53 protein-coding genes, 3 tRNA genes and 3 rRNA genes (2 of these 59 only partly in view) are annotated in these 55,820 nt (G+C 61.6%); 44 read left to right on the top strand and 15 right to left on the bottom strand.

The genetic code is table 11. From position 1 onward, the window contains the following. From pnp to LDZ23_RS08560, 23 genes are all read left to right on the top strand, one after another. A protein-coding gene (gene pnp / locus LDZ23_RS08670) for a polyribonucleotide nucleotidyltransferase (protein ID WP_008341788.1) crosses the window boundary here: on the top strand, positions 1-947 show its final stretch. The gene continues 1,192 nt to the left of window position 1, outside the view; 947 of the gene's 2,139 nt are visible here — the last part of the coding sequence; the start codon falls outside the window, past its left edge; it ends in the stop codon at positions 945-947. Positions 948-1,137: 190 nt separating this feature from the next. Then, a complete protein-coding gene (locus tag LDZ23_RS08665) occupies positions 1,138-2,154 on the top strand; it encodes an NAD(P)H-quinone oxidoreductase (protein ID WP_244807409.1) in 1,017 nt (338 codons plus the stop codon). A 177-nt stretch (positions 2,155-2,331) separates the two neighbouring features. Then, positions 2,332-3,105, top strand: a complete 774-nt coding sequence (gene tpiA, locus LDZ23_RS08660; protein WP_008341786.1) for a triose-phosphate isomerase — start codon at positions 2,332-2,334, stop codon at positions 3,103-3,105. Positions 3,106-3,193: 88 nt separating this feature from the next. Then, positions 3,194-3,571 (top strand): preprotein translocase subunit SecG, encoded by a 378-nt coding sequence (gene secG, locus LDZ23_RS08655; protein WP_175983176.1) that lies wholly within the window; start codon positions 3,194-3,196, stop codon positions 3,569-3,571. Between the two features lie 127 nt (positions 3,572-3,698). Next, positions 3,699-3,783 (top strand) — tRNA-Leu (locus LDZ23_RS08650). A gap of 215 nt (positions 3,784-3,998) precedes the next feature. After that, on the top strand, positions 3,999-4,358 hold the full coding sequence (locus tag LDZ23_RS08645; protein WP_008341784.1) for an NADH-quinone oxidoreductase subunit A: 360 nt from the start codon (positions 3,999-4,001) through the stop codon (positions 4,356-4,358). 61 nt (positions 4,359-4,419) lie between these two features. Further along, positions 4,420-4,899 carry a NuoB/complex I 20 kDa subunit family protein gene (locus tag LDZ23_RS08640; RefSeq protein ID WP_006052903.1) on the top strand — a complete coding sequence of 160 codons (480 nt, stop codon included), beginning with the start codon at positions 4,420-4,422 and terminating at the stop codon, positions 4,897-4,899. A gap of 21 nt (positions 4,900-4,920) precedes the next feature. Then, positions 4,921-5,523, top strand: coding sequence for an NADH-quinone oxidoreductase subunit C (locus tag LDZ23_RS08635; RefSeq protein ID WP_008341743.1), 603 nt, complete (start codon positions 4,921-4,923; stop codon positions 5,521-5,523). Between the two features lie 9 nt (positions 5,524-5,532). Further along, complete coding sequence (locus LDZ23_RS08630; protein WP_008341742.1) at positions 5,533-6,786, top strand: NADH-quinone oxidoreductase subunit D; 1,254 nt, start codon at positions 5,533-5,535, stop codon at positions 6,784-6,786. A gap of 150 nt (positions 6,787-6,936) precedes the next feature. Further along, a complete protein-coding gene (gene nuoE, locus LDZ23_RS08625; RefSeq protein WP_008341741.1) occupies positions 6,937-7,422 on the top strand; it encodes an NADH-quinone oxidoreductase subunit NuoE in 486 nt (161 codons plus the stop codon). Continuing rightward, complete coding sequence (gene nuoF, locus LDZ23_RS08620; protein WP_008341740.1) at positions 7,419-8,741, top strand: NADH-quinone oxidoreductase subunit NuoF; 1,323 nt, start codon at positions 7,419-7,421, stop codon at positions 8,739-8,741. The genes nuoE and nuoF overlap by 4 nt, the downstream gene beginning before the upstream one ends. 59 nt (positions 8,742-8,800) lie before the next feature. Beyond that, entirely contained in the window at positions 8,801-11,140 is a 2,340-nt protein-coding gene (nuoG, locus tag LDZ23_RS08615; RefSeq protein ID WP_175983175.1) for an NADH-quinone oxidoreductase subunit NuoG, read from the top strand. Between the two features lie 2 nt (positions 11,141-11,142). Beyond that, a complete protein-coding gene (gene nuoH / locus LDZ23_RS08610) occupies positions 11,143-12,207 on the top strand; it encodes an NADH-quinone oxidoreductase subunit NuoH (RefSeq protein ID WP_008341736.1) in 1,065 nt (354 codons plus the stop codon). Positions 12,208-12,228: 21 nt separating this feature from the next. Continuing rightward, positions 12,229-12,717 (top strand): NADH-quinone oxidoreductase subunit NuoI, encoded by a 489-nt coding sequence (gene nuoI / locus LDZ23_RS08605; protein WP_008341734.1) that lies wholly within the window; start codon positions 12,229-12,231, stop codon positions 12,715-12,717. 154 nt (positions 12,718-12,871) lie between these two features. Further along, positions 12,872-13,549, top strand: a complete 678-nt coding sequence (locus LDZ23_RS08600) for an NADH-quinone oxidoreductase subunit J (RefSeq protein WP_008341733.1) — start codon at positions 12,872-12,874, stop codon at positions 13,547-13,549. A gap of 20 nt (positions 13,550-13,569) precedes the next feature. Further along, complete coding sequence (gene nuoK, locus LDZ23_RS08595; RefSeq protein ID WP_007588140.1) at positions 13,570-13,875, top strand: NADH-quinone oxidoreductase subunit NuoK; 306 nt, start codon at positions 13,570-13,572, stop codon at positions 13,873-13,875. Between the two features lie 17 nt (positions 13,876-13,892). Then, on the top strand, positions 13,893-15,962 hold the full coding sequence (gene nuoL, locus LDZ23_RS08590) for an NADH-quinone oxidoreductase subunit L (RefSeq protein WP_008341714.1): 2,070 nt from the start codon (positions 13,893-13,895) through the stop codon (positions 15,960-15,962). Positions 15,963-15,975: 13 nt separating this feature from the next. After that, positions 15,976-17,475 (top strand): NADH-quinone oxidoreductase subunit M, encoded by a 1,500-nt coding sequence (locus LDZ23_RS08585; RefSeq protein WP_008341712.1) that lies wholly within the window; start codon positions 15,976-15,978, stop codon positions 17,473-17,475. A 25-nt stretch (positions 17,476-17,500) separates the two neighbouring features. Further along, positions 17,501-18,973: an NADH-quinone oxidoreductase subunit NuoN gene (gene nuoN, locus LDZ23_RS08580; RefSeq protein WP_244807408.1), complete on the top strand. Its 1,473-nt coding sequence runs from the start codon at positions 17,501-17,503 to the stop codon at positions 18,971-18,973. After that, positions 18,973-19,293, top strand: coding sequence for a DUF2818 family protein (locus LDZ23_RS08575; protein WP_175983173.1), 321 nt, complete (start codon positions 18,973-18,975; stop codon positions 19,291-19,293). Before nuoN ends, LDZ23_RS08575 begins: the two co-directional genes overlap by 1 nt. Positions 19,294-19,343: 50 nt before the next feature. Continuing rightward, entirely contained in the window at positions 19,344-19,943 is a 600-nt protein-coding gene (locus LDZ23_RS08570) for an NUDIX domain-containing protein (protein WP_244807407.1), read from the top strand. A gap of 198 nt (positions 19,944-20,141) precedes the next feature. Beyond that, positions 20,142-20,591, top strand: a complete 450-nt coding sequence (locus LDZ23_RS08565; RefSeq protein WP_244807406.1) for a DUF1178 family protein — start codon at positions 20,142-20,144, stop codon at positions 20,589-20,591. 154 nt (positions 20,592-20,745) lie between these two features. Beyond that, a complete protein-coding gene (locus LDZ23_RS08560; RefSeq protein WP_244807405.1) occupies positions 20,746-21,216 on the top strand; it encodes a MaoC family dehydratase in 471 nt (156 codons plus the stop codon). Here the strand turns inward: LDZ23_RS08560 and LDZ23_RS08555 are convergent. Genes LDZ23_RS08555 through LDZ23_RS08525 form a run of 7 tightly spaced genes read right to left on the bottom strand, consistent with a single transcriptional unit; the run spans position 21,205 to position 28,363 of the window. After that, complete coding sequence (locus LDZ23_RS08555; protein WP_033535770.1) at positions 21,205-22,428, bottom strand: acyl-CoA dehydrogenase family protein; 1,224 nt, start codon at positions 22,426-22,428, stop codon at positions 21,205-21,207. The two genes, LDZ23_RS08560 and LDZ23_RS08555, sit on opposite strands and share 12 nt — an antisense overlap. Then, positions 22,425-23,528 (bottom strand): phosphotransferase, encoded by a 1,104-nt coding sequence (locus tag LDZ23_RS08550; protein WP_244807404.1) that lies wholly within the window; start codon positions 23,526-23,528, stop codon positions 22,425-22,427. Before LDZ23_RS08550 ends, LDZ23_RS08555 begins: the two co-directional genes overlap by 4 nt. A gap of 22 nt (positions 23,529-23,550) precedes the next feature. Next, positions 23,551-24,276, bottom strand: coding sequence for a histidine phosphatase family protein (locus tag LDZ23_RS08545; protein ID WP_008341696.1), 726 nt, complete (start codon positions 24,274-24,276; stop codon positions 23,551-23,553). Between the two features lie 4 nt (positions 24,277-24,280). Then, positions 24,281-25,069: an oxepin-CoA hydrolase, alternative type gene (locus LDZ23_RS08540; RefSeq protein ID WP_244807403.1), complete on the bottom strand. Its 789-nt coding sequence runs from the start codon at positions 25,067-25,069 to the stop codon at positions 24,281-24,283. Then, entirely contained in the window at positions 25,066-26,607 is a 1,542-nt protein-coding gene (locus tag LDZ23_RS08535) for a 3-hydroxyacyl-CoA dehydrogenase (RefSeq protein ID WP_244807402.1), read from the bottom strand. Before LDZ23_RS08535 ends, LDZ23_RS08540 begins: the two co-directional genes overlap by 4 nt. Before the next feature lie 48 nt (positions 26,608-26,655). After that, the gene (locus LDZ23_RS08530) at positions 26,656-27,837 is read right to left on the bottom strand and encodes a pyridoxal phosphate-dependent aminotransferase (RefSeq protein WP_244807401.1); all 1,182 of its coding nucleotides are present in this window, start codon (positions 27,835-27,837) and stop codon (positions 26,656-26,658) included. 46 nt (positions 27,838-27,883) lie between these two features. Further along, the gene (locus tag LDZ23_RS08525; protein ID WP_244807400.1) at positions 27,884-28,363 is read right to left on the bottom strand and encodes a putative toxin-antitoxin system toxin component, PIN family; all 480 of its coding nucleotides are present in this window, start codon (positions 28,361-28,363) and stop codon (positions 27,884-27,886) included. Between the two features lie 56 nt (positions 28,364-28,419). Between LDZ23_RS08525 and yaaA the strand changes: the two genes are divergently transcribed. Further along, positions 28,420-29,199 carry a peroxide stress protein YaaA gene (yaaA, locus tag LDZ23_RS08520; protein ID WP_008341685.1) on the top strand — a complete coding sequence of 260 codons (780 nt, stop codon included), beginning with the start codon at positions 28,420-28,422 and terminating at the stop codon, positions 29,197-29,199. Positions 29,200-29,231: 32 nt separating this feature from the next. Next, positions 29,232-30,392 (top strand): M14 family metallopeptidase, encoded by a 1,161-nt coding sequence (locus LDZ23_RS08515; RefSeq protein ID WP_008341683.1) that lies wholly within the window; start codon positions 29,232-29,234, stop codon positions 30,390-30,392. Positions 30,393-30,485: 93 nt separating this feature from the next. Here LDZ23_RS08515 and LDZ23_RS08510 read toward each other — a convergent pair whose 3' ends face one another. The 4 genes from LDZ23_RS08510 to LDZ23_RS08495 form a co-directional block, all read right to left on the bottom strand. Further along, complete coding sequence (locus LDZ23_RS08510) at positions 30,486-31,070, bottom strand: BspC domain-containing protein (protein WP_244807399.1); 585 nt, start codon at positions 31,068-31,070, stop codon at positions 30,486-30,488. 147 nt (positions 31,071-31,217) lie between these two features. Next, a complete protein-coding gene (locus LDZ23_RS08505; RefSeq protein ID WP_033535783.1) occupies positions 31,218-31,892 on the bottom strand; it encodes a membrane protein in 675 nt (224 codons plus the stop codon). Between the two features lie 68 nt (positions 31,893-31,960). Then, positions 31,961-32,767, bottom strand: coding sequence for a helix-turn-helix transcriptional regulator (locus tag LDZ23_RS08500; RefSeq protein ID WP_033535768.1), 807 nt, complete (start codon positions 32,765-32,767; stop codon positions 31,961-31,963). A gap of 190 nt (positions 32,768-32,957) precedes the next feature. Further along, on the bottom strand, positions 32,958-34,172 hold the full coding sequence (locus tag LDZ23_RS08495) for a DUF2863 family protein (protein WP_244807398.1): 1,215 nt from the start codon (positions 34,170-34,172) through the stop codon (positions 32,958-32,960). Between the two features lie 594 nt (positions 34,173-34,766). Here LDZ23_RS08495 and LDZ23_RS08490 point away from each other — a divergent pair. The 8 genes from LDZ23_RS08490 to LDZ23_RS08455 all read left to right on the top strand — a co-directional run bounded on the left by LDZ23_RS08490 (position 34,767) and on the right by LDZ23_RS08455 (position 46,067). Next, a 16S ribosomal RNA gene (locus LDZ23_RS08490) occupies positions 34,767-36,298 on the top strand. 63 nt (positions 36,299-36,361) lie between these two features. After that, positions 36,362-36,438: transfer RNA gene (locus tag LDZ23_RS08485), tRNA-Ile, on the top strand. A gap of 47 nt (positions 36,439-36,485) precedes the next feature. Then, positions 36,486-36,561 (top strand) — tRNA-Ala (locus LDZ23_RS08480). Between the two features lie 284 nt (positions 36,562-36,845). Further along, a 23S ribosomal RNA gene (locus LDZ23_RS08475) occupies positions 36,846-39,728 on the top strand. A gap of 156 nt (positions 39,729-39,884) precedes the next feature. Continuing rightward, positions 39,885-39,997 (top strand): 5S ribosomal RNA (gene rrf, locus LDZ23_RS08470). Together the 16S, 23S and 5S rRNA genes with 2 tRNA genes alongside form the textbook arrangement of a ribosomal RNA operon. Positions 39,998-40,240: 243 nt before the next feature. Further along, complete coding sequence (gene imuA / locus LDZ23_RS08465) at positions 40,241-41,104, top strand: translesion DNA synthesis-associated protein ImuA (protein WP_008349189.1); 864 nt, start codon at positions 40,241-40,243, stop codon at positions 41,102-41,104. Beyond that, complete coding sequence (locus LDZ23_RS08460) at positions 41,049-42,608, top strand: Y-family DNA polymerase (protein ID WP_425306882.1); 1,560 nt, start codon at positions 41,049-41,051, stop codon at positions 42,606-42,608. The genes imuA and LDZ23_RS08460 overlap by 56 nt, the downstream gene beginning before the upstream one ends. Before the next feature lie 6 nt (positions 42,609-42,614). After that, entirely contained in the window at positions 42,615-46,067 is a 3,453-nt protein-coding gene (locus tag LDZ23_RS08455; RefSeq protein WP_425306881.1) for an error-prone DNA polymerase, read from the top strand. Here the strand turns inward: LDZ23_RS08455 and LDZ23_RS08450 are convergent. Together LDZ23_RS08450 and LDZ23_RS08445 are read right to left on the bottom strand one after the other, a co-directional pair. Further along, the gene (locus LDZ23_RS08450; protein ID WP_034473216.1) at positions 46,061-46,999 is read right to left on the bottom strand and encodes a dTDP-4-dehydrorhamnose reductase family protein; all 939 of its coding nucleotides are present in this window, start codon (positions 46,997-46,999) and stop codon (positions 46,061-46,063) included. The genes LDZ23_RS08455 and LDZ23_RS08450 overlap by 7 nt on opposite strands. Beyond that, a complete protein-coding gene (locus tag LDZ23_RS08445) occupies positions 46,996-47,202 on the bottom strand; it encodes a heavy-metal-associated domain-containing protein (protein WP_008349193.1) in 207 nt (68 codons plus the stop codon). Before LDZ23_RS08445 ends, LDZ23_RS08450 begins: the two co-directional genes overlap by 4 nt. A gap of 97 nt (positions 47,203-47,299) precedes the next feature. Here LDZ23_RS08445 and cueR point away from each other — a divergent pair, with 97 nt between their 5' ends. Next, positions 47,300-47,686: a Cu(I)-responsive transcriptional regulator gene (gene cueR, locus LDZ23_RS08440; protein WP_008349194.1), complete on the top strand. Its 387-nt coding sequence runs from the start codon at positions 47,300-47,302 to the stop codon at positions 47,684-47,686. Positions 47,687-47,920: 234 nt separating this feature from the next. Then, positions 47,921-48,067: a DUF3563 family protein gene (locus tag LDZ23_RS08435; RefSeq protein WP_008349196.1), complete on the top strand. Its 147-nt coding sequence runs from the start codon at positions 47,921-47,923 to the stop codon at positions 48,065-48,067. Positions 48,068-48,163: 96 nt separating this feature from the next. Here the strand turns inward: LDZ23_RS08435 and copM are convergent, their stop codons facing one another. Beyond that, positions 48,164-48,562, bottom strand: coding sequence for a CopM family metallochaperone (copM, locus tag LDZ23_RS08430; protein ID WP_008349197.1), 399 nt, complete (start codon positions 48,560-48,562; stop codon positions 48,164-48,166). A gap of 113 nt (positions 48,563-48,675) precedes the next feature. Between copM and LDZ23_RS08425 the strand changes: the two genes are divergently transcribed. Further along, positions 48,676-49,047, top strand: a complete 372-nt coding sequence (locus LDZ23_RS08425) for a hypothetical protein (RefSeq protein ID WP_008349199.1) — start codon at positions 48,676-48,678, stop codon at positions 49,045-49,047. 14 nt (positions 49,048-49,061) lie between these two features. On the opposite strand, the gene LDZ23_RS08420 is transcribed toward LDZ23_RS08425, so the two are convergent. Beyond that, positions 49,062-49,907 (bottom strand): 23S rRNA (adenine(2030)-N(6))-methyltransferase RlmJ, encoded by an 846-nt coding sequence (locus LDZ23_RS08420; RefSeq protein WP_008349200.1) that lies wholly within the window; start codon positions 49,905-49,907, stop codon positions 49,062-49,064. A gap of 289 nt (positions 49,908-50,196) precedes the next feature. Between LDZ23_RS08420 and LDZ23_RS08415 the strand changes: the two genes are divergently transcribed. From LDZ23_RS08415 to hscB, 8 genes are all read left to right on the top strand, one after another. After that, entirely contained in the window at positions 50,197-50,991 is a 795-nt protein-coding gene (locus tag LDZ23_RS08415) for a 3-hydroxybutyrate dehydrogenase (RefSeq protein WP_008349201.1), read from the top strand. A 14-nt stretch (positions 50,992-51,005) separates the two neighbouring features. Continuing rightward, the gene (locus LDZ23_RS08410; RefSeq protein ID WP_051996637.1) at positions 51,006-52,226 is read left to right on the top strand and encodes a DUF3734 domain-containing protein; all 1,221 of its coding nucleotides are present in this window, start codon (positions 51,006-51,008) and stop codon (positions 52,224-52,226) included. Between the two features lie 121 nt (positions 52,227-52,347). Continuing rightward, complete coding sequence (locus tag LDZ23_RS08405) at positions 52,348-52,830, top strand: low molecular weight protein-tyrosine-phosphatase (RefSeq protein WP_244807396.1); 483 nt, start codon at positions 52,348-52,350, stop codon at positions 52,828-52,830. A 131-nt stretch (positions 52,831-52,961) separates the two neighbouring features. Beyond that, positions 52,962-53,489, top strand: coding sequence for a Fe-S cluster assembly transcriptional regulator IscR (iscR, locus tag LDZ23_RS08400; RefSeq protein WP_008349204.1), 528 nt, complete (start codon positions 52,962-52,964; stop codon positions 53,487-53,489). A gap of 84 nt (positions 53,490-53,573) precedes the next feature. Then, a complete protein-coding gene (locus LDZ23_RS08395) occupies positions 53,574-54,797 on the top strand; it encodes an IscS subfamily cysteine desulfurase (RefSeq protein WP_008349205.1) in 1,224 nt (407 codons plus the stop codon). A gap of 48 nt (positions 54,798-54,845) precedes the next feature. Then, positions 54,846-55,274 (top strand): Fe-S cluster assembly scaffold IscU, encoded by a 429-nt coding sequence (gene iscU / locus LDZ23_RS08390; protein ID WP_008349206.1) that lies wholly within the window; start codon positions 54,846-54,848, stop codon positions 55,272-55,274. 50 nt (positions 55,275-55,324) lie between these two features. Next, complete coding sequence (iscA, locus tag LDZ23_RS08385) at positions 55,325-55,648, top strand: iron-sulfur cluster assembly protein IscA (RefSeq protein ID WP_008349207.1); 324 nt, start codon at positions 55,325-55,327, stop codon at positions 55,646-55,648. Positions 55,649-55,731: 83 nt separating this feature from the next. Beyond that, a protein-coding gene (gene hscB / locus LDZ23_RS08380; RefSeq protein ID WP_008349209.1) for a Fe-S protein assembly co-chaperone HscB crosses the window boundary here: on the top strand, positions 55,732-55,820 show its 5' end (the start). The gene runs 439 nt beyond the window's last position; only the first 89 of its 528 coding nucleotides appear in the window; it begins with the start codon at positions 55,732-55,734; its stop codon lies off the right edge, out of view.

Here is a 55,820-nt window from a genome sequence, read left to right as displayed (position 1 = left end):
TCGGTTCGCCGAAGCGCCGCGAAATCGGCCACGGCCGTCTGGCGAAGCGCGCGCTGGTCGCGTGCCTGCCTAGCGCCGACGAGTTCGGCTATTCGATTCGCGTCGTGTCGGAAATCACTGAATCGAACGGTTCGTCGTCGATGGCTTCCGTCTGCGGCGGCTGCCTCGCGCTGATGGACGCCGGCGTGCCGATGAAGGCGCACGTCGCGGGCATCGCGATGGGCCTGATCCTCGAAGGCAACAAGTTCGCGGTTCTGACCGACATCCTCGGCGACGAAGATCACCTCGGCGACATGGACTTCAAGGTGGCCGGCACGTCGCAGGGCGTCACGGCGCTGCAGATGGACATCAAGATCCAGGGCATCACGAAGGAAATCATGCAGGTCGCGCTCGCGCAGGCCAAGGAAGGCCGCATGCACATCCTCGGCAAGATGACCGCCGCCGTTCCGACGACGAACACGGAACTGTCGGACTACGCGCCGCGCATGATCACCATCAAGATCAATCCGGAGAAGATCCGCGACGTGATCGGCAAGGGCGGTTCGGTGATCCGCGCGCTGACGGAAGAAACCGGCACGACCATCGACATTTCGGACGACGGCGTCGTGACGATCGCGAGCACGAGCGCGGAAGGCATGGCCGACGCGAAGAAGCGCATCGAGAACATCACGGCGGAAGTGGAAGTCGGCCAGGTCTACGAAGGCCCGGTGCTCAAGCTGCTCGATTTCGGCGCGATCGTGAACATTCTGCCGGGCAAGGACGGTCTGCTGCACATCTCTGAGATCGTCAACGAGCGCGTGAAGGACATCAACGACTATCTGAAGGAAGGCCAGATCGTGAAGGTCAAGGTCATCCAGACGGACGAAAAGGGTCGTGTGCGTCTGTCGGCGAAGGCGCTTCTGAACGAAGGCGCGCAGCAGGCAGAACCGACGCACCCGCAGCAGTAATGCGGTAATGTGTAGACGGCCGGCCGCTTCAGCGAGCCGGCCGTTTTCATGTATGACGCTTGGGACGCTATGCATTGTCCGACGCGTCATCGGACTCGATGGCAGTGTGTGGAGCGCGGATTGCTTAGAGGCGCGCGCAGTGCCATCCGGTTCGGATGCACACTAACTCTGGGCGGCACAGGGAGAGCATATGAAGGCCATCGAAATCACTGAGTTCGGCGCACCCGAAGTTCTCAAACTCGGCGAGCGTCCGACGCCTGCGCCGGGCAAGTGCGAGGTGTTGATCAAGGTGGCCGCTTCCGGCGTCAACCGGCCGGACGTGTTCCAGCGCAAGGGCGCTTATGCGCCGCCGCCGGGCGCGTCGGATCTCCCGGGGCTGGAGGTTGCCGGTGAAATCGTCGATGGCGATTTCGATCCGAAGCACAACCCGTTCGGTCTGAAAAAAGGCGATCGCGTGTGCGCGCTGCTCGCGGGCGGCGGATACGCCGAATACGCGGTGGCCCCGCTCGAACAGTGTCTGCCGGTGCCGAAGGGTCTGTCGGACATCGAGGCGGCATCCTTGCCGGAGACGTTCTTCACGGTGTGGAGCAACGTGTTCGAACGCGGTCAGTTGGGCGCGGGCGAGAACGGCGAGGAAGAAACGCTGCTCGTGCAGGGCGGGTCGAGCGGCATCGGCGTGACGGCGATTCAGATCGCCAGAGCGCTCGGCTTTCGCGTGTTCGCCACGGCCGGCACCGATGAAAAGTGCCGCGCGTGCGAAGCGCTCGGCGCGGAGCGGGCGATCAACTACAAGACGGAAGATTTCGTCGAAGTGGTGAAGTCGCTGACGAACGATCGCGGCGTCGACGTCATTCTGGATATGGTCGCTGGCGACTATCTTCAGCGCGAGCTCAAGGCGCTTGCCGACGGCGGGCGCATCTGCGTGATTGCGCTGCTCGGCGGCGCGAAGGCGGAGATCAATCTGAACGACGTGCTGCGCCGGCGTCTCGTCATCACGGGTTCGACGCTGCGTCCGCGTCCCGTCGCATTCAAGGCGAAGCTCGCGGCGAAGCTGAAGGAGCGCGTCTGGCCGGAAATCGAGGCGGGGCGCATCAAGCCGGTGATCCATCAGGTGTTCCCGGCGCGCGATGCAGCCGCCGCGCACGCACTGATGGAAAGCAGTACGCACGTCGGCAAGATCGTGCTCGACTGGCGCGACGACGCGTGACATTCGCCGGGAGCGAGCGTTTCATGTTGCGGCTCGCTTTTGATGGTTTGACCGGTTTCGTCGTAACACAGTAAAATCGCCTGTTTTGCAGGCAGTTTGCGGTTCGTAGCGGTTCATTCTTATAACAGGGCGGCTGACCACGTGCATGCAACAAGCCGCCACCGACTGACGAGACATATGTCCAGAGAACGAGCGAAACTGGTGGTGGGCAACTGGAAGATGCACGGCCGCATCGGAGAAAATGCGACCTTGCTGATCGAGGTCGCCGCGGGCGCATCGGCTTTGCAGAAGGGCGTGAGCGTCGGCGTGTGCGTGCCGTGTCCGTATCTCGCGCAATCGCAAGCGCTGCTCAGCGGCTCGGTGGTGCGCTGGGGCATTCAGGACGTGTCGGCGCATACGGGCGGTGCGTTCACCGGCGAAGTCGCGGCCGAGATGGCGGCGGACTTCGGTGTCACGTACGCGATCGTCGGGCATTCGGAGCGACGCGCGTATCATCGCGAAAGTCCGGAACTCGTCGCGTCGAAAGCGCAGCGCGCGATCGAAGCGGGCCTTACGCCGATCGTCTGTGTCGGCGAGACGCTGGAAGAACGTGAGGCGGGCACGACGGAGCGGATCATCGGCACGCAGCTCGAAGCCGTGTTGCAGGCGCTCACGGAAGAGCAGGCGGCGGGCATCGTGGTCGCGTACGAACCGGTCTGGGCGATCGGTACGGGCAAGACCGCGCGGCCGGGGCAGGCGCAGGATGTTCATGCGTTTCTGCGTCACAAGCTGCTGGAGAAGGGCGCAACGGTTGCGAACGTGCCGCTCTTATATGGCGGCAGCGTGAAGCCGGAAAACGCGGAAGAGCTGTTCGGGCAGAAAGACATCGACGGCGGGCTGATTGGCGGCGCGTCGCTGAAGTCGAAAGATTTTCTGGCGATCTGCCGGGCGGCGCAAACCGTGACGCATTGAGCGTCGAACGGCGAGCGGGCAGGGCAGGCGAAAGAGCATAGTGCGACACGAAGGTGTCACGGAAACATCAGGAATCGGGTGAGTTGAAATGCTGTATTTGAAGACATTGATTATCGTCGTTCAGTTGCTGTCGGCGTTGGGTGTAATCGGCCTCGTGCTGCTCCAGCACGGCAAGGGCGCGGACATGGGCGCGGCGTTCGGCAGCGGCGCATCGGGCAGTCTGTTTGGTGCGACGGGTTCGGCCAACTTCCTGTCGCGTACCACGGCCATTCTCGCCGCGATCTTCTTCGTGACGACGCTGGCGCTGACCTATCTCGGAAGCTATAAGCCGCAGACGTCCGCGGGTGTGTTGGGCGGTGCGGCTCCTGTGCCGGCATCGGCTCCGGCCGTGGCCGCATCAGGAGCGTCCGCGCCTGTGTCGGCACCGGTTGCATCGTCGGCGCCGGGCGCTGACGTGCCCAAATAACGACGGAACAGATTTTTCGCGGATTTTGCATTTTGTGCGTTGAACAATTCCAAGGGCCCAGTTATAATTCAAGTCTTGAAGCGATTCGCGGCAATTAAGAAGTAGTTTTCCCGGATTGCAGTACAGTGCCGACGTGGTGAAATTGGTAGACACGCTATCTTGAGGGGGTAGTGGCGAAAGCTGTGCGAGTTCGAGTCTCGCCGTCGGCACCAAAGTTATCCAATGCCAGCCGCTTGCATCGCTTCGGCTGGCATTGTCACTTCTGGAGTACGCTTACGTTTTTGCGGCGGCATCGACAACATCAAAGCGGTTGTCACGTTGTGCTGATATCGTGAGCGGTCCCAAGTGATATCTCCTGCCGGGTGGTCCGTCCCGGCTGAAGCGCCCCAATCAATTACAGGCCACATCTACCGATCTGAGGATAGCCTTGAACCTCGCACCCTATTACCCCGTCTTCTTGTTTCTTCTGGTGGGCCTTGGTTTAGGTATAGCGTTGGTCAGCATTGGCAAGATCCTCGGTCCCAACAAGCCCGACACCGAGAAAAACGCGCCGTACGAGTGCGGCTTCGAAGCGTTCGAAGACGCGCGTATGAAGTTCGATGTGCGTTACTATCTCGTCGCGATTCTTTTCATCATTTTCGACCTTGAGACGGCGTTCCTGTTCCCGTGGGGTGTTTCCCTGCGCGATATCGGCTGGCCTGGTTTCATCGCGATGATGATTTTTCTGCTCGAATTTTTGCTCGGTTTCGCCTACATCTGGAGAAAGGGCGGACTCGACTGGGAATGACAGTTAGATCACCGGATTCATGGGCGGCTTTGGCTGGCTGCTCATCTGGAGTGGAAAACAAATGAGTATCGAAGGGGTCTTGAAGGAAGGCTTTGTCACCACCACGGCTGACAAGCTCATCAACTGGACGCGCACCGGCTCCCTGTGGCCGATGACGTTCGGTCTCGCATGCTGCGCGGTCGAAATGATGCACGCGGGCGCCGCCCGTTACGACCTGGACCGTTTCGGCGTGGTGTTCCGCCCGAGCCCGCGCCAGTCGGACGTGATGATCGTCGCCGGCACGCTCTGCAACAAAATGGCGCCCGCGCTTCGTAAGGTGTACGACCAGATGGCCGAGCCGCGCTGGGTCATCTCCATGGGCTCGTGCGCGAACGGCGGCGGCTACTATCACTATTCGTATTCCGTCGTGCGCGGCTGCGACCGGATCGTCCCGGTCGACGTCTACGTTCCCGGTTGTCCTCCGACCGCCGAGGCGCTGGTCTACGGCGTGATCCAGTTGCAGGCGAAGATTCGCCGCACCAACACCATCGCCCGTCAGTAAGGGCCTGAGTCTCCCCAAACTATGGCAAGCAAACTCGAGACCCTCAAAGCGAACCTCGAGACGGCGTTTGGCGGCCGTCTCCAGAGCATTACCGAGTCGCTGGGTCAGGTGACGGTCGTCGTCAAGGCGGCCGACTATCTGGACGTCTGCAAGCAGTTGCGCGATGACCCGTCGCTGCGCTTCGAGCAGCTTATGGACCTCTCCGGCGTCGATTATTCGACGTATGGCGACGGCGTCTACGACGGTCCGCGTTTCGCGGCAGTCAGTCATCTTCTCTCGATCACGCACAACTGGCGCGTGCGCGTGCGCGTATTCGCTCCGGACGACGAAGTGCCCATCGTGGCTTCGGTGGTCGATATCTGGACGTCGGCGAACTGGTACGAGCGCGAAGCGTTCGACCTCTATGGCATCGTATTCGAAGGCCATCCCGATCTGCGCCGCATTCTCACGGACTATGGTTTCATCGGTCATCCGTTCCGCAAGGACTTCCCGATTTCCGGCTACGTCGAAATGCGCTACGACCCGGAAGAGAAGCGCGTGGTGTACCAGCCCGTGACGATCGAACCGCGCGAAATCACGCCGCGCGTGATTCGCGAAGATCGCTATGGCGGTCTGAAACATTAAGAGAACGCCATGGCAGAGATCAAGAATTACACGCTGAACTTTGGCCCGCAGCACCCGGCAGCGCACGGCGTGCTGCGCCTCGTGCTGGAACTCGACGGCGAAGTGATCCAGCGCGCCGACCCGCACATCGGTCTGCTGCATCGCGCGACCGAGAAGCTCGCCGAGACCAAGACCTTCCTGCAGTCCGTGCCGTACATGGACCGTCTCGACTATGTGTCGATGATGGTCAACGAGCACGGCTACGTGCTCGCTATCGAGAAGCTGCTCGGCATCGACGTGCCGATCCGCGCGAAATACATCCGTGTGCTGTTCGACGAAATCACGCGCGTGCTGAACCATCTGATGTGGATCGGCTCGCACGCGCTCGACGTCGGCGCGATGGCGGTCTTCCTTTACGCGTTCCGCGAGCGCGAAGATCTGATGGACGTCTACGAGGCGGTGTCGGGTGCGCGCATGCACGCGGCGTACTATCGTCCGGGCGGCGTCTATCGCGATCTGCCGGACGCGATGCCGCAATACAAGGCGTCGAAGATCCGCAACGCGAAGGCGCTCGACAAGATGAACGAGAACCGTCAGGGCTCGTTGCTCGACTTCATCGAGGACTTCTTCAATCGTTTCCCGGGCTGTGTCGACGAGTACGAAACGCTGCTCACCGACAACCGCATCTGGAAGCAGCGTCTCGTGGGCATCGGCGTGGTGAGCCCGGAGCGCGCGTTGCAGATGGGCTTGAGCGGCGCGATGCTGCGCGGCTCGGGCATCGAGTGGGACTTGCGCAAGAAGCAGCCGTACGAAGTGTACGATCAGCTCGACTTCGACATCCCCGTCGGCGTGAACGGCGACTGCTACGACCGCTATCTGGTGCGCGTGGAAGAAATGCGCCAGTCGACGCGCATCGCCAAACAGTGCATTGCGTGGCTGCGCAAGAATCCTGGCCCTGTGATGGTCGATAATCACAAGGTTGCACCGCCGTCGCGCGTCGGCATGAAGAGCAACATGGAAGAGCTGATTCATCATTTCAAGCTCTTTACCGAAGGCTTCCATGTGCCGGAAGGCGAAACGTACGCTGCGGTCGAGCATCCGAAGGGCGAGTTCGGCATCTACCTGATCTCGGATGGCGCGAACAAGCCGTATCGCCTGAAGATTCGCGCGCCGGGCTATGCACACCTCGCAGCGCTCGATGAAATGGCGCGAGGCCACATGATCGCCGACGCAGTGACGATCATCGGTACGCAAGACATCGTGTTCGGCGAGATCGATCGCTGATTCATCGGCGCCTGCGCGGTCGGCTCGCCGAGCCGCTGCGCAAGAAACGCGAAAGCAATAACAGGAACCCGCAGGAACGCCAGGTCTGCCGCAATACGAAGGGCGCGGCAGGTTTTCGTTCGGTAGGAATTGAAAGAGTCGTGTCTGAAAATGATCTCAGCTGAAGGCCTGAAAGAAATCGATCGCGCGGTCGCGAAGTATCCCGCCGAGCAAAAGCAATCGGCGGTGATGGCGGCGCTCGCTGTCGCTCAGGAAGAGCATGGTTGGCTCTCGCCCGAAATCATGCAGTTCGTGGCCGATTACCTGAGCATGCCGCCGGTCGCGGTGCAGGAAGTCGCCACGTTCTACACGATGTACGAGCTGAAGCCGGTCGGCAAGCACAAGATCACGCTCTGCACGAATCTGCCCTGCCAGCTCGGCCCGGATGGCGGTTCGGACAGCGCTGCCGAATATCTCAAGCAGAAGCTTGGAATCGATTTCGGCGAGACCACGCCCGACGGCAAGTTCACGCTAAAAGAAGGCGAGTGCTTCGGCGCGTGCGGCGACGCACCTGTGCTGCTCGTGAACAACCATCGCATGTGCAGCTTCATGAGCCGCGAGAAGATCGACCAGTTGATCGAGGAACTTTCGAAATGACGTCACTCCACGATCGTCACATCAAGCCGCTGATCCTCGCTGGCCTCAATGGCGAGAACTGGCATCTCGAAGATTACGTCGCGCGCGGCGGCTACAAGCAGTTGCGCCGCATTCTCGAAGAAAAGATTCCACCCGAGCAGGTGATCGCCGACGTCAAGGCGTCGGGTCTACGCGGCCGCGGCGGCGCGGGCTTTCCGACCGGCCTGAAGTGGAGCTTCATGCCGCGTCAGTTTCCGGGGCAGAAGTATCTCGTCTGCAATTCGGACGAAGGCGAGCCGGGCACGTTCAAGGATCGCGACATCCTGCGCTGGAATCCGCACGCGCTGATCGAAGGCATGGCCATCGGCGCGTATGCAATGGGCATCACCGTCGGCTACAACTATATCCACGGCGAGATTTTCGAAGTCTATCGCGTGTTCGAAGCGGCGCTCGAAGAAGCGCGTCAGGCCGGCTATCTGGGCGCGAACATCCTGGGCTCGGGTTTCTCGTTCGAGCTGTACGCGCACCATGGTTACGGCGCGTACATCTGCGGTGAAGAAACCGCGCTGCTCGAATCGCTCGAAGGCAAGAAGGGCCAGCCGCGCTTCAAGCCGCCGTTCCCGGCGAGCTTCGGCGTGTACGGCAAGCCGACCACGATCAACAACACCGAGACGTTCGCGGCGGTGCCGTTCCTGCTGGAAATCGGCCCGCAGAATTACCTCGAGATCGGCAAGCCGAACAACGGCGGCACGAAGATTTTCTCCGTCTCGGGCGATGTGAACCGTCCGGGCAACTACGAGATTCCGCTCGGCACGCCGTTCTCGACGCTGATGGAACTGGCGGGCGGCGTGCGCGGCAAGTCGATCAAGGCCGTGATTCCGGGCGGCTCGTCCGCGCCGGTCGTGCCGGGCGACATGATGCTCGCGACCGACATGGACTACGACTCGATCGCGAAGGCCGGCTCGATGCTGGGCTCGGGCGCGGTCATCGTGATGAACGAAACGCGATGCATGGTGCGCTCGCTGTTGCGCCTGTCGTACTTCTACTATGAAGAGTCGTGCGGCCAATGCACGCCGTGCCGTGAGGGCACGGGCTGGCTGTATCGCGTCGTGCATCGCATCGAGCACGGTCTCGGCCGCAAGGAAGATCTGGATCTGCTGAACTCGGTCGCCGAGAACATCATGGGCCGTACGATCTGCGCGCTCGGCGATGCAGCGGCGATGCCCGTGCGCGGCATGCTCAAGCACTTCTGGGACGAATTCGAATATCACGTCGAGCACAAGCATTGTCTCGTCGGCGGGCACGCGCATCACGCGCCGTCCGAAGCGCTTACCGCGTAATCAGGCGCGCAGTCAGATGCGCGACAACGCTCGAGAAGGGTTGAGGATCTTTATCCATCATGGTTGAACTAGAAATTGACGGCAAGGCGGTCGAGGTGCCTGAAGGCAGCATGGTGATCCAGGCTGCGCACAAGGTCGATACGTACATCCCTCACTTCTGCTATCACAAGAAACTGTCGATCGCGGCGAACTGCCGGATGTGCCTCGTCGAAGTCGAAAAGATGCCGAAGGCCGTTCCCGCCTGCGCCACGCCGGTATCGAACGGCATGATCGTCCGCACGACGTCGGACAAGGCCGTGAAGGCCCAACAGTCGGTGATGGAATTCCTGCTGATCAACCACCCGCTCGATTGCCCGATCTGCGATCAGGGCGGCGAGTGCCAATTGCAGGATCTGGCCGTCGGTTACGGCAAGTCGCAGTCGCGCTATAGCGAAGAAAAGCGCGTGGTGTTCCACAAGAACGTCGGTCCGCTCATCTCGATGGAAGAGATGTCGCGCTGCATCCACTGCACGCGCTGCGTGCGCTTCGGCCAGGAAGTCGCCGGCGTGATGGAGCTCGGCATGCTGGGCCGTGGCGAGCATTCGGAAATCACGTCGTTCGTCGGCAAGACCGTGGATTCGGAGCTGTCGGGCAACATGATCGACCTGTGCCCGGTCGGCGCGTTGACGAGCAAGCCGTTCCGCTACAGCGCCCGTACATGGGAACTGTCGCGCCGCAAGTCGGTGAGCCCCCACGATTCCGTCGGCGCGAACCTCGTGGTGCAGGTGAAGAACAACCGCGTGATGCGCGTTCTGCCGATGGAGAACGAAGCCATCAACGAATGCTGGATCTCCGACAAGGACCGCTTCTCGTACGAAGGCCTGAACAGCGACGAGCGTCTCACCGCGCCGATGCTGAAGCAGGGCGGCAACTGGATCGAAACCGACTGGCAGACCGCGCTCGAGTACGTCGCGAAGGGCCTGAAGGGCATCAAGGCGGATCACGGCGCGAATGCCATCGCCGCTTTGGCCACGCCGCACAGCACGGTCGAAGAACTGCATCTGCTGAAGACGCTGGCTGAAGGCGTCGGCACGCCGAACGTCGATTTCCGTCTGCGTCAGAACGATTTCTCGGCGCCGGTCGGCGTCGGCGCGCCGTGGCTCGGCACGAAGATCGCGAATCTGTCGACTATCGACACTGCGTTCGTCATCGGCTCGTTCCTGCGTCGCGATCATCCGCTGTTTGCCGCGCGTCTGCGTCAGGCCGCGAAAAACGGCGCGAAGCTCACGTTCCTCAACGCAAGCAACGACGACTCGCTGATCCCGACCGCGCATCGCCTGGTCGCGGCGCCGTCGGCGTGGCTCGATCAGCTTGCGGGCATCGCTGCGGCGGTTTCGGAAGCGCGCGGCGTCGCGCTGCCGGACGCATTCGCGGGTCGCGAAGTGTCGGCCGCGGCGAAGGACGTCGCGGCGTCGCTGTCGGCGGGCGAACAGCGCGTCGTGCTGCTCGGCAACCTCGCGGTTCAGCATCCGGATTTCGCGCAGATTCAGGCGGCCGCCCAGTGGATCGCCGACAATACCGGCGCGACGCTCGGCTTCCTCACGGAAGGGGCGAACTCGGTCGGCGCGCATCTCGTCGATGCATTGCCGGGCGAGGGCGGTCTCAACGCGCGCGAAGTGTTCGAGCAGCCGCGCAAGGGCTACGTGCTCTTCAACGCGGAACCGGAATTCGATACGGCCAATCCGGCGCAAGCCATCGCCGCGCTCAAGGCAGCGGAAATGGTCGTCGTGATGTCGCCGTTCAAGCACGGCATGGACTACGCGGACGTGCTGCTGCCGATCGCGCCGTTCACGGAAACGTCGGGCACGTTCGTCAACGCGGAAGGCACCGCTCAGTCGTTCAACGGCGTCGTGCGCGCGCTCGGCGAGACGCGTCCGGGCTGGAAGGTGTTGCGCGTGCTGGGCACGATCCTCGGCCTGCCGGGCTTCGAGTTCGACACCGCTGACGAAGTGCGTGTCGCGGCGTTGGGCACGGGCGATCTGACCGCGCGTCTGTCGAACAAGACGACGGTGCAGGCCAAGCGCGCTGCATCGAACGTCGTGTTGAACGGCAGCGGCCTGCAGCGTCTCGCCGATGTGCCGATCTATCACGCCGATGCGCTCGTGCGCCGCGCGCCCTCGTTGCATTTGACGGCAGCCGCACGCGATGCGAACGTGGCGGGCCTCCCGACCGCGCTCTTTGACAAGCTCGGTCTGAAGGATGGCGAAGCAGTGCGTATTCGCCAAGGCAATCTGTCGGTGACGTTGCCCGCGGTCCGCGATGCGAATCTCGCGGAATCGGTGGTCCGCGTGTCGGCGGGCACGACGGCTGGCGCCGCGCTCGGCGGCCTGTTCGGTGAACTGGTAGTGGAGAAGGCGTAAAAATGGGCTTGTTCGATACGATCAACGCAGGCGGCACGCAGCTTCTGGGCGTCGCATGGCCGACGGTGTGGGCGGTGGTCCGCATCCTGGTGGTTTCGGTGGTCATCCTGCTGTGCGTGGCCTACCTGATTCTCTGGGAACGCAAGCTCATCGGCTGGATGCACGTGCGTCTCGGCCCGAACCGCGTCGGCCCCGCAGGCTTGCTGCAGCCGATCGCCGACGTGCTGAAGCTTCTGCTCAAGGAAGTCATCCAGCCGACGGCTGCGAGCAAGTGGATCTATGTGATCGCACCGATCATGACCGTGGTGCCGGCGTTCGCCGTGTGGGCGGTGATCCCGTTCCAGGCGAAAGCGGTGCTCGGCGACATCAACGCGGGTCTGCTGTACATCATGGCGATTTCGTCGATCGGCGTATACGGCGTGATTCTGGCGGGTTGGGCGTCGAACTCGAAGTACGCGTTTCTCGGCGCGATGCGCGCCGCGGCGCAGATGGTGTCCTACGAAATCTCGATGGGCTTCGCGCTCGTCGTGGTGCTGATGGTCGCGGGCACGCTGAACATGTCCGACATCGTGCACTCGCAGCAGCGCGGCATGTTCGCGGGCTGGGGCATCAACTTCCTGTCGTGGAACTGGCTGCCACTTTTGCCGATGTTCGTCGTGTACTTCATCTCGGGCATCGCGGAAACGAACCGTCACCCGTTCGACGTGGTGGAAGGCGAATCGGAAATCGTCGCCGGTCACATGATCGATTACTCGGGCATGGCGTTCGCGCTGTTCTTCCTCGCCGAGTACATCAACATGATCGTGATCTCGGCGATCGCAGCGACGCTGTTCCTCGGCGGCTGGGATGCACCGTTCGGCTTCCTGTCGTTCATTCCGGGCGTATTCTGGTTCGTTTTCAAGGTTTTCCTGCTGCTGTCGGTCTTCATCTGGGCGCGCGCGACATTCCCGCGTTACCGCTACGACCAGATCATGCGTCTCGGCTGGAAGGTGTTCCTGCCGGTGTCGGTGATCTGGGTGGTCGTGGTCGGTTTCTGGATCATGTCGCCGCTCAACATCTGGAAGTAAGCGAGCGCGGACGAAAACATCATGAATGCTATTCAGAACTTCTTTAAGACCTTCTTCCTGACCGAGTTGCTCAAGGGTCTTGCGCTGACGGGACGTTACACGTTCCAGCGCAAGATCACGGTGCAGTTCCCGGAAGAAAAGACGCCGATCTCGCCGCGTTTTCGCGGTCTGCACGCGCTGCGCCGCTATGAGAACGGCGAAGAGCGCTGCATCGCCTGCAAGCTGTGCGAAGCGGTGTGCCCGGCGATGGCGATCACGATCGAATCGGAAACGCGCGCGGACAACACCCGTCGCACCACGCGTTACGACATCGACCTGACCAAGTGCATCTTCTGCGGTTTCTGCGAGGAGAGCTGCCCGGTCGATTCGATCGTCGAAACGCACATCCTCGAATATCACGGCGAAAAGCGCGGCGACCTGTATTTCACGAAGGACATGCTGCTTGCGGTGGGCGATCGCTACGAAACGGAAATCGCCGCATCGAAGGCGGCCGACGCGCCTTATCGTTGATATGCGTCCGATGCCCGAGCCTCATGTTCCGGCATCGCACCGTAGCGATTTTGTTGTTGCTGTTTGGCACACTGCGGCGCGCGCCGAGGGCGGCTCCTGTCCGAAAGCGCCGACACACCATGCCTGATGATGGCCTAACGATGAACCGGTAATCATGGAATTCACAACCGTACTGTTCTATATCTTCGCGCTGCTGCTGGTCGTTTCCGCGCTGAAGGTGATCACTTCGCGCAACCCGGTGTCGTCCGCGCTCTTCCTCGTGCTCGCGTTCTTCAACGCGGCCGCGATCTGGATGCTGCTGCAAGCCGAATTCCTCGCGATTCTGCTGGTTCTCGTATATGTCGGCGCCGTGATGGTGCTGTTCCTGTTCGTGGTCATGATGCTCGACATCAACATCGATGTCCTGCGCAAGGATTTCAGGCGCTTCGTGCCGCTCGCGAGCATCGTCGGCGCGATCATCGTGATCGAGACCGCGCTGATCCTTTGGCACGGCTACGGCGGCACGATCACACCCGAAACGTCGACGGCGGTGACGGGCGCAGCGGCGATGTCGAACACGCAACTGATCGGCAAGGTCATCTACACCGACTACATCTTCGCGTTCGAAATCGCCGGCCTCGTGCTGCTGGTTGCGATCATCGCGGCGATCTCGCTCACGATCCGCGACAAGAAGGACAAGAAGACCCAAACCGTCAGCCAGCAGGTCAAGGTGCGCCGCGAAGACCGCGTGCGCCTCGTGAAGATGCAGGCCGAAACGCAGGCGCCCGACGCCTCCACGGAACCTGCCGTGACCGGCAACATCGGCGCGGGCACGGTCGACAACAAGGGCTGAGCGCGAAGGAGAAATCGAATATGTTGAGTCTTGCCCATTACCTCGTGCTCGGTGCGATCCTCTTTGCGATCAGCATCGTCGGCATCTTCCTGAACCGCCGCAACGTCATCATCATCCTGATGGCCATCGAATTGATGCTGCTCGCGGTGAACACCAATTTCGTCGCGTTCTCGCACTATCTGGGCGACGTGCACGGCCAGATCTTCGTGTTCTTCGTGCTGACTGTCGCCGCCGCTGAAGCCGCGATCGGTCTCGCGATTCTCGTGACCCTGTTCCGTAGCCTCGACACGATCAACGTCGAGGACCTCGATCAGCTCAAAGGTTAATTTCAGGCTAGGCTGTTATGTCCACGACACTCAATGAAAACCTCCTGCTCGCGGTTCCGCTGGCGCCGCTTGCCGGCTGTCTGATCGCGGGGCTGTTCGCGAAATGGGTAGGGCGCAAGGGCGCGCATCGCGTCACGATCCTCGGCGTCTTCATCTCGTTCATTCTTTCGGCGATCGTCTTCAACGACGTGATGCACGGCGCGAGCTTCAACGCGACCATCTACGAATGGATGAGCGTCGGCACGCTGAAGATGGAAGTCGGCTTCTTGGTCGACTCGCTCACGGCGATGATGATGGTCATCGTGACCTTCGTCTCGCTGATGGTGCACATCTACACCATCGGCTACATGGCGGACGAGGAAGTCGGCTACGAGCGCTTCTTCTCGTACATCTCGCTCTTCACGTTCTCGATGCTGATGCTCGTCATGAGCAACAACTTCCTGCAGCTGTTCTTCGGCTGGGAAGCGGTGGGCCTCGTGTCGTACCTGCTGATCGGCTTCTACTTCACGCGTGAGAGCGCGATCTACGCCAACATGAAGGCGTTCATCGTGAACCGCGTGGGCGACTTCGGCTTCCTGCTGGGCATTGGCCTGCTGCTCGCGTTCGCCGGTTCGCTGAACTATGGCGACGTGTTCGCGCAGGGCGACAAGCTCGCGACGATGACGTTCCCCGGCACGCAATGGGGTCTGCTGACGGTCGCGTGCATTTGCCTCTTCATCGGCGCGATGGGCAAGTCGGCGCAGTTCCCGCTGCACGTCTGGCTGCCCGACTCGATGGAAGGCCCGACGCCGATCTCCGCGCTGATCCACGCGGCAACGATGGTGACGGCCGGCATCTTCATGGTGACGCGCATGTCGCCGCTCTTCGAGCATTCGGATGCGGCGCTTTCGTTCGTGACGGTCATCGGCGCGATCACGGCCTTGTTCATGGGCTTCCTCGGCGTCGTGCAAAACGACATCAAGCGCGTGGTCGCGTACTCGACGCTCTCGCAGCTCGGCTACATGACGGTCGCGCTCGGCGTCTCGGCGTATCCGGTCGCCGTGTTCCACCTCGGCACGCACGCGTTCTTCAAGGCGCTGCTGTTCCTCGGCGCGGGCTCGGTCATCATCGGCATGCACCACGATCAGGACATGCGCAACATGGGCGGCCTGCGCAAGTACATGCCGATCACCTGGATCACATCGCTGATCGGTTCGCTCGCGCTGATCGGCACGCCGTTCTTCTCGGGCTTCTACTCGAAGGATTCGATCATCGAAGCCGTGAAGTACTCGCATCTGGCGGGCTCGGGCTTCGCGTATTTCGCGGTGGTCGCGAGCGTGTTCGTCACGTCGCTGTACTCGTTCCGTATGTACTTCATGGTGTTCCACGGCGAAGAGCGCTTCCGCGGTCCGAAGCATCCCGACTCGCCGATGGGCCAGGCGGAAGCGCACGGCCACGGTCATGATTCGCACGGTCATCACGACGATCACGGTCACGGACACGCTCACGTCCCGCACGAAACGCCTTGGGTCGTGACGCTGCCGCTCGTGCTGCTCGCGATTCCGTCGATCATCATCGGCGCGATCATGATCGGCCCGATGATCTACGGCGACTTCTTCTCGCACGGCGTCGTGTTCGACAAGGTGATCTACATCGCCGAGAACCACGAAGGCCTGAAGGAAATGGCCGAAGAGTTCCACGGCTGGATTGCGATGGCGCTGCACGGCATCATCACCCCGGGTCCGGTGTGGCTCGCGGCGCTCGGCGTGATCGTCGCGTGGTTCTTCTACATGAAGCGTCCGGACCTGCCGGCGGTTGTCGCGCGCACGTTCCGCCCGATCTACGTGCTGCTCGACAACAAGTACTACTGCGACAAGATCAACGAGGTCGTGTTCGCGAAGGGCGCTGTCGCCATCGGCCGCGGCTTGTGGAAAGAGGGCGATGTGGTCGTCATCGACGGCATCGTCAACGGCAGTGCGCGGTTCATGGGCTGGTTCGCCGGTGTGATCCGCTTCCTTCAATCCGGTTACATCTATCACTACGCGTTCGCCATGATTATCGGCATGTTGGGGCTCTTGACCCTGTTTGTGACGCTCGGCGGCAAATAAGGCGAGGGATCCTATGCACTCTTTTCCGATTCTCAGTGTCGCGATCTGGCTGCCGATCGTTTTCGGCCTGCTCGTGCTCGCAGTTGGTAACGACCGCAACCCGGCGCCCGCGCGCTGGGTCGCGCTGGTCGGCTCGGTGCTCGGGCTGATCGTCACGATTCCGCTCATCACCGGCTTCGATACGTCGACGGCCGCGCTGCAGTTCGTCGAACAGTCGAACTGGATCGAGCGCTTCAACATCACGTATCACCTCGGCGTCGACGGCATCTCGATGTGGTTCGTCGTGCTGACCGCGCTCATCACGGTGATCGTCGTGATCGCCGGCTGGGAAGTGATCACCGAGCGCGTGTCGCAGTACATGGCCGCGTTCCTGATCCTCTCGGGCATCATGATCGGCGTGTTCTCGACGGCGGACGGCCTGCTGTTCTACGTGTTCTTCGAAGCCACGCTCATTCCGATGTACATCATCATCGGCGTGTGGGGCGGCCCGAACCGCGTGTATGCGGCGTTCAAGTTCTTCCTGTACACGCTGGCCGGCTCGCTGCTGATGCTGGTCGCGCTGCTGTACCTCTACACGCAGACGCACACGTTCGATCTGGCGACGTGGCAAGCCGCGAAGCTCGACATGACGCCGCAGGTGCTGCTGTTCATCGCGTTCTTCCTGGCGTTCGCCGTGAAGGTGCCGATGTGGCCGGTGCACACGTGGCTGCCGGACGCGCACGTCGAAGCGCCGACGGGCGGTTCGGTCGTGCTGGCGGCGATCATGCTGAAGCTCGGCGCGTACGGTTTCCTGCGCTTCTCGCTGCCGATCGCGCCGGACGCGAGCCATTTCCTCGCGCCGGTGGTCATCACGCTGTCGCTGATCGCGGTGATCTACATCGGTCTCGTCGCGATGGTGCAGTCCGACATGAAGAAGCTCGTCGCGTATTCGTCGATCGCGCACATGGGCTTCGTCACGCTCGGCTTCTTCATGTTCGGTGCGTCGAGCCAGCTCGCGGTCGAAGGCGCGATCATCCAGATGATCTCGCACGGTTTCGTATCGGGCGCGATGTTCCTTTCGATCGGCGTGCTGTACGACCGCGTGCACTCGCGCCAGATCGCAGATTACGGCGGCGTCGTGAACACGATGCCCAAGTTCGCGGCATTCGTGATGCTCTTCGCGATGGCCAACTGCGGCCTTCCGGGTACCTCGGGTTTCGTCGGCGAATTCATGGTGATTCTGGCAGCGGTGAAGTACAACTTCTGGATCGCTTTCCTCGCGACGTTCACGCTGATCCTCGGCGCGGCCTACACGCTGTGGATGTACAAGCGCGTGTACTTCGGCGCGGTCGCGAACGACCACGTCGCGAAGCTCAAGGACATCAACGGGCGTGAATTCCTGATGCTCGCCATCCTTGCGCTGTTCACGCTGTACATGGGCCTGCATCCGAAGCCCTTTACCGACGTGATGCACGAATCCGTGGCAAACCTGCTCTCCCACGTCGCGCAGTCCAAGCTGCCGCTGGCTCAGTAACGTCGTGCGGAGGAACTAAAAGATCATGCAAAACGCCTCTATGAGTATTCTTTGGCCTGACGCGGTCCTGATGGCGTCGGTCGTTCTGGCCTGGCTCAACGACACGATGTTCGGCCCGAAGAGCCGCGGCACGACGTATCTGATCGCGCTCGTGTCGACGATCGTCTGCGGCGTGTGGTTCGCCGTCACCGCGCTCGACCCGACGCCGCATTTCTTCTTCACGCGCATGTATATCGTCGATCCGTTCGCGAGCGCGATGAAGGCGGTGGTGTGTCTCGGCTACGCGGTGTCGATCATCTACTCGAAGAAGTATCTGGAAGACCGCGACCTGTTCCGCGGCGACTTCTTCCTGCTCGGCCTGTTTTCGCTGCTCGGCCAGTGCGTGATGATTTCGGGCAACAACTTCCTGACGCTGTATCTCGGCCTCGAACTGATGTCGCTGTCGCTGTACGCGGTGATCGCGCTGCGCAAGGACGTGCCGCAGTCGAACGAGTCGGCGATGAAGTACTACGTGCTCGGCGCGCTCGCATCCGGCTTCCTGCTGTACGGCATCTCGATGATCTACGGCGCGACCGGCTCGCTCGATCTGAACGAAGTGCTGAAGACCGTCGCATCGGGCCGCATCAACGACGCCGTGCTGCTGTTCGGCGCGATTTTCATCGTTGCGGGCGTGGCGTTCAAGATGGGCGCGGTGCCGTTCCACATGTGGGTGCCTGACGTCTACCAGGGCGCGCCGACTGCGATGACGCTGCTCACCGGCGGCGGACCGAAGGTCGCGGCGTTCGCGTGGGGTCTGCGCTTCCTGGTGATGGGCCTCTTGCCGCTCGCGGTGGACTGGCAGGAAATGCTCGTGATCCTCGCGGCGCTGTCGCTGATCGTCGGCAATATCACGGGTATCGTGCAGAAGAACATCAAGCGGATGCTGGCTTACTCGGCCATCTCGAACATGGGCTTCGTGCTGCTGGGTCTGCTCGCCGGCGTGGTCGACGGCAAGCTGACGGGTGCGGCGGGCGCATACAGCTCGGCGATGTTCTACAGCATCATCTATCTCGTCACGACGCTCGGCACCTTCGGCGTGGTCATGCTGCTCGCGCGCCGCGACTTCGAAGCCGAAATGCTCGAAGACTTCAAGGGCCTGAATCAGCGCAGCCCGGTATTCGCCTTCGTCATGATGATCATGATGTTCTCGCTCGCCGGCATCCCGCCGACGGTCGGCTTCTACGCGAAGCTCGCCGTGCTCGAAGCGACGATGAACGCCGGTCTCACATGGCTCGCCGTCCTCGCCGTGATGACCTCGCTCGTGGGCGCGTTCTACTACCTGCGCGTCGTCAAGCTGATGTACTTCGATGCGCCGACGGACGCATCGCCGATCGTCGCCGGCGGCCTGAACCGCTCGCTGCTCGCGTTCAACGGCCTGGCCGTTCTGGTGCTCGGTCTGGTGCCGGGTCCGTTGATGAGCGCGTGCCTCACGGCGATCTCGCATACGCTGCCGCTGTAATGTCGGCGGCAGGCTGGTTCATCGTGCTGTTGGCGCTCGTTCTCGCCAACGTGCCGTTCCTGAATCAGCGCCTCTTCGCCATCGTCCCGTTGCCGCTTCCGGCGTCGACGGGACGCAAGGCGGCGAAGAAGAGCGCGTGGATTCGCATCGGCGAGCTCGTCGTTCTTTACTTTGTGGTCGGTGCGCTCGGCTTCATGCTCGAAGCGCGCGCCGGCAACCGATTCGATCAGGAATGGCAGTTCTATGCCATTACCTTCAGTCTCTTCGTCGTGTTCGCCTTTCCGGGCTTCACGTATCAATATCTCGTCAAACGCCGCTGACCGCTTCGTGCTGTCAGCGGCTTGTTTGCTTCAACAGCACAGGGCTCAAGATGGCAGATCATTCCTCGATTCCCGGTAACGACGACGGCCTCATCGAAAAGAAGGTCGAAAGCGTCACGCTGCACGAGGGCAAGTTCCTCACGCTGAAACGCGATACCGTTGAATTGCCCGATGGCAAGCACGCGACGCGCGAGTTCGTCGAGCATCCCGGCGCGGTGATGATTCTCCCGGTCTTCGACGACGGACGCGTGCTGCTCGAACGCCAGTTTCGTTATCCGGTGGGCCGCGTGCTGCTCGAATTTCCGGCGGGTAAGCTCGATCCGGACGAAGACGAGCTGACGTGCGCGAAACGCGAGTTGCAGGAAGAGACGGGTTACACCGCGCGTGAATGGACGTTCCTCACGCGAATCCATCCGGTGATTTCGTATTCGACCGAGTTCATCGACATCTATCTTGCGCGCGGCCTCGATGCCGGCGATGCGAAACTCGACGAAGGCGAATTCCTCGAGACTTTCGTCGCCGACGAAGCGCAGTTGATGGCCTGGGTGAAGGACGGCAGCATCAGCGACGTGAAGACGATCATCGGCGTGTTCTGGCTGGAGAAGATCCGCTCGGGTGAGTGGAAGCCTGGTGAGTCGATCGAGGATTGAGCGCTCGTCACACGGATGCGTGCAAAAGCGGCCTCGATGGCCGCTTTTGTCGTTTTTGCGTCGTCGAAGGCGCCCTTCGGGCCGAGCGGCTAGAATGAGTAGTTCAGCGTTTGACGGCCACTGCACATTCCTGCAGATTTGCGAACGACCGTTCATAAAGCGCGTTTTTGAGATAAACTTCAACGAAGCCCCATCAGCATGAAGGTCCTCGATTTAAAGTGCTCGCACGATCACCGGTTCGAAGGCTGGTTCGCCTCGACCGAAGAGTTCGAGTCGCAATTGTCGCGCAAGCTGGTTGCTTGTCCGGTTTGCTCGGCGACCGATGTGAGTCGTATGCCGTCCGCGCCACGCTTGAATTTGTCGTCCGCGCGAGGTGAGGCGGCTTCCCAGCCTGCGCGGGCGCAAGCCGCGCCTGAAGCGGCGGCATTGCAGGCGCGCGCGCTGCAATTCATGCGCGAGCTGATCGAGAAGACCGAAAACGTGGGCGACCGGTTTGCCGACGAGGCGCGGCGCATTCATTACAACGAGGCGCCGGCGCGCAACATACGCGGCGTCACGACGCCCGAAGAGACGCACGCGCTGCTCGAAGAAGGGATCGACGTGATGCCGTTGCCTGTTCCGGACGCGCTGAAAGAGCCGCTGCAGTAACGTTCTTGCGCGGTGTATTTTCGGGCTCCGGAAGGGGCCGTGAAGGAGACACTGCGCATGGACCTCAGTTTTTCTCACCGACGCCAGTCCTCCGTGCGTTCTGCGCGACCGTGTTCTCCGTTGTCAGAATTTGCCGCCACGTAAAGGAGAACGCATGACCTACGCTTTTGAGGATTTCGAAATCGGCAGCGCCGTGACGCTGGGCGCGCACACGTTCACGAGAGAGGAGATCGTCGGATTTGCGGAGCGTTACGATCCGCAACCGTTTCATCTCTCGGAGGCGGCGGGCGAGGCGTCGCATTTCGGCGGGCTCGTCGCGAGCGGCTGGAACACCTGTTCCGCGATGATGGGCATCCTCGTGCGCGACATGTTGCGCGGTTCGACCTCGATGGGCTCGCCCGGTCTCGACAACATCCGCTGGATCAAGCCGGTGCGCGTCGGCGATAGCGTGCGCCTCACCGTGCGCGTGCTCGACAAGCGCGTGTCAAAGAGCAAGCCGGATCGCGGCATCGTGCAGACGCGCTGGGAAGCGCACAACCAGAACGGCGAGCTCGTGCTGACCGTCGATTCCGCCGCGCTTTTCGGCCTGCGCAATCCTGTCGATCCGGGCGCGTCAGCCGCCTGACGCGTATTTCCCGAGTTCGAGCTTCGCGATCGCATTTCGATGCACTTCGTCGGGGCCGTCGGCTAAACGCAGCGTGCGCGCCGATGCATACGCATAAGCAAGCGGAAAGTCGTCGCAGACGCCTCCCGCGCCGTGTGCCTGGATCGCCCAGTCGATGACCTGGCACGCGACGTTCGGCGCGACGACCTTGATCATCGCGATTTCGCCGCGCGCGCCCTTGTTGCCGACGGTGTCCATCATGTACGCGGCCTTGAGCGTCAGAAGCCGCGCCTGCTCGATCATGATGCGCGCCTCGGCGATACGCTCCTGCGTCACGCCATGCTGCGCGATCGGCTTGCCGAACGCGACGCGCGCGAGTGTGCGTCTCGTCATCAACTCGAGCGCGCGTTCGGCGAGTCCGATCAGACGCATGCAATGATGGATGCGCCCGGGCCCGAGCCGCCCCTGCGCGATTTCGAAGCCGCGTCCTTCGCCTAACAGCATGTTCGTCGCGGGCACGCGCACGTTGTCGAGCGTGATGTCCATATGGCCGTGCGGCGCGTCGTCGTAGCCGAAGACGTTCAACGGCCGATGCACCGTGATGCCGCTCGCATCGGCGGGCACGAGAATCATCGATTGCTGCGCGTGTTTCGGCGCGTCGGCGTCGGTCTTGCCCATCACGATATACACCTTGCAGCGCGGATCGCCCGCGCCCGACGACCACCATTTGTGGCCGTCGATCACGTAGCTGTCGCCGTCGCGCGCGATGCTGCAGCGGATGTTCGTCGCATCCGATGACGCAACTTCCGGCTCCGTCATCAAAAACGCCGAGCGGACTTCGCCGCGCAACAGCGGCTCGAGCCATTGGGCTTTTTGCGCATCGGTGCCGTAGCGTTCGATGGTTTCCATGTTGCCCGTATCGGGCGCGCTGCAATTGAAGACTTCGGGCGCCCACGGCACGCGACCCATGATTTCGCACAAGGGCGCGTATTCGAGATTCGTCAGCCCCGCGCCACGCGCCGATGCGGGCAGGAAGAGGTTCCACAGTCCCTCGGCGCGCGCTTGCTCCTTTAAGCCTTCGATGAGGCGCGTCGGAATCCACGCGTTGCCAGCCGCGCGATTCGCCGCGATCTCATCGGCGTAAGCGCCTTCGTTGGGATAGATGTGCGCGTCGAAGAAAGCGAGCAGCTTCTCGCGCAACGCCTGCACCTTGGGCGTGTAGTCGAAGTTCATGCGCTTGTCCCCACTTTTTGTGCGTATGTCCACGCGAGTTCGGCCATCGGCCGCGCGCGCTTGCCCGCATCGACGGCTTGCGCGCTTGCGGCGGTGCCATCGACGACGCGCTTCATGATGCCCTGCAGGATCGCGGCGATGCGGAACATGTTGTAGGCGAGATAGAAGTTCCAGTCGCCTTCGATTGCGAAGCCGGTGCGCTCGCAATAGCGCTTCACGTACGCGGCTTCGCCGGGAATGCCGAGCGCCGCCCAGTCGAGTCCGGCGATGCCGCGAAACTGCGATGGGTCGACATGCCACGCCATGCAGTGATACGCGAAGTCGGCGAGCGGATCGCCGAGCGTCGACAGTTCCCAGTCGAGCACGGCGAGCACGCGCGGCTCGGCCGGATGAAAGATGAGATTGTCGAGCCGGAAGTCGCCGTGCACGACGCTGACTTTCGGTTCGCGGGACGCGGGAATATGCCGCGGCAACCAGTCGATCAGGCGATTCATCGCGTCGATCTTCTCGGTTTCGGACGCGACGTATTGCTTGCTCCAGCGTCCGATCTGCCGCTCGAAATAATTGCCCGGCTTGCCGTAGCCCGATAACCCGGCGGCCTCGACATCGACGGTATGGAGCGCTGCGATCACGCGATTCGTTTCGTCATAGATCGCGGCGCGCTCGACGGGCGTCATGCCGGGCAACGACTGATCCCACAGCACGCGGCCCTGGACGAACTCCATCACATAGAACGCGCGGCCGATCACGCTTTCGTCCTCGCATAACGCGAGCATGCGCGCGACGGGAACGTCGGTGGCGGCGAGCGCGTGCATCACGCGATACTCGCGCTCGATCGCATGCGCAGACGGCAAGAGTTTCGCCGCGGGTCCGGGCTTCGCGCGCATCACGTAACTGCGCGCGGGCGTGACGAGCTTGAATGTCGGATTCGACTGGCCGCCGGCAAATTGTTCGATGGTCAACGGGCCGTCGAAGCCATCGACGTTCGCCGCGAGCCACGCTACGAGCGCATCGGTATCGAAACGCTGTTTGTCCTGCACGGGCCGCGTTCCTTCGAACGCGGAGAAATCGGACTGCTTTTGCGTCTCGTTGTTCTGCATCGTCTCCTCCGGACTGCGGTTTTCAGTTCATGTCGCCGGCCTTGTAGCGAACGAATTGGGCGTAGAGCAGTTCCATCGTCGTATTGCGCACGTCGGCGTGCAGCGGCGAGGGCGGCGAATGATTGATCGCGTGCACGACCCAGTCGGCCGGCTTGTCGCCGACATCGAGCGCGTTGATGCAGCCCGTCGCCTGCGACAGATGCCCGAAGAACGCGCGCCCGCCCGCGGTGATCGCGTGCGAGAGCAGCGCGCGATTGACGCCACCGTGCAGCACGAGCAGCGCCGTGTCCCACGATCGATCTTCACGCAGACGCGCGACCGCAGGCAGCACGCGGTCGAGCAATTCGCCGATGGTTTCGCCGCCGAGGAATTGCGTCTCTTCCGGCACGACGCCGTCGAACACCGAGAGAAACGCGCGCTCGATGTCCGACACCGTCAGATCCTTCAGCTTGCCGCCGCGAATTTCCTGCCACTCGGGCCACACTTCGATGTCGATGCTTTGCCCCGTCGCGTCGAGCACGCGTTGCGCGGTTTCGATCGTGCGCGGCAATCCGCTCGCAATCACGCGATCGAAGCGCACGTTCTGCGCGGCGAACTCGCGGCCCGCGGCGCTCGCTTCCTCGCGTCCGCGCTCGTTGAGCGGCACGCTTTCGGGATCGATCGCGCGGCCGCTGTCGTCGAAATAGGTGACGTCTCCATGACGCATCAGAAAGATGCGCCGGCGCTTCGGCAATTCGTAGTGAGCCATGAGCTTAGCGATAGTTCGGCTGGCGCTTTTCGAGGAACGCGGTGATGCCTTCGAGCGCGTCGCCGTGATGCAGCGCATCGACGAAACTGTCGCGCTCCATGTCGAGATGCGCGGCGAGCGGCTGCAGCTCGGCGGCGTTGATGAGCGACTTGATGCGCGCCATCGCTTTCGGCGACACGCTGCCGAGATCGTCGGCCCACGCGATAGCCGCATCGAGCGCGATGCCTTTCTTCGTCAGCCGGTTCACGACGCCGACTTCATGCAGCCGCGCCGCGCCGATCGGCTTCGCTTCGAGCAGCACTTCGCTCGCGAGCGTGCGCGGCAGCGTGCGTGACAGAAACCACGATGCGCCGCCATCGGGCGTCAGGCCGACGCGTGCATACGACATGACGAATCGGGCGTCATCGGCGGCGACGATCAGATCGCACGCGAGCGCGAGCGAGAAACCCGCGCCGGCCGCCGCGCCTTCGACGGCGGCAATGACCGGTTTCGTCGATGAGCGCAACGCGCTGATCCATTCCGCCAGCAGATCGATGCTTTCGCCTTGCACCGACGGATCCTTCGCGCGGTTTTCCAGCAGGCGATTCAGATTGCCGCCCGCGCAGAAGAAGTTGTCCGCGCCGGTCAGCACGATCGCGCGCACGCTGTTGTCGCGCTCCGCCGTGTTCAACGCCTCGATGCCGGCCGCGTACATGTCCGGATGCAGCGCGTTGCGCGCGCCGGGATTGGACAACTTGAGCACGAGCGTGGTGTCGCTGCCCGCAGGACAGTCTGTCAGAAGTTCGGCGCTCATCTGAGCTCCTCGGTATGGGTAAGCGAAAGTCCGAGCTGCGCGCGCCGCGTGAGCCACGGCGAGGGCCGGTAGCGCGGATCGCCGAGCGCGGTGCAAATGTTGCGCAGGATCGTGAGGATCGTCGTCGCGCCGAGCGTATCGCCGAGCGCGAGCGGACCTTGCGGATAGCCCAGGCCGAGCATCACGGCGAGATCGATGTCCTCGGGCGTCGCGATGCCTTGCTGCGCGATATCGCAGCCGATATTGACGATCGTCGCGACGACGCGTTGCGCGACGAAGCCGGTCGAATCGCGGATAACGGAGACCGGCACGCCGTCGAAAGCGAGGAGGGCGTGCGCGGCGTCGCGCATCTCGGGCGAGGTCGCGGGCGTCGTCATGATCGTGCGGCGCGCGACCGTATCGAGCGGGAAGAGCGTATCGACGGCGACGACGCGCGTCGCATCGAGATGCTCGTTGACCGCGGCGGTGGTCGCATCGAAACCGAGCGGCGTCACGATGATGAGCGAATCCGGCTCCGGCGTGTGGCCCGCGTCGATGTGCACCGAGCAATCGCATTTGGCGATCAGCTTCAGCACTTGCTCGCGTCCTTCGTGCGATGCGCGGCTGATCCACACGCGCGTCGGCAGTTCGGTCGGCGCGGCGGGTTCGGGCGGCACGTCCTGCTTGCCATCGACATAGCGATAAAAACCTTCGCCTGCCTTGCGCCCGATGAGCCCGCCCGCGAGCCGCGTGCCCGTGATCGGCGACGGCTTGAAGCGCGGCTCCTCATAGAACTGGTGATAGATCGACTCCATCACCGGATGCGATACATCGAGCGCGGTGAGATCGAGCAGCTCGAACGGTCCGAGCCGAAAGCCTGCCTGCTCGCGCATGATGCGGTCGATTTCCGCGAAGCTCGCGACGCCTTCGCTCGCCACGCGCAGGCCTTCGGTGTTCATGCCGCGCCCGGCGTGATTGACGATGAAGCCCGGCATGTCCTTCGCGCGCACGGGCGTATGACCCACGCGGCGGGCGAGGTCCATCAATGCGTCGCCTGCGCGCGGGTCGCCGCGCAGTCCGTCGATGACTTCGACGACGCGCATCAACGGCACCGGGTTGAAGAAGTGAAAGCCCGCGACGCGCTCCGGATGCGCGCATCCGGCGGCGATCGCGGTGATCGAAAGCGACGACGTGTTCGACGCCAGAATGCAGCGCTCGCCGACCACGGCTTCGAGCTCGCGAAACAGTTCGCGCTTGAGGTCGAGGTTCTCGACGATCGCCTCGACGATGGCGTCGCAATCGGAAAGCTCGCCCGTGTCGCCCGCATCGCGGATGCGCGCGAGCGCCGCGTGCGCGTCGGCTTCCTTGAGCTTGCCTTTCGCGATGAGCTTCGCGAACGTGTCCGACAGATACTCGCGCGCCGCAGCGAGCGCTTTCGGATTCGTATCGTAGATGCGCACGCTGAGCCCGCCGAGCGCCGCGATCTGCGCGATGCCGCGCCCCATCGCGCCGCTGCCGACGATGCCGAGCGTTTCGATCTTGAAGTCTTGCGTACTCATGTTCCGTTCGACTCCTCGTTGTGGCGGTTATGGCGCGTGCGCCGCGGTTCAAAGCTTCGCGAGACGTTCCAGCGCGAGTGCGAGCGTTTCTTCCTTTTTCGCGAAGCAGAAGCGCACGACGCCCGATTCATGGCTCTCGTGATAGAACGCCGAAACGGGAATCGCCGCGACGCCGATCTCGCTCGTGAGCCATTGCGAGAACTCGGCTTCGGGCATGTCGCTGATCTTCGAATAATCGACGCACTGGAAGTAAGTGCCTTCGGACGGCAACAGCGAGAAGCGCGTCTTCGCGAGACCTTCGCGGAAGAAATCGCGCTTCTTCTGATAGAACGCGGGCAGTTCGAGATACGGTTTCGGGTCTTCGAGATAATGCGCGAGACCGATCTGCATCGGCGTGTTCACGGTGAACACGTTGAACTGATGCACCTTGCGGAATTCGGCCGTCAACGCGGCGGGCGCGGCCACATAGCCGACTTTCCAGCCGGTCACATGAAACGTCTTGCCGAAGCTCGACACGACGAAGCTGCGTTTCGCCAGCTCCGGATAGCGCGACACGCTTTCGTGCGGCGCGCCGTCGTAGACCATGTGCTCGTAGACTTCGTCGGAGACGATCAGCACATTGGTGTCGCGCACGATCTCTTCGAGCTTCTTCATGTCCTCCGCGCGCCACACGCGGCCGGTCGGATTGTGCGGCGTGTTGATCATGATGAGGCGCGTCCTCGGCGTGATCGCGGCGGCGATCTTGTCGAAGGGCAGCGCGTAGTCGGGCGCTTCGAGCGACACGAACACCGGCTTGCCACCCGCGAGTTCGATCGACGGCACATAGCTGTCGTACATCGGCTCGATGACGATGACTTCATCGCCCGGATGCACGCAGCACAGGATCGCCGTGAGCAGCGCCTGCGTCGCGCCGGCGGTCACGGTGATTTCGGTGTCGGGGTTATACGCGCGGCCGTAGAGCGCGTCGATCTTGCGCGCGATCGCCTGGCGCAACGGCGCGGCGCCCGCCATCGGCGGATATTGATTGTGGCCGTCGCGCATGGCGGCCGCGACGGCATCGACGATGCGGGCGTCGCAATCGAAATCGGGGAAGCCCTGGCCGAGATTCACCGCGCCTTTTTGCGTGGCGAGCGCGCTCATCACGGTGAAGATGGTCGTGCCCACGTTGGGCAGACGCGACGGGAAGGAAAGTTCGGGCGGTGTCGGCGGCAATTCGTGCGTCGTGTTCATGGTCGGATGGGCGTTGAATTTGGCTCGCGACTATTTTAAGACACCGTCAGCCGATGGCCGCCTGTGCCTCGAATTCGATGACGAACGGCTTCGGCTCGGCGATGCGAAACGCGAAATCGCGCGCGACGCGCCGCGCGAGCTTCAGCACAGCGCGGTCTTTCGATACGAGCCACTGTGCGCCCGATGCGTGCGCGAGTTCGAGAAACTTCTGGTCGTCGCGGTCCTTGCATTGGGGCAGCGGACGCCCGTTTTCGTCGATGGTCGCGGCCACGAGCGTCGAGAGGCGCGCGACGCTCGCGAGCGCGGCGGTCTTGTCGACGTCCATTCGCACGAATTGCGGATAGTCGAGCACGCGCGTGAGTTCCCTGAGACAGCGCTCGTCGATGAGCGCTTCGAGCGTGCGGGCAACGAGTGCGGCGTGAATCGGACGCGTGGCGGGGTCGTCGAATACGAGGATGTCGATCCACACATTCGAATCGAGCACCACGCGCGGGGAGCCAGGCTGCGGCGCGGCGGAATTGTCCATTCGATACAATCAGGGGTTTATGCCAATGATCGCCGGCGGCGTGCCGGCGAGCCTCCATGATAATCGTTCTCTCGCCCGCCAAATCGCTCGACTACGAGACGCCTGCCCATATCAAGAAGCACACGCTGCCGCAATTCGTCGATGACGCCGCGGAACTGATCGACGGACTGCGCGAACTTTCGCCGCAGCAGATCGGCGGCATGATGAGCATTTCGGACCCGCTCGCGGCGCTGAACTTCCAGCGTTACGCGGACTGGTCGAAGACCTTCGACACGAACAATTCCAAGCAGGCGGTGCTCGCGTTCAACGGCGACGTGTACGAAGGCTTTGCCGCGAAGTCGCTGTCTGCCGGCGATCTCGATTTCGCGCAAAATCATGTGCGCGTGCTGTCGGGGCTGTATGGTTTGTTGCGGCCGCTCGATTTGCTGCAGCCGTATCGGCTCGAAATGGGCACGAAGTTTCCGAATGCGCGCGGCAAAGACCTCTACGCTTTCTGGGGCGAGCGCATTACGGCGGCGCTCAACGAGCAGTTGCAGAGGCAGCGCGGCGCGCGGGTGCTCGTGAATTGCGCGTCGGAGGAATATTTCAAGTCGGTCAAGCCGAAGCTGCTGGCGGCTCCGGTCATCTCGCCCGTGTTCGAGGACTGGAAGGGCGGGCGCTACAAGATCATCAGCTTTCATGCGAAGCGCGCGCGCGGGATGATGGCGCGTTATGCGGTCGAGAACCGCATCGACGAACCGGAAGCGCTCAAGGGCTTCGACAGCGAAGGCTACAAATTCGATGCAAAAGCATCGAACGACACGACCTATGTATTTCGTCGCCGCGTCGCGGACTGAGATCCACGCGGCAAGCACGCAAGGAAACGCAGATGACTCTCTCTATCTCAAGCAACTTCGACGCGGGCGCGATCGAAGTCCTCAACGCCGACGATCCCGCCGACATTCGCCTGCGCATTCGTCCCGATTCGCACGCGGATTTCGCGCAATGGTTCTATTTCCGCGTGTCGGGCGCGCGCGGCGAGCGTCTCGTGATGACCTTCGAGAACGCGGCGCAGTGCGCGTTTCCCGAGGGCTGGCGCGACTATGAAGCGGTCGCCAGCTACGACCGCGTGAACTGGTTCCGCGTGTCGACGGAGTACGACGGGCAGGTGATGAAGATCGATCACACGCCTGACTTCGATCGCATCTATTACGCGTACTTCGAGCCGTACAGCGAAGAGCGCCACTCGGAGTTTCTCGGCGCGGTCCAGCAGATGCCGCTCGCGACGCTGACCGAGCTCGGCAGCACGGTTCAGGGCCGCCCGATATCGGTGCTGTCGCTCGGCATCCCGGATTTCGGCGACGCCGAGCCGAAGAAGAAAGTCTGGATCATCGCGCGTCAGCATCCGGGCGAGACGATGGCGGAATGGTTCGTCGAAGGACTCGTGAAGCGTCTCGCCGGTTTCGGCGACTGGGCGGGCGATCCGGTGGCGCGCGCGCTCTTCGAGCGGGCCATTTTCCATATCGTGCCGAACATGAATCCGGACGGCAGCGTGCTCGGCAACCTGCGCACCAACGCGGCGGGCGCGAACCTCAACCGCGAATGGATGGAGCCGAGCGCGCAACGCAGTCCGGAAGTGCTGGTCGTGCGCGAGGCGATCGAGGAAACGGGCTGCGACCTGTTCTTCGATATCCACGGCGACGAAGCCATTCCGTACGTGTTCGTCGCGGGCTCGGAGATGCTGCCGGGCTTCACCGAGCAGCAGGCGAAGGAGCAGAAGGCGTTCGTCGATTTCTTCAAGCAGGCGAGCCCGGATTTCCAGGACGTCCACGGCTACGAGTCGAGCAAGTATCAGACAGATGCGCTCAAGCTCGCGTCGAAGTACATCGGCAACGAGTATAAATGCCTGTCGCTTACGCTCGAGATGCCGTTCAAGGACAACGCGAATCTGCCCGACGAGAGCGTCGGCTGGAACGGCGCGCGCAGCGCGGCGCTCGGCGCATCGATGCTGCAAGCCATTCTGTGGCATCTGCAGGCGTTCGGCGCCTGAGCGCCGCCGACTTGCCGCCGATGTGAAAAGGGCGTGGCCGCTTCATGCAGCCACGCCCTTTTTTGTCGTGTCTTCGTCGCAGGACGAAGGGAGCTAGTGCTTCTTGGTGGTCTTTTTCGTCGACTTGGTCGAGGACTTCGACGTGCTCTTCGACTTACCCGACGACGCCTTCGTCTTCGCGCCGTGCTTGCCCTTCGTGGCGTGCGTCGAGCGAGGTTCAGCGCGCGCGCGCAATGGCGGGACGGGATCGTTCCAGCCGAAAGCGAGCATCTGACTGCCGACATAACCGCAGCGGAACTTGAGCGGAGTGTAATCGTTCCCGCCGTCCTTCGGCATGCCTTGACCTTCGACGGTCACGACGTTGTCCACTTTGATTCGCTGCTTCTTCTCGTCGAACGAATCGTTCCACGGCTCGATCGCGGAATGCGAGGCATCGAACGAGGCAGGCGGAAATTCGACGTGATCGAACGCCGACGACGTGCTGGCGATGAAGTTGCCATGTGCAGCGCAATCCGCGACGAGCGGGTTGGCTTTGAAATCGGTGACGAAGTGGTGAATCAGTTCGTTGCGCTCGTCGAGCGAATCGGCAAAAGCGGACACGGCGCATGCCAACGATGCACATACCGCCAACCGGCCGACGAGCCGCAGGAGCCGGCGCGGTGCGAAGTTACTTTCCATCAAGTCTGGCGCTAAGAAGACACGGGCAAGTAAGATGCGCCGTGTGGGGAGGGAGTTCAATCTTATCGTACTTTGTGCGCGTACCCATCGCCCGGAGTCCGATATCCGACTCCGCCAGTAGCAGTGAATTGATACGTTTCGCGCAACCTAGACGCGCGGGCCGCGGTCCAGGCGATAGCGGCGCACGTCATAGGTGGTGATCCAGGCGGGCTTGTACACCGTGATCAATATGGTGAGCAGGCCCGTGAAGAGCGCCTCGCCGGCGCCCAGCAGCAGCGAGCCGCGCGTGAATGCCGGAGGCACGATGACCGGGCCGCCGGCAAGCGCCATCTCGAGCCCGACCGTCGCGCCACAAGCGGCGGCCACCGCAACCGCCGACGTGATGAACCCGTGTCCGGCGATGAAGGTAAAGAGATTGCGCGGCAAGCATAGGTTGCTCAAGCGCTGCAGCAATGTCGACACAGCGACGGGCACTGCGCCGAAGAGAAGATAGGTGGTCGCGACCGACAGCCACGATGCATCGAGCACGACGGCCGCGAGACCCGTGGTCGCGGCCGTGCCGATGAGCGCGAGCCGCCAGTCGAACAGCGTGACCATCAACGTTGCGCCCAATAGATGGATGACGGGTCCGTCATCGAACCATGCGTTGCATGCCCATAGCACCGAGATCGCGACGATGACGCCAAGCCACACGTTTTGCAGCGTGGCGTCCTGCAGGCGAGCGAACGGACGCTGCAGCATTGCGAGCGCGAGCAGCCCCGCGGCGGCGATCCAGCTGCCGACGGTTAGCCAAAGCGGTAGCGGTGTGTAGAAGAACCCCATGCCTTGCATATTACTCGTTGCGCGTAAAACGTGTGCGCAAAGGACGGACCCGTTTGCCTCGTTTGTTGCTAGAAGGTTGATTCAGGCTCGGCGGCCATCGGCAGCGCGGCCGCATCGTTGTCGAGAAGCGACGGATAGCGCGTCCGCGGCCGGCGCAGCGGAATCACGCCTGGCTGGCCCGATACGACGCGCACCGGTTTCTCGCCTCCGCTGCGCAGAATCTCGAGATGCGAATTCTGCACGCCGTTGTAGATCGCGACCGCGGCCGCGCGATTTGTCGCGCCCAGCTGCTGGAAGATACTTGCAAGGTGGATTTTCACCGTGCCTTCGCTGATACCGAGTGTCTTCGCGATCATCTTGTTCGTGCTGCCCATGTGCACGCAGCGCATGATTTGCTGTTGTCGCGGTGACAGCGTCGGATGATGGCGAATCTTCGGCAGCTTGGCACTGTTTCGAATGCGGCGGGTGGTGAGCTCAAGCGTCAGTTCCGGGTCGACCACGTCCGGCGGAATGTAATGTCCACCGACGAGCACCATCTCCAGCGCGCGGAGTATCAGGATGGGATCGAGGGCGCGCGGGATCACGCCCATTGCGCCGACGCTCATCAGCGCGTAGACCAGCGCGGCGCCGCAACGGTCGACCATGATGGCCGCTGGCACATCTGGGGCGTCGTCGAGCAGGATCTGCAGGTCGCCGGTGCGCAGTTCGGGCGCCCAGTCGATCACGATCATGTCAGGGGAGGAGCGCTTCAAGGCGGAACGGGCTTGTCTCCAATCCTTCGCCTCGATGAATTGCGCTTGGCGCGCAACGCGGCGCAGCAATGTTTTAAGGCCCGCCCGGCGTTCTGCGTCGGAACCAATGATGTTGATTATCATGCTTCACCTCTTGTCAATACACCGTCGCCTACCGGCTTCGGAACTCGGCGCCGGTTTGCATCGGCGCCAGTCGGTATGTTGACAAATTTAAGGTGATTTGGCCCCCTATCCGAATGGCATAGGCATAAATACACAAAACCCCGCACGCGGCGGGGTTCTTTTTGGCGTAAATAGCTGCTATCGAGCATCGTTAATGGAAATGTGGCTGCGCAGGATCAGCGTCTTCCGGCATTTCAGCGTGAACGATCTCGCCGAGCGGATCGGCATAGAGCGGCGCGCCGCAGTCGTCGCAGAACTCCGGTTCGAAGCGTCCCGCATGGCGGCGTACGTCAGAGACACCTGTCTTCTTCAGCAACTCGACGATTTCTTCCACCGGTCCATTGGCGCCCTCGAGATCGACCGGATCCTCGTCCATTCCGAGTTCCCCGTTCTCGCGGCCGTAGAGCGGCCACACGACGCCGTAGATCACATCGTTGCTGCCGCGACGTGTAAAGCCGATGCGGTATTCGTCGATGCGCCGCTCGCCGAAGCCCGCGATGACCGCGCGCAAGTCCTGGGGCGCGGTGCCGAGCGTATCGAACAGATATCGGACGGCGGTACGTACGGTGTGCGGACGCACCTGTTCGTCGGCGTCGCGGCAGGCGGAGTAGTAGGCGTCAGGAAGCAAGCACTCGAACTCGCAGCCCGGCAGAATTGCCGCGAAGCTCGGTCCGCCTTGCGCGGCCCACTGTTCGAGGCATTGACCGCGCTCCACCCGGCTGCCGTTTTCGTCTTCCTGCCAGCGAAAGAACGCCGCACCGGCCGGTACGACGACCAGCGCCAATAGAAATCGCGGGTCCGCGAGAATCGGCGAGGTTTCCGGGAGGTCCGACAGATTCAGACGTGCGACGCTGCCGCTCGTCACCGTCTGCAGCAACTGTTGCGCGAGGCGCGACGTATCCACATGGTGGCGTGGCAACTGATCGATGCTGTACAGATAGGGCGCGACGGCTACCCGGGCATCGGCTGCGAGCACATGAGCCTGCATCTGCGTGCGCAGTGCGTCGACGGCATCGCCCTTGAGCGAGCCCGATGGAATCGCGTAGCGCGTCCACGCGAGCACCGGCGCGGCAATGAGCAAGGCTTCATGCGGTGCGCCTTCGATGTCGAATCTGAACGACTCGCTGTGCGTCTCGGCCATATCGGCGAGCGCGCCGTAGGCGTCCGGATGATTCTGCTGCAGATGGTCGAGCGCGGCGTCGAGCGTCGTCTGATTGCCGTTGCGCACGAGTTTGGCGATGAGCGTGTCGAGGCGAGCTTCCCAGAAGCGGTCCTCGACACGGCTGCCGGACGCGAAAAGCGCGAGGGAGAGGCTGACGAGCTTGTCTGCATCTGGGGGAATACGTTTTGCGATTCGCGAGCGCATATAGATACTAGAGTGAATTAGTGCGGTGAACCTTTGATTGTAGTCGCTCGGGCGATGCTTTTATCGTGCGGCGTTGCAACACGTCGATCGGAGGAGAGTGCAGCGTGACTTGGAGCGCCACGATAATTTCTTTGCATCCCCCTTGCGGAGTCGGGATTCGCTCACTAGAATTCCGTTCCTTCGCGATTCGATGAACGCGAAGGAAGCGGGAGAGGGCGGTATCGGCGGTGCGCTCGGGGGTAGGTTGTAGAAGGCTCCGGGCGCGGATCGGCAAGAAAAAGAAACTTCGAATTCTTGTTGACACGAACCGAAACGTTCTTCATAATCTCGTTTCTCTGCTGCTGATGCAGCGACGCAAGGCGGAAGTTGAAGTAAGGCTTGTCTTGCGATGTGCTCTTTAAAAACTAACAGCCGATAAGTGTGGGCGCTTGATGGCGAGTGCGGCTGGTTCTCCGGAATCGGTAATAGCAAAAGTATCAAGAGTCTCACACGAAGTATCAGAGGAAGGTTTTTCCATCTTTGGATGGAATAAATCATCGTCAGTACGTTGAGTGAGCGACCTATTCGGAAGAATAGAAAACAGTAACAGGTATTGAACTGAAGAGTTTGATCCTGGCTCAGATTGAACGCTGGCGGCATGCCTTACACATGCAAGTCGAACGGCAGCACGGGGGCAACCCTGGTGGCGAGTGGCGAACGGGTGAGTAATACATCGGAACGTGTCCTGTAGTGGGGGATAGCCCGGCGAAAGCCGGATTAATACCGCATACGACCTAAGGGAGAAAGCGGGGGATCTTCGGACCTCGCGCTATAGGGGCGGCCGATGGCAGATTAGCTAGTTGGTGGGGTAAAGGCCTACCAAGGCGACGATCTGTAGCTGGTCTGAGAGGACGACCAGCCACACTGGGACTGAGACACGGCCCAGACTCCTACGGGAGGCAGCAGTGGGGAATTTTGGACAATGGGGGCAACCCTGATCCAGCAATGCCGCGTGTGTGAAGAAGGCCTTCGGGTTGTAAAGCACTTTTGTCCGGAAAGAAAACTTCGTCCCTAATATGGATGGAGGATGACGGTACCGGAAGAATAAGCACCGGCTAACTACGTGCCAGCAGCCGCGGTAATACGTAGGGTGCGAGCGTTAATCGGAATTACTGGGCGTAAAGCGTGCGCAGGCGGTCTGTTAAGACCGATGTGAAATCCCCGGGCTTAACCTGGGAACTGCATTGGTGACTGGCAGGCTTTGAGTGTGGCAGAGGGAGGTAGAATTCCACGTGTAGCAGTGAAATGCGTAGAGATGTGGAGGAATACCGATGGCGAAGGCAGCCTCCTGGGCCAACACTGACGCTCATGCACGAAAGCGTGGGGAGCAAACAGGATTAGATACCCTGGTAGTCCACGCCCTAAACGATGTCAACTAGTTGTTGGGGATTCATTTCCTTAGTAACGTAGCTAACGCGTGAAGTTGACCGCCTGGGGAGTACGGTCGCAAGATTAAAACTCAAAGGAATTGACGGGGACCCGCACAAGCGGTGGATGATGTGGATTAATTCGATGCAACGCGAAAAACCTTACCTACCCTTGACATGGTCGGAACCCTGCTGAAAGGTGGGGGTGCTCGAAAGAGAACCGGCGCACAGGTGCTGCATGGCTGTCGTCAGCTCGTGTCGTGAGATGTTGGGTTAAGTCCCGCAACGAGCGCAACCCTTGTCCTTAGTTGCTACGCAAGAGCACTCTAAGGAGACTGCCGGTGACAAACCGGAGGAAGGTGGGGATGACGTCAAGTCCTCATGGCCCTTATGGGTAGGGCTTCACACGTCATACAATGGTCGGAACAGAGGGTTGCCAAGCCGCGAGGTGGAGCCAATCCCAGAAAACCGATCGTAGTCCGGATCGCAGTCTGCAACTCGACTGCGTGAAGCTGGAATCGCTAGTAATCGCGGATCAGCATGCCGCGGTGAATACGTTCCCGGGTCTTGTACACACCGCCCGTCACACCATGGGAGTGGGTTTCACCAGAAGTAGGTAGCCTAACCGCAAGGAGGGCGCTTACCACGGTGGGATTCATGACTGGGGTGAAGTCGTAACAAGGTAGCCGTATCGGAAGGTGCGGCTGGATCACCTCCTTTCTCGAGCTTCGCACACGAAGTTAAGCGCTCACGCTTATCGGCTGTTGTTTGAAGACAGGCTTTGGGTCTGTAGCTCAGTCGGTTAGAGCACCGTCTTGATAAGGCGGGGGTCGTTGGTTCGAATCCAACCAGACCCACCACGGTCAAGATGAGTCAGGCAGTCAGTGAGGCTGCAGACGCAAGACGCGGGGGATTAGCTCAGCTGGGAGAGCACCTGCTTTGCAAGCAGGGGGTCGTCGGTTCGATCCCGTCATCCTCCACCAAGTCCTCAATGCGCAGTGTTTCGTGAAGCACTTTGCATTGGCGATTGAAAGCCAGTTGATGTCGCAGGCGAGTGAAGTGAGCTTGTCGGCTAAACGTTCTTTAACAATCTGGAAGAAGTAGTAAAGAGACTATCTAAAAGCACTTAGAGATGGGTGTGAGTCGGGTAGTCAGGGTGTGATTGTATCAAGTATGAAAAGTGATCTTGATGATGACTTGGAATACGGCACAACGCGAATACTCAGCCTATGGCGAGAGTGGCTCGAGAGAGACACACTTGTTATAGGGTCAAGCGAACAAGTGCATGTGGTGGATGCCTTGGCGATCACAGGCGATGAAGGACGCGGTAGCCTGCGAAAAGTTGTGGGGAGCTGGCAAACGAGCTTTGATCCACAAATGTCCGAATGGGGAAACCCACTCCTAATGGAGTACCCACAACTGAATACATAGGTTGTGTGGAGCGAACGCGGTGAACTGAAACATCTAAGTAACCGCAGGAAAAGAAATCAACCGAGATTCCCAAAGTAGTGGCGAGCGAAATGGGATCAGCCTGTACTCTTTATCTTTGTTGTTAGTCGAACGCTCTGGAAAGTGCGGCCATAGCAGGTGATAGCCCTGTAGACGAAAACAGCGAGGAAGAACTAGGGGTACGACAAGTAGGGCGGGACACGTGAAATCCTGTCTGAAGATGGGGGGACCATCCTCCAAGGCTAAATACTCGTGATCGACCGATAGTGAACCAGTACCGTGAGGGAAAGGCGAAAAGAACCCCGGGAGGGGAGTGAAATAGATCCTGAAACCGCATGCATACAAACAGTCGGAGCCTGGAAACGGGTGACGGCGTACCTTTTGTATAATGGGTCAGCGACTTACGTTCAGTAGCGAGCTTAACTGATTAAGGCAGGCGTAGCGAAAGCGAGTCCGAACAGGGCGATCAGTTGCTGGGCGTAGACCCGAAACCAAGTGATCTATCCATGGCCAGGTTGAAGGTGCGGTAACACGTACTGGAGGACCGAACCCACTAACGTTGAAAAGTTAGGGGATGAGCTGTGGATAGGGGTGAAAGGCTAAACAAACTTGGAAATAGCTGGTTCTCTCCGAAAACTATTTAGGTAGTGCCTCGTGTATCACCTTCGGGGGTAGAGCACTGTCATGGTTGTGGGGTCCATTGCGGATTACTACGCCATAGCAAACTCCGAATACCGAAGAGTGCAATCACGGGAGACAGACATCGGGTGCTAACGTCCGGTGTCAAGAGGGAAACAACCCAGACCGCCAGCTAAGGTCCCAAAGATTGGCTAAGTGGGAAACGAAGTGGGAAGGCTAAAACAGTCAGGAGGTTGGCTTAGAAGCAGCCACCCTTTAAAGAAAGCGTAATAGCTCACTGATCGAGTCGTCCTGCGCGGAAGATGTAACGGGGCTCAAGCCAGTCACCGAAGCTGCGGATGCGTACGCAAGTACGTGTGGTAGGAGAGCGTTCCGTAAGCCTGCGAAGGTGCGTTGAAAAGCGTGCTGGAGGTATCGGAAGTGCGAATGCTGACATGAGTAGCGATAAAGGGGGTGAAAAGCCCCCTCGCCGTAAGCCCAAGGTTTCCTACGCAACGTTCATCGGCGTAGGGTGAGTCGGCCCCTAAGGCGAGGCAGAAATGCGTAGCTGATGGGAAGCAGGTCAATATTCCTGCACCATTGTTAGATGCGATGGGGGGACGGATCGCGGAAGGTTGTCCGGGTGTTGGACGTCCCGGTCGCTGCGTTGGAGAAGGCACTTAGGCAAATCCGGGTGCGTAATTCAAGGGCGTGGCGCGAGCTTCTTCGGAAGCGAAGCAATTGGAAGTGGTTCCAAGAAAAGCCTCTAAGCTTCAGTCTAACGATGACCGTACCGCAAACCGACACAGGTGGGCGAGATGAGTATTCTAAGGCGCTTGAGAGAACTCGGGAGAAGGAACTCGGCAAATTGGTACCGTAACTTCGGGATAAGGTACGCCCTTGTAGCTTGACTGGCCTGCGCCAGGAGGGTGAAAGGGTTGCAATAAACTGGTGGCTGCGACTGTTTAATAAAAACACAGCACTCTGCAAACACGAAAGTGGACGTATAGGGTGTGACGCCTGCCCGGTGCCGGAAGATTAAATGATGGGGTGCAAGCTCTTGATTGAAGTCCCGGTAAACGGCGGCCGTAACTATAACGGTCCTAAGGTAGCGAAATTCCTTGTCGGGTAAGTTCCGACCTGCACGAATGGCGTAACGATGGCCACACTGTCTCCTCCCGAGACTCAGCGAAGTTGAAGTGTTTGTGATGATGCAATCTCCCCGCGGCTAGACGGAAAGACCCCATGAACCTTTACTGTAGCTTTGCATTGGACTTTGAACCGATCTGTGTAGGATAGGTGGGAGGCTATGAAACCGGAACGCCAGTTTCGGTGGAGCCGTCCTTGAAATACCACCCTGGTTTGTTTGAGGTTCTAACCTTGGCCCGTGATCCGGGTCGGGGACAGTGCATGGTAGGCAGTTTGACTGGGGCGGTCTCCTCCCAAAGCGTAACGGAGGAGTACGAAGGTACGCTAGGTACGGTCGGAAATCGTGCTGATAGTGCAATGGCATAAGCGTGCTTAACTGCGAGACCGACAAGTCGAGCAGGTGCGAAAGCAGGTCATAGTGATCCGGTGGTTCTGTATGGAAGGGCCATCGCTCAACGGATAAAAGGTACTCTGGGGATAACAGGCTGATACCGCCCAAGAGTTCATATCGACGGCGGTGTTTGGCACCTCGATGTCGGCTCATCTCATCCTGGGGCTGTAGCCGGTCCCAAGGGTATGGCTGTTCGCCATTTAAAGAGGTACGTGAGCTGGGTTTAAAACGTCGTGAGACAGTTTGGTCCCTATCTGCCGTGGGCGTTGGATATTTGAAGGGGGCTGCTCCTAGTACGAGAGGACCGGAGTGGACGAACCTCTGGTGTACCGGTTGTGACGCCAGTCGCATCGCCGGGTAGCTATGTTCGGAAGAGATAACCGCTGAAAGCATCTAAGCGGGAAACTCGCCTTAAGATGAGATATCCCCGGGGCTTCGAGCCCCTTGAAGGGTCGTTCCAGACCAGGACGTTGATAGGTCAGGTGTGTAAGTGCAGTAATGCATTGAGCTAACTGATACTAATTGCCCGTAAGGCTTGATCCTATAACCAGTGTGTTTCACGTACTGACTTGGCGCCACAGCGCTTGGTCAATACCACCCCTGGTTGAGTATCGTTGTGCGACACTCACTCCCCAAACACTTCTACTTCTTCCCAGATTGGTTGTCGCGCCCACCCAGGCGAGACAACAACAAGTCATGCCTGATGACCATAGCGAGTCGGTCCCACCCCTTCCCATCCCGAACAGGACCGTGAAACGACTCCACGCCGATGATAGTGCGGATACCCGTGTGAAAGTAGGTAATCGTCAGGCTCCTCATGCTTCAAACAAAAACCCCACCCCAAAAGGTGGGGTTTTTGCGTTTGAAGCGCGGCAACCGTGAATCCGGATAACCCGCGCTGCGACTTGCCTCGCGCCCCATCGGCGCATCCTTCTATCCGCCAGCTGTTTACCCTCGCCCGCAAAAATACTGTATAAATATACAGTAAACCGGAGGCCCACCGAGCGCTTGCGCCATGAGCAGGCCCCTGTATTCGCGTCGGACGGGGAAAACTCATGGGTGCAGCACTTTCATTGCTCGACATCGGGCTGACATCGCATCTGCAGCGTCAGGTCTGGCAGGGCAGTCCGGTCAACGATCCCGATTCGAACATCATCTCGAGCGGCTTTCGAGCGCTCGACTTGGCCTTGCCCGGCGCAGGCTGGATGCCCGGCTCAGTCACCGAGTTGCTGATCGAAGAGAGTGGCGTAGGCGAAATCAGACTGCTCGCGCACTCGATCCGCGAACTGACAGCAAGCAAAGGCCGCTCCGTCATCTTCGTCGCGCCACCGTGGAAGCCCAATCTGGCCGCGCTTCGGACGATGAACATCGCGGTGAACAAGCTGGTTTGGGTCAAAGCGGCCGAGGATCAGGTGCTCTGGGCCGCGGAGCAGTCGTTGAAGCAGGAAGGCATCGGCGCAGTGCTGATCTGGCTACCACAAGTCGATGCCAAAGCCTTGCGAAGACTGCAGGTAGCGGCTCAGGAAGCGCAGTCGCTGGCATTTCTGTTCCGCCCGCTCAAAGCGGCGAAGCAATCCTCCGCTGCGCCGCTGCGCATGGTCTGCAAGCCGATACTTCCCGCCAACGCGCAGACGATGAACCGTCGCGAATGGATGCAGGCCGTCATGCTCGAAATCGACATCATCAAGCGGCGCGGCCCATTGCTCGGCAAGCCCTTGCAGTTGAACTTGCCGCTGCAGATGCCTGCGCTGCCCGAACATATTCGTCGGGCGCATCAGGCAAGGAAAGCACGAGAGGTCAAACATGTTGTGGATAGCGGTGACATTGCCGCTTTTATCGCTCGAAGCCGTCAGGCCGCCTTCGATGCCCTCAGCGCCGGCGAACTCGACATCGCCTGGAGCGAGCTCGACGGCGAATGACAATATCGATCAGTCATGCTTCGCGCTAGCCGATCACGCGCGCGTCCTGATGCCCGATCTCGTCGCGTTTCGGCTCGGCGTGCGGCCCGGCAGCACGCGCTCGCATGCGTTCGCGCTCGCGCCCCAACTGACGTTGCTTGCCGTCGACATTCGCGAGGAGCAGAACGCGCTCGAAGCCGTTGCGCTGGCGCTGCTCGCGTTCACGCCCAAAGTCGTGCTCGCGCATGCGAATACGGTACTGCTCGAAGTCGGCGCCAGCATGCGGCTCTTCGGCGGATTGCGCGCGTTGCTGTCCAGAGTGACATCGACGGTTAAAGGATGTGGCTTCACGTCCCGCATGGGCTGCGCGCCGACAGCGTGGGGCGCGTGGCTGCTGGCGCACGCGCGCACGCGCCGGGTCGCGCGGCGCGTACGCATCGTGAAAGAGACGACGCTCGTGCACGTACTCGATGAGTTGCCCGTATCGCTCATCCCATCGGCGCATTCGCACGGCAACGTGTTCGAGCAGATCGGTTGCGCGACGCTCGCCGATTTGCGTCGTCTGCCGCGCAAGGGCGTCGCGCGCCGCTTCGGGCAAGGCGTTCTGCAATGGCTCGCGCAAGCGTACGGACAGGCGCCCGACCCGCGTGAGGCATTTTGTGCGCCGGCGTCGTTCGAAGCGCGGCTCGAATTGCAGGCGCGCGTGGAAAGCGCCGAGGCGCTGCTGTTCGCCGCGCGCCGGCTCGTGCTGCAACTCGCCGGCTGGCTCTCTGCGCATCATGCGGCGGTCAGCGAATTTTCGCTCTTGCTCGAACACGAACTGGCCGCCCGTCACGCGCCGAAAACGTCGACATTCAAGGTGGCGTGGGCCGTGCCGACGCGCGACGCCGACCACATCCTGTGGCTCTTGCGCGAGAAGCTGAATCAGACGACGCTCGCCGCGCCCGTCATCGAGATGAAACTCCTGGCCGACAAGGTCAGCGAGTATGCGCCGCCGCCCGACACCTTGTTTCCGATGCCTGGTTCCGACAGCGAATCGATGGCGCAACTGCTCGAACGCCTGAGCGCGCGGCTGGGCGCGGAGAACGTGGTGCAACTGGTCGCGCGCGACGATCATCGGCCCGAGGCGGCGATGACCGTCGAACCTTATAAGCCCGCAAGCGAAACGAAACCCAAGCGCGGAAAAAAGTCGCCGAAGACGCAAACGGCAAGGGCAGAAGCAGAACCCGAAGTGCAAACGGAGTCAGACGAACCGCTCGAACTTCCCGATCTCGCCGTGCCTCAGCAGCCGCGTCCGTCGTGGATACTCGAAACGCCGCAAAAGCTGATGCTGCGCAACGAGCGGCCGTTCTATCGGCGTCCGTTGAAGCTGATCAGCCGGACCGAGCGTATCGAGGCGGGATGGTGGGACGGCAACGGCGTCCAGCGCGATTACTACGTCGCCGCCGACGATCGCGGGCGCATGTTCTGGCTCTATCGCGAACGTCTTACGGGCGACTGGTTCCTGCACGGTTTTTTCGGATGATGCGCGATGGATGATCTGAACGACATCATCGGTCTGCATGGAGACAACGCGTTTCCCGGCTCGATGTCGGCGTCGGCGTTGTTGCCCGGTTATGCCGAACTGCATTGCCTGAGTAACTTTTCGTTTCTGCGCGGCGCATCGCATCCGCAGGAACTGGCGGCGGCCGCGCTCGAACACGGCTACACCGCGCTCGCGATTACGGATGAATGCTCGCTCGCGGGCGTCGTGCGCGCGCATGCCGCGATCAAGGACATCGAGGCGAAGGCGCAAGCCGACGCCGAAGCCGCGCGGCTTGCCGGCGAGCCGCCGCCCAAGAGGCAGGATCTGAAGCTGATCATCGGCAGCGAACTGCATCTCACGGACGCCGATGGCGAGCCGTTCTGCACGCTTATCGCGCTCGCGACGAATCGGGCGGGCTACGGCAACCTGTCCGAGCTGATTTCGCACGCGCGCGCGCGTTCGCCGAAGGGCAGCTATCGGATCGGTCCGGAAGACTTCACCGATCCCGCCGCTTCATCCGATACATCGGACTTGCGCGGCGATATCGCGCATCTGAAGCACTTGCCCGATTGCCTGCTGATTCTCGTGCCGCAGCGCGCAGCGACGCTCGCCGATACGCTCGATCGCGCGCACTGGCTGGCCGGTTTCGCCGCGGGCCGCGCGTGGCTCGCGCTGGAGCTCTGGCAGGACGGCAGCGACGACGAGCGTCTCGCTTCGTGCCGCGTGATCGCGCAGGCGAGCGGATTGCCGCTCATCGCGGCAAGCGGTGCGCTGATGCACGCGCGCTCGCGCAAGCCCTTGCAGGACACGCTCACCGCGATTCGCCTGAACCGGCCGCTCGCCGAATGCGGCTATGCGCTCGAAGCGAACGCGGAGCGGCATCTGCGCACGCGGTTGCGCATCGGCGCGCTTTATCCGAAAGAGGCGATCCGGGAAACGTTGAAGGTGGCCGCGCGCTGCACCTTCTCGCTCGACGAACTCAAGTACGAATATCCCGAGGAACTGGTGCCGCCCGGCGAGACGCCCGCGAGCTATCTGCGCAAGCGGGTGATGGCGGGCGCGCTGCAGCGCTGGCCGAACGGCATGGACGCCGAGACGATCGGTCTCATCGACAAGGAACTGGCGCTCGTCGCGAAGCTGGAATACGAGAAGTACTTCCTGACGGTCTACGACATCGTCGCGTTCGCGCGCAGCAAAGGAATTTTGTGTCAGGGACGCGGCTCGGCGGCGAATTCGATCATTTGTTATTGCCTCTTCATCACCGAGCTCGATCCGGTGCGGATGGGTCTCCTGATCGAGCGCTTCATCTCGCAAGCGCGCAACGAGCCCCCCGACATCGATGTCGATTTCGAGCATCAGCGGCGCGAGGAAGTCATCCAGTACATCTATCAGAAGTACGGGCGGCATCGCGCGTCGCTGGCGGCGTCGCTCATCACGTATCACACGCGCAGCGCGCTGAAGGATGTCGGCAAGGCGCTCGGGCTCGATGCATCGCTGATCGAGCGCATCGGCAAATCGCAGCAATGGTGGGACGGGCCGTCGGCGGTGGCGGGTTATCTCCGGGAAGCCGGCTTCAGCGACGATTCGCACGTCACGAAGCATCTGATCCGGCTCACGCGCGAGTTGCGCGGCTTTCCGCGGCATTTGTCGCAGCATGTCGGTGGCTTCGTGATCGCGCGGGAACGTCTGTCGCGGCTCGTGCCGATCGAAAACGCCGCGATGAAGGACCGCTGCGTGATTCAATGGGACAAGGACGACATCGATCAGCTGAAGCTCCTGAAAGTCGACGTGCTCGCGCTCGGCATGCTTTCGGCGATCCGGCGCGCGCTCGAATTCGTCGCGCTGCGGCGCGGCGTGCCGGGCTTCGGGCTGTCGCATATTCGTCGCGAGGACAAGGCCGTCTACGAAATGTGCTGCCGCGCGGACACCATCGGCGTGTTTCAGATCGAATCGCGTGCGCAGCAGAGCATGCTGCCGCGCTTGCGGCCTCAGAAGTATTACGACCTCGTCATCGAAGTGGCGATCGTGCGGCCCGGCCCGATCCAGGGCGGCATGGTGCATCCGTATTTGCGCCGCAAGCAGGGCCTCGAAGAGGAGGATTATCCGAAAGAGGAACTGCGGCCGGTGCTCGGCCGCACGCTCGGCGTGCCGATCTTTCAGGAGCAGGTGATGAAGCTCGCGATGGTCGCGGCGGGCTACACGGCGGAACAGGCCGATCAGTTGCGCCGCGCGATGGCCGCGTGGCGCCGCGGCAGTCATCTGGAAAAGTATCAAGCCGATCTCATGCAGAAGATGCTCGCGCGCGGCTACGAGCACGATTTCGCCGCGCGCGTGTGCAAGCAGATCGAGGGTTTCGGCGAATACGGCTTTCCTGAGAGTCACTCGGCGAGCTTCGCGCTGCTCGTCTATTTCAGCGCGTGGATCAAGCGTTACGAGCCCGCGGCGTTTCTGGCCGGCCTGCTGAACAGCCAGCCGCTCGGCTTTTATTCGCCGTCGCAACTCGTGCAGGACGCGCGGCGTCACGGCGTGCCGGTGTTCGCGCCCGATGTTTCGCTGAGCGATTGGGAGTCGGTGCTGGAAGCGCGCGCCGGCGATGGCGAGCGCATCGGGTTCGATGCCGGCAAGGAGCGGCGGCGTCAACAGTTTTACGGCGCGGCAGAGTCGGATCGCGTGTTCCGGAAGACCGTGCAGCGAGCGGCGCGCAGGCTCAGAAAGCGCGTCGAGCTGGATGGACGGCAATACGGCGCGAAAGGGCCAGGCGTGCGGATCGGCCTGCAACTGATCAAAGGTCTGCCGCAAGCGGCGGCCGAGCGGATCATGGCCGCGCGCGCAGAAGCGCCGTTCATCGATGTCGACGATCTCACGCGCCGTGCCGCGTTGTCGCGCCGCGAACTCGAAGCGCTCGCGGCGGGCAATGCGCTCGCGAGCATTGCAGGACACCGGCGTCAGGCGTGGTGGGCGGTCACCGCACAGCAGCGCGCGCCGGAATTGCTGCGCGACGCGCCGATGAGCGAGGCGCCGCTGCTGCTGCCGGAAGCATCGGAAGGTCGCGAAATCGTCGACGATTACGCGAGTCTCGGGCTCACGCTCAATCGGCATCCGCTCGCGCTTTTGCGCGCGAAGCTCGCGCGTATGCGCTTCAAGACCGCGGCCGAACTCGCGGATATCAGAAACGGGCGCTTCGTGCGGGCGTGCGGCATCGTGACGGTGCGGCAGCGGCCGGGCACGGCCAACGGCACGATTTTCGTATCGATCGAGGACGAAACGGGCGCAATCAACGTGATCGTCTGGCCGGGGCTCGTCGAGAAACAGCGCAAGGTGCTGCTAGGCGCGTCGCTGCTCGGCGTGCACGGCGTCTGGCAAATGGAAGGCGAGGTGCGCCATCTGGTGGCGCAGCGGCTCGAAGACCATAGTGCTTTGCTCGGCCGCCTGGCCGCGCCGAGCCGCGATTTTCACTGAGATGAGACGTCCGGATACTTCGCGAGCAGTCTGCCGATCGCGATGTCGAACGGCGTGCGCCGGCCGATGCCCAGCGCTTCCAGCCGGCCGGAATCGAGATGACAGTCGCGCGGGCGCGGCGTCGCGTCCGCGGGCGTGCGCTGCGCAACGAGCTTCGCGTCCACTTTCAGTGCTCGCGCGATGCGTTCGGCGATATCGAACTTCGTCATCGGCTCGTCGCCGGACCATTGCGCGATCCCGGAGATCGTCGCGCCTTTCGCGTGATGTTCGAGCATGCCGCGAATCACCACGGCGACATCGGGCGTGTATGTCGGATAACGCGTCGCCCAGGCGTCCATCGAGGCGGGCGCGCCGGCCGCCTCGGACGATTTCACGATCGCGGGCGTGAGGCTCGTCACCGCAGATTCGCTCCAGTCGGTGAACGGCCCGTAAAGCAGCGGCAGACGCAGCACGCAGGACATCGGATCGCTCGCGAGCAGCGCGCGTTCGCCGTCGAGCTTGCTCTGGCCGTAGGCGTTGAGCGGCGCGGGCGCGTCGTCGGGCAAATAGGGCGGCGACGCGCCGTCGAAGACGTAGTCGGTCGAAATCGACAATACCCATGTGCCGAGCGCGCGCGCTTCGGTGGCGATCACGCTCAACGCCTCGACATTCAACGCGCGCGCGAGCGCCGGATCGTTTTCGCAGATGTCCGGACGCCGCTCCGCTGCCGCGACCACGATCGCATCCGGCGCGAGATCGCGCACGAACGCGCGTACCGCGTCATGGTCGAGCAGGTCGAGCTTCACGCTCGCGGCGTCGGCGCGCCGGTGAGCCGTATGCACGACGCGCCACGTCTGCGTGCTGGCCGCGCTCGCCAGTTCCGTGGCAACCGCCCGGCCCAGCAACCCCGACGCCCCGATCAGCGCGACGGTAAAGCGCTCGTTTTGCCTCATGCCGAAGCGACGCCGACGACCGTATAGCCGGCCTCGTCGATGGCTTCCTTGAGCGCATCGTTCGATTTTGCGGATTCGACGGCGACCTTGCCTCGCTCCAGATCGACGCGAACTTGCGCTTGCGGATCGATTTCCTGAATCGAGCGCGTCACAGCGGCGACGCAGTGCTGGCAACTCATGCCCTGAACTTCGAATTCGGTCATTGCTGTTTCCCCTTGAAAAAGTCCGGATCAACGACATCGTATACCTTGCCATCATGGGAAGGTGTAGAGTCGGAATGACATTTTTCAGGAGCAGACGATGAATATCGGCGAAGCGGCCCGCGCCTCGGGCGTGACCGCGAAAATGATCCGCTACTACGAGAGCGTCGGATTGCTCAATCCGGTCGGACGGACGTCATCGGGATATCGCGTGTATGGCGATCACGAGGTCCACGCGCTGCGTTTCGTGCGGCAGGCACGCCGGCTCGGTTTTCTCGTCGACGATATCCGCAAGCTGCTCGCCTTGTGGCAGGACCGGTCGCGGGCGAGCGCGGAGGTGAAGTCGATTGCGCTGGAACACGTTGCGGAACTTGACCGGCGGATCGCCGAATTAACCGAGATGCGCGACACGCTGTCGCATCTGGCTAATCATTGTCACGGCGACGCGCGGCCGGATTGCCCGATCTTGGACAAGCTGGCGCAGTAATGCCCTAAATGGGTGCATGTGCAACGACCAGATTGTTGACAAAGAGCGAATTGATACGAGAAATCAGTGGTTTAAGCAAGAATGCGGCCTGCACCATTCCGAATCCGAATGCACACTATTCAAGCATTTCACTACCCCGGCACGGACGTTCTCCCCTATAATCCGGGTATTCCCTAACGCGGGTAATCCCTGACCCGAACCGCCAGGGATCTTTCGAAGACCTTGGAGAACACCATGTTTGCATTCCTCATCGAAAAACTGAGCATCTGGTTTGAAGCCGCCGAGCAGCGCCGCCGCGAAGCCTATCTTGCGCAATCGACGGACATCGTCCAGCTTGAACAGCGCATCCGCTCGCTGGAAACGAACGGCTACAACGCTTAAGCGTTTCGTTCCTGGCGTCGAACACGCCCGATGTGAAAGCAAAAGCCCCGCAATTGCTGGGCTTTTGCTTTTTGCTCGTCACGTGAGCGGAGCGTTTTACTGCTTGTGCGGATGCTGCTCCAGCCACTGTTTCATGAATGCGATTTCCTTGTTCTGCGCGGCGATGATGTCCTTCGCCAGCTTGCGCAGCTTGGCGTCCTTGCCGTACTTCAGTTCGACCTTCGCCATTTCCACCGCGCCCTGATGATGCGGAATCATGTGCGCGACGAAATCCCGGTCGGCGTCCCCCGTGTACTCGATGCTCGACATGCCCGACATCATTTTCTGATCGGCGGCCTGGAACGCGGCGGTGGACGAGACGTCCGTCGGCTTCGGCTCGTGCTGTTCCATATTCATGCCTGGCATTGCATCGCTCGCCGGCGCGGCGGTCTGGGCATTCACGCTTGCGCTGCAGAGGATGGTGAAGATGGCAAGTGCGATTCTTGTTGATTTCATCGTATCTCCTGTGGAAGGGGCGGTTGCAAGGCTGCTTATGTGTCGAACCACCTAGCCTAAAGCTTGCCACCGGGGTAAGGTAAAGCGGTTTCGTCTACACAAAAGAGCGCGCGATGCCAGGCCATATCAATGACACGACGAATATCGGGTTCCGCCATCGAATCACGAAAGTCACGCAGGTTTGCATCGCGCTCGCCGCAGTCTTGCCCGGCTCGCAACCGGCGCTCGCCAAGCCGGGCGGCGAACCGCTCGTACTCGATACGCAAACCGGTATCCACAGCGGCGTGAGCGGCACGGTGCTCCAGAGCGGCCCGCTCGGCGGCCCGGGCATGGTGCCGATGGCGACATTGCCCGGCATCCCGCAGGAGGCTCAACCGCCCATCGTCGTTTCACCATACGTCGAATATTCAAGCGGACAGAACACGGTGCCCGTTCAGCCTGGCGGCGGCGTGCGCCCCAGAACTCCGCGCGCGCCTCATCCCTGACCCCGAAACCGTGCTCAGTCGGCGCGATGTTCAAGCTTGAACGAAGCGTTGCCGTCCTCGCCGAGCGCGTCGACGAGGTAGGGCAGTGATTCCTTCAGTTCCTTCGCCAGCGTGTAGGGCGGGTTGATTACGAACATGCCGCTGCCGAACAACCCGAAGCCGTCCGTCGGCGGTTTCCTCACCGTGAGGGCCGCATGCAGCCAGCCGTTCGGCTGGATGGCCTTCAGCTGATCGGCGAAACGCTGCGACTCCTGGCGCGTGACGATGGGGTACCAGACCGCATACGTTCCGGTCGAGAAGCGCTTGATACTTTCTTCGAGGCACGTAATCGTGCGGGCGTAGTCGCGCTTGTCCTCGTACGACGGATCGATCAGCACGAGCGCACGCCTCGGCGGCGGCGGAAGAATCGCCTTAATGCCGTCGAAGCCGTCGCCTTCGTAGATCATCGCGCGCCGGCCGGCATCGCGGAAATTGTGGCGCAGCACGTCGATTTCCGTGCTGTGCAACTCGAAAAGCCGCATGCGATCCTGCTCGCGCATCGTGCGCCAGGCCAGATAGGGCGAGCCGGGATAGAAACGCAGACCGCCATCGGGATTCAATGCCTTCACTTCGTCGACATAGTCGGCGAGCAGCGCCGGCAGGTCGCCGCGATCCCAAAGCTTGCCGATGCCCGTCTCGAACTCGGCGTTCTTCGTCGCGAAGCCTTCGGTGAGCGAATACACTCCGGCGCCGGCGTGCGTGTCGACATACCAATACGATTTGTCCTTCTGGCCGAGATAGCGAAGCATCTGAATGACGATCGCGTGTTTCAGCACATCGGCGTGGTTGCCCGCATGAAAGGCGTGACGGTAACTGAGCATGACAGGAGGCCCGCGTTGGGCGCGAGAAGCAAAATGAAAAGGTGCGGCGGAAGGGCGCCTATTCTAGCCGACCCCGTGCGCTGCATGACTCACGACGCCCAGCGCGTGCTGCGGCGCATTGCGTCCTTCATGCACAATAACCGCTCCCGGACTTTCATGAACAGTCGGCCGAACGGCCTAAGCGTTCTGAGTTTCGCCCGACTTTTCCTATGCCGAACGGCCAGCTTGATAGCCGTGCCGACGGATGTTGTCATACACCCGATGTCTTCCCACTGGATAGGAGGTTCGCATGTCATCAAACGGTAAGCTCGACGGCAAGGCCGCGATCGTGACGGGCGCGGCGAGCGGTATCGGCAAGGCTATCGCGTTCACGCTCGCCGGCGCGGGCGCGGCGGTCGCCATCGCCGATCTGAATCAGGCGGGCGCGGACGCGGTCGCCGAAGAGATCCGCGGCAAGGGCGGCAAGGCTATCGGCATCGCGATGGACGTGACGAACGAAGACGCCGTCAATCAGGGCATCGATCGCGTCGCTGCGGAACTGGGCTCTGTGGACATCCTCGTGTCGAACGCGGGCATTCAGATCGTCAATCCCATCGAAAACTACGCGTACGCCGACTGGAAGAAGATGATGGCGATCCACGTCGACGGCGCGTTTCTCACCACCAAAGCCGCGCTCAAGCATATGTACAAGGACGATCGCGGCGGGGTAGTGATCTATATGGGTTCGGTGCATTCGCACGAGGCGTCGCCGCTGAAGTCCGCCTATGTGACCGCGAAACACGGACTGCTCGGCCTCGCGCGCGTGCTGGCGAAGGAAGGCGCGAAGCACAACGTGCGCTCGCACGTCGTCTGTCCGGGCTTCGTGCGTACGCCGCTCGTCGACAAGCAAATTCCCGAGCAGGCCAAGGAGTTGAAAATCAGCGAGGAAGAAGTCGTCAGGCGCGTGATGCTCGGTGGTACGGTCGATGGCGTATTCACGACCGTCGAGGACGTCGCTCAGACCGTGCTCTTCCTTTCCGCGTTCGAAACGGCGGCGCTGACGGGGCAATCGTTCGTCGTGAGTCACGGCTGGTTCATGCAATAAGGAGAACGCGCGGGATGTCGGAAATCGAGAACGAAGAAGTCATAGGACGGGAAGGCGCGCGGACTCGGGCGTCCGCCGGGCAGCAAACCCGCGTGCACCTGCCGCCCTACGAGACGATCGCGCTCATGCTCCAGGGCGGGGGCGCGCTCGGCGCCTATCAGGCGGGCGTCTATCAAGGGTTGCACGAGGCGGACATCCATCCGAACTGGATCGCCGGCATCTCGATCGGCGCGCTTAACACGGCGATCATCGCGGGCAACGCGCCCGAGCATCGCGTGACGCGTCTGCTTGAATTCTGGGAGACGATCTGCCGGCCCGCGTTCGGTTTCCCGTTGCCCGCGTTCCTCGAGCGCGCGCTATTCGATTCCGCCGACGAAATTCGCAAGGCGTTCACCGCGATGCAGGCTTTCGGTGCGATCGTCGAAGGGCAGAAGGGATTTTTCATCCCGCGCTTTCCGCCGCCGTCGCCGATCGCGTCGAGCTCGCCGCAGACCGCGAGCTATTACGACACCACGCCGCTCAAGGCCACGCTCGAGCGGCTTTGCGATTTCGACCGCATCAATTCCGGCGAAACGCGCGTGTCGGTAGGCGCGGTGAACGTCGCGACCGGCAACTTCGCGTATTTCGACAACACGCAGATCCGCTTGCGCGCCGAGCATTTCATTGCCTCGGGCGCCTTGCCGCCGGGCTTCGCCGCAGTCGAGATCGACGGCCAGTTCTATTGGGACGGCGGTCTCATGTCGAACACGCCGCTCTACGAAATCGCGCAGGCGACGCCGCGCCGCGACACGCTCGCCTTCCAGGTCGATCTGTGGAGCGCGCGCGGGCCGGTGCCCGACAGCATCGTCGACGTGATGGGGCGCGTGAAGGACGTGCAGTATTCGAGCCGCACGCGTCTCGTCACGGATCAGATGCAGCGCGCGCAGCGCTACCGTAACGTGTTGCAGCACGTTCTCGATCTCGTGCCCGAAGACGTCCGCGAGGGCGACGAATGGTGCAGGCTCGCCGCCGAACTGGCATGTTCGAAGCGTTACAACATCATCCACCTGATATACCGGCAAAAAGAGTACGAGGGGCATTTCAAGGACTACCAGTTCGGCTTTTCGACAATGCGCGAACACTGGGAAAGCGGTCTCTCCGATATGCGCCGCACGCTTGCGCATCGCGACTGGCTCGACATGCCCAACGGCGAGTCGCGCTTCATCACGCATGACATCCATCGGGACGAGCGATGAAAGCGTTGCGCAAGATGGAATGAGCCGTGTGGGCGAGAATTTGTGCCCCTTTGTATAATTCGGGACGCATTCCGGTGCTGTTTCTATCGACGCCGGACATCACGACTTTTCCCCGCTTTAGATGAACTCGATCGCGGTCTGCTTCGTCTGTCTCGGCAATATCTGCCGCTCGCCCAGCGCGGAAGCGGTGATGCGCGACCTCGTCGAGCGCGCGAAACTGGCTGAGCGCATCGTGATCGATTCGGCGGGCACCGGCGACTGGCACATCGGCGAGCCACCGGACGAACGCGCGCAAAAGGCAGCGAAGAAGCGCGGCTACGATCTGTCGAAGTTGCGCGGCCGTCAGGTCGCCGCGGCCGATTTCGCGCGCTTCGATCTGTTCATCGTCATGGACGACGCCAACGCCGCCGCCTTGGCGGAAGTCTGCCCGTCCGACCACCGCGACAAGATTCGCCTGCTGATGGAGTTCGCGACGCGCGACGACAGCCGCGTGGTGGTCGATCCCTATTTCGGTGGCGAAGAGGGCTTCGAAAAAGTGCTCGACCAATGCGAGGACGCATGTGAAGGCTTGCTGAAAGCCTTACGCGCTCAGTTGACTGCCTGAGCGGCGGCGCGGCCGCGCGATCCGAAAAAAACGCGTTAAAAGACTACTTATCTCGCCCCGGATACTTGACTAAAAACGTGGGCTATTTATACTTGACGAAAACCATCGAGTATTAGCGTTAGCCCCCAATTATGAGACTCACCACGAAAGGCCGTTTCGCCGTCACGGCGATGATCGACCTGGCGCTGCGCCAGGAGCAGGGCCCGGTGACGCTGGCAGGCATCAGTCAGCGCCAGCGCATCTCGCTTTCCTACCTCGAACAGCTCTTCGGCAAGCTGCGGCGGCATGAGATCGTCGAATCGGTTCGCGGACCGGGCGGCGGCTACAACCTCGCGCGCCGCGCGGAGAACGTCACGGTTGCCGACATCATCATCGCGGTCGACGAGCCGATCGACGCCACACAGTGCGGCGGCAAGGGCACGTGCGAAGGCACGAAGCAGCACGACGGCCACTGCATGACGCACGAGCTCTGGGCGACACTGAACCAGAAGATGGTCGAGTATCTCGATTCCGTCTCGTTGAAGGATCTGGTCGACCAGCAGCGTGCGCGCGAAGGTTCGTCGGCGGTGCTGCGCGACCGGCGCGCGGAATCGGCTGGCGTCGAGGCCGCGCGTGTCGTGCCCAAGGGGCCGAATTCCATTTTCAATCTGGCCGGATGACATAACCGCCGCGCCGGCGCGAGCCGCGCGCGCAGACGAAAGCGTCCCAGCCAAGAGCTTTGACCGATTTTCCCGGAGCGACTGATGAACAACGATATTCCCCACCTGCCCATTTACATGGACTACAGCGCGACGACCCCCGTCGATCCGCGCGTGGTGGACAAGATGATTCCGTATCTTCGCGAGCAGTTCGGCAATCCGGCCTCGCGCAGCCACCAGTACGGCTGGGATGCGGAGCGTGCGGTCGAGGAAGCGCGCGAGAACGTCGCGGCGCTCGTGAATTGCGATCCGCGCGAGATCATCTGGACGTCGGGTGCGACGGAATCGGACAACCTCGCCATCAAGGGCGCGGCGCACTTCTACAAGAGCAAGGGCAAGCACATCATCACCGTGAAGACCGAGCACAAGGCCGTGCTCGACACCACGCGTGAGCTGGAGCGCGAAGGCTACGAAGTCACGTATCTCGACGTGAAGGACGACGGTCTCATCGATCTGGAAAAGTTCAAGGCGGCGATCCGTCCGGACACGATCCTCGTCTCCGTGATGAGCGTGAACAACGAAATCGGCGTGATTCAGGACATCGAGGCGATCGGCGAGATCACGCGCGAGAAGGGCATCATTTTCCACGTCGATGCGGCGCAAGCCACCGGCAAGATCGAAATCGATCTGCAAAAGCTGAAGGTCGATCTGATGTCGTTTTCGGCTCACAAGACGTACGGTCCGAAGGGCATCGGCGCGCTGTACGTGCGTCGCAAGCCGCGCGTGCGCATCGAAGCGCAGATGCACGGCGGCGGTCACGAGCGCGGCATGCGTTCGGGCACGCTCGCGACGCATCAGATCGTCGGCATGGGCGAAGCGTTCCGCATCGCGCGTGAGGAAATGGCGACGGAGAACGAGCGCATCCGCATGCTGCGCGACCGTCTGCTGAAGGGGCTGCAGGACATCGAAGAGGTGTACGTCAACGGCGACATGGAACGCCGCGTGCCGCACAACCTCAACATCAGCTTCAACTTCGTCGAAGGCGAATCGCTGATCATGGCGGTGAAGGACGTCGCGGTGTCGTCGGGTTCGGCGTGCACGTCGGCGTCGCTCGAGCCCTCTTATGTGCTGCGCGCGCTCGGCCGTAACGACGAACTCGCGCACAGCTCGATCCGCTTCACGGTCGGCCGCTTCACCACCGAGCAGGACGTCGACTATGTGATCAACCTGCTGAAGAACAAGATCGCGAAACTGCGCGATCTGTCGCCGCTCTGGGAAATGCACAAGGACGGCATCGACATCTCGACCATCCAGTGGGCTGCGCACTAAGCGACCACTGAGCGCCACGCGACACCGAATATTAGGAGAGTTTGAATCATGGCTTATAGCGACAAGGTTCTGGACCACTACGAAAACCCGCGTAACGTCGGCTCGTTTTCGAAGGACGACGACACCGTCGGCACCGGCATGGTCGGCGCGCCGGCGTGCGGCGACGTGATGAAGCTGCAGATCCGCGTGGGCGCGGATGGCGTGATCGAGGACGCGAAGTTCAAGACCTACGGCTGCGGCTCGGCGATCGCATCGAGCTCGCTCGTCACCGAATGGGTGAAGGGCAAGACGCTGGATCAGGCGCTCACCATCAAGAACACGCAGATCGCCGAAGAACTGGCGCTGCCGCCGGTGAAGATCCACTGCTCGATCCTCGCGGAAGACGCGATCAAGGCGGCGGTTGCGGACTACAAGCAGCGTCATGGCGTCGCGGCGCCGGAAGCGGCAGCGGCGGAATCGAAGCAGGCAGCGGCGTAATTGTGACGACGGGCGTCCGGGGCGGCGCCCCGAAGAGAGAAGCGAAGACTATGGCAATCACGTTGACGGATAAAGCGGCACAACACGTACAGAAGTATCTGACGCGGCGCGGCAAGGGCGTCGGCTTGCGGCTGGGCGTGCGGACGACGGGCTGTTCGGGCCTCGCGTACAAGCTCGAGTATGTCGACGAGCTCGCACCGGAAGACACCGTGTTCGAGTCGTCGGGCGTGAAGATCGTGATCGATCCGAAGAGTCTTCCGTATCTCGACGGCACCGAGCTGGACTTCGCCCGCGAAGGCCTGAACGAAGGCTTCAAGTTCAACAATCCGAACGCGAAGGACGAATGCGGCTGCGGCGAATCGTTCCGCGTCTGACGGGAATGACGCCGGCGGTATCGGCAAAAGAGGCGGCGCGTGCCGCCTTTTTCATTCGCGCACACTGAATTCACAGACATAGCATGGCCACGCTCACCGACAGTCACTTCGATCTCTTCGATCTGCCGCAGACCTTCGCCGTCGACCAGCAGAAGCTCGACGACGCTTATCG

The sequence above is a fragment of the Caballeronia zhejiangensis genome, from assembly GCF_022879815.1.
GTDB classification, from domain to species: domain Bacteria; phylum Pseudomonadota; class Gammaproteobacteria; order Burkholderiales; family Burkholderiaceae; genus Caballeronia; species Caballeronia zhejiangensis.
The sequence above is the reverse complement of the archived record's forward strand: the minus strand, read 5'-3'. Positions and strand labels throughout refer to the sequence as shown.

What these genes read in the sequence shown, in the direction of transcription:
- LDZ23_RS08665 (WP_244807409.1), top strand. Translation starts at nt 1,138, where the DNA reads ATGAAGGCCATCGAAATCACTGAGTTCGGCGCACCCGAAGTTCTCAAA.
- tpiA (WP_008341786.1), top strand. Translation starts at nt 2,332, where the DNA reads ATGTCCAGAGAACGAGCGAAACTGGTGGTGGGCAACTGGAAGATGCAC.
- secG (WP_175983176.1), top strand. Translation starts at nt 3,194, where the DNA reads ATGCTGTATTTGAAGACATTGATTATCGTCGTTCAGTTGCTGTCGGCG.
- LDZ23_RS08640 (WP_006052903.1), top strand. Translation starts at nt 4,420, where the DNA reads ATGAGTATCGAAGGGGTCTTGAAGGAAGGCTTTGTCACCACCACGGCT.
- LDZ23_RS08635 (WP_008341743.1), top strand. Translation starts at nt 4,921, where the DNA reads ATGGCAAGCAAACTCGAGACCCTCAAAGCGAACCTCGAGACGGCGTTT.
- LDZ23_RS08630 (WP_008341742.1), top strand. Translation starts at nt 5,533, where the DNA reads ATGGCAGAGATCAAGAATTACACGCTGAACTTTGGCCCGCAGCACCCG.
- nuoE (WP_008341741.1), top strand. Translation starts at nt 6,937, where the DNA reads ATGATCTCAGCTGAAGGCCTGAAAGAAATCGATCGCGCGGTCGCGAAG.
- nuoF (WP_008341740.1), top strand. Translation starts at nt 7,419, where the DNA reads ATGACGTCACTCCACGATCGTCACATCAAGCCGCTGATCCTCGCTGGC.
- nuoG (WP_175983175.1), top strand. Translation starts at nt 8,801, where the DNA reads ATGGTTGAACTAGAAATTGACGGCAAGGCGGTCGAGGTGCCTGAAGGC.
- nuoH (WP_008341736.1), top strand. Translation starts at nt 11,143, where the DNA reads ATGGGCTTGTTCGATACGATCAACGCAGGCGGCACGCAGCTTCTGGGC.
- nuoI (WP_008341734.1), top strand. Translation starts at nt 12,229, where the DNA reads ATGAATGCTATTCAGAACTTCTTTAAGACCTTCTTCCTGACCGAGTTG.
- LDZ23_RS08600 (WP_008341733.1), top strand. Translation starts at nt 12,872, where the DNA reads ATGGAATTCACAACCGTACTGTTCTATATCTTCGCGCTGCTGCTGGTC.
- nuoK (WP_007588140.1), top strand. Translation starts at nt 13,570, where the DNA reads ATGTTGAGTCTTGCCCATTACCTCGTGCTCGGTGCGATCCTCTTTGCG.
- nuoL (WP_008341714.1), top strand. Translation starts at nt 13,893, where the DNA reads ATGTCCACGACACTCAATGAAAACCTCCTGCTCGCGGTTCCGCTGGCG.
- LDZ23_RS08585 (WP_008341712.1), top strand. Translation starts at nt 15,976, where the DNA reads ATGCACTCTTTTCCGATTCTCAGTGTCGCGATCTGGCTGCCGATCGTT.
- nuoN (WP_244807408.1), top strand. Translation starts at nt 17,501, where the DNA reads ATGCAAAACGCCTCTATGAGTATTCTTTGGCCTGACGCGGTCCTGATG.
- LDZ23_RS08575 (WP_175983173.1), top strand. Translation starts at nt 18,973, where the DNA reads ATGTCGGCGGCAGGCTGGTTCATCGTGCTGTTGGCGCTCGTTCTCGCC.
- LDZ23_RS08570 (WP_244807407.1), top strand. Translation starts at nt 19,344, where the DNA reads ATGGCAGATCATTCCTCGATTCCCGGTAACGACGACGGCCTCATCGAA.
- LDZ23_RS08565 (WP_244807406.1), top strand. Translation starts at nt 20,142, where the DNA reads ATGAAGGTCCTCGATTTAAAGTGCTCGCACGATCACCGGTTCGAAGGC.
- LDZ23_RS08560 (WP_244807405.1), top strand. Translation starts at nt 20,746, where the DNA reads ATGACCTACGCTTTTGAGGATTTCGAAATCGGCAGCGCCGTGACGCTG.
- LDZ23_RS08555 (WP_033535770.1), bottom strand. Translation starts at nt 22,428, where the DNA reads ATGAACTTCGACTACACGCCCAAGGTGCAGGCGTTGCGCGAGAAGCTG.
- LDZ23_RS08550 (WP_244807404.1), bottom strand. Translation starts at nt 23,528, where the DNA reads ATGCAGAACAACGAGACGCAAAAGCAGTCCGATTTCTCCGCGTTCGAA.
- LDZ23_RS08545 (WP_008341696.1), bottom strand. Translation starts at nt 24,276, where the DNA reads ATGGCTCACTACGAATTGCCGAAGCGCCGGCGCATCTTTCTGATGCGT.
- LDZ23_RS08540 (WP_244807403.1), bottom strand. Translation starts at nt 25,069, where the DNA reads ATGAGCGCCGAACTTCTGACAGACTGTCCTGCGGGCAGCGACACCACG.
- LDZ23_RS08535 (WP_244807402.1), bottom strand. Translation starts at nt 26,607, where the DNA reads ATGAGTACGCAAGACTTCAAGATCGAAACGCTCGGCATCGTCGGCAGC.
- LDZ23_RS08530 (WP_244807401.1), bottom strand. Translation starts at nt 27,837, where the DNA reads ATGAACACGACGCACGAATTGCCGCCGACACCGCCCGAACTTTCCTTC.
- LDZ23_RS08525 (WP_244807400.1), bottom strand. Translation starts at nt 28,363, where the DNA reads ATGGACAATTCCGCCGCGCCGCAGCCTGGCTCCCCGCGCGTGGTGCTC.
- yaaA (WP_008341685.1), top strand. Translation starts at nt 28,420, where the DNA reads ATGATAATCGTTCTCTCGCCCGCCAAATCGCTCGACTACGAGACGCCT.
- LDZ23_RS08515 (WP_008341683.1), top strand. Translation starts at nt 29,232, where the DNA reads ATGACTCTCTCTATCTCAAGCAACTTCGACGCGGGCGCGATCGAAGTC.
- LDZ23_RS08510 (WP_244807399.1), bottom strand. Translation starts at nt 31,070, where the DNA reads ATGGAAAGTAACTTCGCACCGCGCCGGCTCCTGCGGCTCGTCGGCCGG.
- LDZ23_RS08505 (WP_033535783.1), bottom strand. Translation starts at nt 31,892, where the DNA reads ATGGGGTTCTTCTACACACCGCTACCGCTTTGGCTAACCGTCGGCAGC.
- LDZ23_RS08500 (WP_033535768.1), bottom strand. Translation starts at nt 32,767, where the DNA reads ATGATAATCAACATCATTGGTTCCGACGCAGAACGCCGGGCGGGCCTT.
- LDZ23_RS08495 (WP_244807398.1), bottom strand. Translation starts at nt 34,172, where the DNA reads ATGCGCTCGCGAATCGCAAAACGTATTCCCCCAGATGCAGACAAGCTC.
- imuA (WP_008349189.1), top strand. Translation starts at nt 40,241, where the DNA reads ATGGGTGCAGCACTTTCATTGCTCGACATCGGGCTGACATCGCATCTG.
- LDZ23_RS08460 (WP_425306882.1), top strand. Translation starts at nt 41,049, where the DNA reads ATGCCCTCAGCGCCGGCGAACTCGACATCGCCTGGAGCGAGCTCGACG.
- LDZ23_RS08455 (WP_425306881.1), top strand. Translation starts at nt 42,615, where the DNA reads ATGGATGATCTGAACGACATCATCGGTCTGCATGGAGACAACGCGTTT.
- LDZ23_RS08450 (WP_034473216.1), bottom strand. Translation starts at nt 46,999, where the DNA reads ATGAGGCAAAACGAGCGCTTTACCGTCGCGCTGATCGGGGCGTCGGGG.
- LDZ23_RS08445 (WP_008349193.1), bottom strand. Translation starts at nt 47,202, where the DNA reads ATGACCGAATTCGAAGTTCAGGGCATGAGTTGCCAGCACTGCGTCGCC.
- cueR (WP_008349194.1), top strand. Translation starts at nt 47,300, where the DNA reads ATGAATATCGGCGAAGCGGCCCGCGCCTCGGGCGTGACCGCGAAAATG.
- LDZ23_RS08435 (WP_008349196.1), top strand. Translation starts at nt 47,921, where the DNA reads ATGTTTGCATTCCTCATCGAAAAACTGAGCATCTGGTTTGAAGCCGCC.
- copM (WP_008349197.1), bottom strand. Translation starts at nt 48,562, where the DNA reads ATGAAATCAACAAGAATCGCACTTGCCATCTTCACCATCCTCTGCAGC.
- LDZ23_RS08425 (WP_008349199.1), top strand. Translation starts at nt 48,676, where the DNA reads ATGCCAGGCCATATCAATGACACGACGAATATCGGGTTCCGCCATCGA.
- LDZ23_RS08420 (WP_008349200.1), bottom strand. Translation starts at nt 49,907, where the DNA reads ATGCTCAGTTACCGTCACGCCTTTCATGCGGGCAACCACGCCGATGTG.
- LDZ23_RS08415 (WP_008349201.1), top strand. Translation starts at nt 50,197, where the DNA reads ATGTCATCAAACGGTAAGCTCGACGGCAAGGCCGCGATCGTGACGGGC.
- LDZ23_RS08410 (WP_051996637.1), top strand. Translation starts at nt 51,006, where the DNA reads ATGTCGGAAATCGAGAACGAAGAAGTCATAGGACGGGAAGGCGCGCGG.
- LDZ23_RS08405 (WP_244807396.1), top strand. Translation starts at nt 52,348, where the DNA reads ATGAACTCGATCGCGGTCTGCTTCGTCTGTCTCGGCAATATCTGCCGC.
- iscR (WP_008349204.1), top strand. Translation starts at nt 52,962, where the DNA reads ATGAGACTCACCACGAAAGGCCGTTTCGCCGTCACGGCGATGATCGAC.
- LDZ23_RS08395 (WP_008349205.1), top strand. Translation starts at nt 53,574, where the DNA reads ATGAACAACGATATTCCCCACCTGCCCATTTACATGGACTACAGCGCG.
- iscU (WP_008349206.1), top strand. Translation starts at nt 54,846, where the DNA reads ATGGCTTATAGCGACAAGGTTCTGGACCACTACGAAAACCCGCGTAAC.
- iscA (WP_008349207.1), top strand. Translation starts at nt 55,325, where the DNA reads ATGGCAATCACGTTGACGGATAAAGCGGCACAACACGTACAGAAGTAT.